56 protein-coding genes, 2 tRNA genes and 2 pseudogenes (2 of these 60 cut by a window edge) are annotated in these 54,753 nt (G+C 67.6%); 32 read left to right on the top strand and 28 right to left on the bottom strand.

Features of this window, described 5'->3' with window-relative positions:
* The 11 genes and pseudogenes from ACSION_RS02975 to ACSION_RS03025 all read left to right on the top strand — a co-directional run.
* Positions 1-426: pseudogene (locus ACSION_RS02975) on the top strand (cyanophycinase) (its annotated part extends 141 nt beyond the left edge of the window); the annotation flags it as partial.
* Between the two features lie 198 nt (positions 427-624).
* Complete coding sequence (locus ACSION_RS02980; RefSeq protein WP_435306649.1) at positions 625-1,605, top strand: isoaspartyl peptidase/L-asparaginase family protein; 981 nt, start codon at positions 625-627, stop codon at positions 1,603-1,605.
* Between the two features lie 13 nt (positions 1,606-1,618).
* Positions 1,619-2,404, top strand: coding sequence for a TonB family protein (locus tag ACSION_RS02985; RefSeq protein ID WP_435304775.1), 786 nt, complete (start codon positions 1,619-1,621; stop codon positions 2,402-2,404).
* A 32-nt stretch (positions 2,405-2,436) separates the two neighbouring features.
* Positions 2,437-3,174 (top strand): hypothetical protein, encoded by a 738-nt coding sequence (locus tag ACSION_RS02990; RefSeq protein ID WP_435304776.1) that lies wholly within the window; start codon positions 2,437-2,439, stop codon positions 3,172-3,174.
* A gap of 249 nt (positions 3,175-3,423) precedes the next feature.
* A complete protein-coding gene (locus ACSION_RS02995; RefSeq protein WP_435304777.1) occupies positions 3,424-5,160 on the top strand; it encodes a prealbumin-like fold domain-containing protein in 1,737 nt (578 codons plus the stop codon).
* Between the two features lie 98 nt (positions 5,161-5,258).
* Positions 5,259-7,358, top strand: coding sequence for a gluconolaconase (locus ACSION_RS03000; protein WP_435304778.1), 2,100 nt, complete (start codon positions 5,259-5,261; stop codon positions 7,356-7,358).
* A gap of 110 nt (positions 7,359-7,468) precedes the next feature.
* Complete coding sequence (locus ACSION_RS03005; RefSeq protein WP_435304779.1) at positions 7,469-7,894, top strand: YciI family protein; 426 nt, start codon at positions 7,469-7,471, stop codon at positions 7,892-7,894.
* A gap of 10 nt (positions 7,895-7,904) precedes the next feature.
* Positions 7,905-8,312 carry a VOC family protein gene (locus ACSION_RS03010; protein WP_435304780.1) on the top strand — a complete coding sequence of 136 codons (408 nt, stop codon included), beginning with the start codon at positions 7,905-7,907 and terminating at the stop codon, positions 8,310-8,312.
* Between the two features lie 222 nt (positions 8,313-8,534).
* A complete protein-coding gene (locus ACSION_RS03015) occupies positions 8,535-9,065 on the top strand; it encodes a hypothetical protein (protein ID WP_435304781.1) in 531 nt (176 codons plus the stop codon).
* A 22-nt stretch (positions 9,066-9,087) separates the two neighbouring features.
* Positions 9,088-10,422 carry a phospholipase effector Tle1 domain-containing protein gene (locus ACSION_RS03020; RefSeq protein ID WP_435304782.1) on the top strand — a complete coding sequence of 445 codons (1,335 nt, stop codon included), beginning with the start codon at positions 9,088-9,090 and terminating at the stop codon, positions 10,420-10,422.
* A gap of 72 nt (positions 10,423-10,494) precedes the next feature.
* Positions 10,495-12,429: an alpha/beta hydrolase family protein gene (locus tag ACSION_RS03025; protein WP_435304783.1), complete on the top strand. Its 1,935-nt coding sequence runs from the start codon at positions 10,495-10,497 to the stop codon at positions 12,427-12,429.
* A 7-nt stretch (positions 12,430-12,436) separates the two neighbouring features.
* On the opposite strand, the gene ACSION_RS03030 is transcribed toward ACSION_RS03025, so the two are convergent.
* The 4 genes from ACSION_RS03030 to ACSION_RS03045 form a co-directional block, all read right to left on the bottom strand.
* Positions 12,437-12,811 carry a YciI family protein gene (locus ACSION_RS03030; protein WP_093489809.1) on the bottom strand — a complete coding sequence of 125 codons (375 nt, stop codon included), beginning with the start codon at positions 12,809-12,811 and terminating at the stop codon, positions 12,437-12,439.
* Between the two features lie 89 nt (positions 12,812-12,900).
* Complete coding sequence (locus tag ACSION_RS03035) at positions 12,901-13,149, bottom strand: DUF3297 family protein (RefSeq protein ID WP_093489810.1); 249 nt, start codon at positions 13,147-13,149, stop codon at positions 12,901-12,903.
* 51 nt (positions 13,150-13,200) lie between these two features.
* Positions 13,201-13,911: a DUF6445 family protein gene (locus ACSION_RS03040; RefSeq protein ID WP_435304784.1), complete on the bottom strand. Its 711-nt coding sequence runs from the start codon at positions 13,909-13,911 to the stop codon at positions 13,201-13,203.
* A 124-nt stretch (positions 13,912-14,035) separates the two neighbouring features.
* Positions 14,036-14,506 (bottom strand): fasciclin domain-containing protein, encoded by a 471-nt coding sequence (locus ACSION_RS03045; protein ID WP_435306650.1) that lies wholly within the window; start codon positions 14,504-14,506, stop codon positions 14,036-14,038.
* A 252-nt stretch (positions 14,507-14,758) separates the two neighbouring features.
* On the opposite strand from ACSION_RS03045, the gene ACSION_RS03050 reads away from it, so the two are divergent.
* On the top strand, positions 14,759-15,313 hold the full coding sequence (locus tag ACSION_RS03050) for a DUF6630 family protein (protein ID WP_435304785.1): 555 nt from the start codon (positions 14,759-14,761) through the stop codon (positions 15,311-15,313).
* 9 nt (positions 15,314-15,322) lie between these two features.
* On the opposite strand, the gene ACSION_RS03055 is transcribed toward ACSION_RS03050, so the two are convergent.
* Genes ACSION_RS03055 through ACSION_RS03065 form a run of 3 tightly spaced genes read right to left on the bottom strand, consistent with a single transcriptional unit; the run spans position 15,323 to position 19,349 of the window.
* A complete protein-coding gene (locus ACSION_RS03055) occupies positions 15,323-16,480 on the bottom strand; it encodes a cytochrome-c peroxidase (protein ID WP_435304786.1) in 1,158 nt (385 codons plus the stop codon).
* A gap of 2 nt (positions 16,481-16,482) precedes the next feature.
* Complete coding sequence (locus tag ACSION_RS03060; protein ID WP_435304787.1) at positions 16,483-16,758, bottom strand: hypothetical protein; 276 nt, start codon at positions 16,756-16,758, stop codon at positions 16,483-16,485.
* A 20-nt stretch (positions 16,759-16,778) separates the two neighbouring features.
* Complete coding sequence (locus tag ACSION_RS03065; RefSeq protein WP_435304788.1) at positions 16,779-19,349, bottom strand: hypothetical protein; 2,571 nt, start codon at positions 19,347-19,349, stop codon at positions 16,779-16,781.
* Positions 19,350-19,545: 196 nt separating this feature from the next.
* Here ACSION_RS03065 and ACSION_RS03070 point away from each other — a divergent pair, with 196 nt between their 5' ends.
* Positions 19,546-19,959, top strand: coding sequence for a VOC family protein (locus tag ACSION_RS03070; protein WP_435304789.1), 414 nt, complete (start codon positions 19,546-19,548; stop codon positions 19,957-19,959).
* A gap of 21 nt (positions 19,960-19,980) precedes the next feature.
* Here the strand turns inward: ACSION_RS03070 and motB are convergent.
* Both motB and motA read right to left on the bottom strand, forming a co-directional pair.
* A pseudogene (gene motB, locus ACSION_RS03075) lies at positions 19,981-20,970 on the bottom strand (flagellar motor protein MotB); the annotation flags it as partial.
* Between the two features lie 9 nt (positions 20,971-20,979).
* Positions 20,980-21,834: a flagellar motor stator protein MotA gene (gene motA, locus ACSION_RS03080; RefSeq protein WP_435304790.1), complete on the bottom strand. Its 855-nt coding sequence runs from the start codon at positions 21,832-21,834 to the stop codon at positions 20,980-20,982.
* 163 nt (positions 21,835-21,997) lie between these two features.
* Here motA and ACSION_RS03085 point away from each other — a divergent pair, with 163 nt between their 5' ends.
* Positions 21,998-22,393, top strand: a complete 396-nt coding sequence (locus ACSION_RS03085) for a BlaI/MecI/CopY family transcriptional regulator (RefSeq protein WP_435304791.1) — start codon at positions 21,998-22,000, stop codon at positions 22,391-22,393.
* A 1-nt stretch (position 22,394) separates the two neighbouring features.
* Entirely contained in the window at positions 22,395-24,293 is a 1,899-nt protein-coding gene (locus tag ACSION_RS03090; protein WP_435304792.1) for a M56 family metallopeptidase, read from the top strand.
* A gap of 7 nt (positions 24,294-24,300) precedes the next feature.
* Here the strand turns inward: ACSION_RS03090 and ACSION_RS03095 are convergent, their stop codons facing one another.
* The 5 genes from ACSION_RS03095 to msrB all read right to left on the bottom strand — a co-directional run bounded on the left by ACSION_RS03095 (position 24,301) and on the right by msrB (position 27,394).
* Positions 24,301-24,591, bottom strand: a complete 291-nt coding sequence (locus ACSION_RS03095; protein WP_435304793.1) for a DUF4031 domain-containing protein — start codon at positions 24,589-24,591, stop codon at positions 24,301-24,303.
* Positions 24,588-24,995, bottom strand: coding sequence for a DUF3037 domain-containing protein (locus ACSION_RS03100; protein WP_435304794.1), 408 nt, complete (start codon positions 24,993-24,995; stop codon positions 24,588-24,590). Before ACSION_RS03100 ends, ACSION_RS03095 begins: the two co-directional genes overlap by 4 nt.
* Positions 24,982-25,755 (bottom strand): HipA family kinase, encoded by a 774-nt coding sequence (locus ACSION_RS03105; RefSeq protein ID WP_435304795.1) that lies wholly within the window; start codon positions 25,753-25,755, stop codon positions 24,982-24,984. The genes ACSION_RS03100 and ACSION_RS03105 overlap by 14 nt, the downstream gene beginning before the upstream one ends.
* A 34-nt stretch (positions 25,756-25,789) precedes the next feature.
* Positions 25,790-26,848 (bottom strand): CorA family divalent cation transporter, encoded by a 1,059-nt coding sequence (locus tag ACSION_RS03110; RefSeq protein WP_435304796.1) that lies wholly within the window; start codon positions 26,846-26,848, stop codon positions 25,790-25,792.
* 78 nt (positions 26,849-26,926) lie between these two features.
* Positions 26,927-27,394 (bottom strand): peptide-methionine (R)-S-oxide reductase MsrB, encoded by a 468-nt coding sequence (gene msrB / locus ACSION_RS03115; protein ID WP_435304797.1) that lies wholly within the window; start codon positions 27,392-27,394, stop codon positions 26,927-26,929.
* A gap of 99 nt (positions 27,395-27,493) precedes the next feature.
* On the opposite strand from msrB, the gene ACSION_RS03120 reads away from it, so the two are divergent.
* Positions 27,494-28,318 (top strand): hypothetical protein, encoded by an 825-nt coding sequence (locus ACSION_RS03120; RefSeq protein ID WP_435304798.1) that lies wholly within the window; start codon positions 27,494-27,496, stop codon positions 28,316-28,318.
* Between the two features lie 9 nt (positions 28,319-28,327).
* Here the strand turns inward: ACSION_RS03120 and ACSION_RS03125 are convergent, their stop codons facing one another.
* A complete protein-coding gene (locus tag ACSION_RS03125) occupies positions 28,328-28,906 on the bottom strand; it encodes a DUF3016 domain-containing protein (RefSeq protein ID WP_435304799.1) in 579 nt (192 codons plus the stop codon).
* 103 nt (positions 28,907-29,009) lie between these two features.
* On the bottom strand, positions 29,010-29,918 hold the full coding sequence (locus ACSION_RS03130; RefSeq protein WP_435304800.1) for an AraC family transcriptional regulator N-terminal domain-containing protein: 909 nt from the start codon (positions 29,916-29,918) through the stop codon (positions 29,010-29,012).
* A gap of 201 nt (positions 29,919-30,119) precedes the next feature.
* On the opposite strand from ACSION_RS03130, the gene ACSION_RS03135 reads away from it, so the two are divergent.
* From ACSION_RS03135 to ACSION_RS03150, 4 genes are all read left to right on the top strand, one after another.
* The gene (locus ACSION_RS03135) at positions 30,120-30,854 is read left to right on the top strand and encodes an SDR family oxidoreductase (RefSeq protein WP_435304801.1); all 735 of its coding nucleotides are present in this window, start codon (positions 30,120-30,122) and stop codon (positions 30,852-30,854) included.
* Between the two features lie 102 nt (positions 30,855-30,956).
* Positions 30,957-31,991 (top strand): aldo/keto reductase, encoded by a 1,035-nt coding sequence (locus ACSION_RS03140; RefSeq protein ID WP_435304802.1) that lies wholly within the window; start codon positions 30,957-30,959, stop codon positions 31,989-31,991.
* 95 nt (positions 31,992-32,086) lie between these two features.
* Positions 32,087-33,379, top strand: a complete 1,293-nt coding sequence (locus ACSION_RS03145; protein WP_435304803.1) for an amidohydrolase family protein — start codon at positions 32,087-32,089, stop codon at positions 33,377-33,379.
* Positions 33,372-34,046, top strand: a complete 675-nt coding sequence (locus tag ACSION_RS03150) for a DsbA family oxidoreductase (protein WP_435304804.1) — start codon at positions 33,372-33,374, stop codon at positions 34,044-34,046. The genes ACSION_RS03145 and ACSION_RS03150 overlap by 8 nt, the downstream gene beginning before the upstream one ends.
* Before the next feature lie 6 nt (positions 34,047-34,052).
* Here the strand turns inward: ACSION_RS03150 and ACSION_RS03155 are convergent, their stop codons facing one another.
* From ACSION_RS03155 to ACSION_RS03165, 3 genes are all read right to left on the bottom strand, one after another.
* The gene (locus ACSION_RS03155; RefSeq protein WP_056880770.1) at positions 34,053-34,265 is read right to left on the bottom strand and encodes a hypothetical protein; all 213 of its coding nucleotides are present in this window, start codon (positions 34,263-34,265) and stop codon (positions 34,053-34,055) included.
* A 131-nt stretch (positions 34,266-34,396) separates the two neighbouring features.
* On the bottom strand, positions 34,397-34,735 hold the full coding sequence (locus ACSION_RS03160) for a putative quinol monooxygenase (protein WP_435304805.1): 339 nt from the start codon (positions 34,733-34,735) through the stop codon (positions 34,397-34,399).
* Positions 34,736-34,800: 65 nt separating this feature from the next.
* Positions 34,801-35,445 (bottom strand): arylesterase, encoded by a 645-nt coding sequence (locus ACSION_RS03165; protein WP_435304806.1) that lies wholly within the window; start codon positions 35,443-35,445, stop codon positions 34,801-34,803.
* A gap of 70 nt (positions 35,446-35,515) precedes the next feature.
* Between ACSION_RS03165 and ACSION_RS03170 the strand changes: the two genes are divergently transcribed.
* Together ACSION_RS03170 and ACSION_RS03175 are read left to right on the top strand one after the other, a co-directional pair.
* Entirely contained in the window at positions 35,516-36,253 is a 738-nt protein-coding gene (locus ACSION_RS03170; protein WP_435304807.1) for an ABC transporter ATP-binding protein, read from the top strand.
* Positions 36,250-38,751, top strand: coding sequence for an ABC transporter permease (locus ACSION_RS03175; protein ID WP_435304808.1), 2,502 nt, complete (start codon positions 36,250-36,252; stop codon positions 38,749-38,751). Before ACSION_RS03170 ends, ACSION_RS03175 begins: the two co-directional genes overlap by 4 nt.
* A 134-nt stretch (positions 38,752-38,885) precedes the next feature.
* On the opposite strand, the gene ACSION_RS03180 is transcribed toward ACSION_RS03175, so the two are convergent.
* The 5 genes from ACSION_RS03180 to ACSION_RS03200 all read right to left on the bottom strand — a co-directional run bounded on the left by ACSION_RS03180 (position 38,886) and on the right by ACSION_RS03200 (position 42,346).
* On the bottom strand, positions 38,886-40,109 hold the full coding sequence (locus tag ACSION_RS03180) for an RtcB family protein (RefSeq protein ID WP_435304809.1): 1,224 nt from the start codon (positions 40,107-40,109) through the stop codon (positions 38,886-38,888).
* 55 nt (positions 40,110-40,164) lie between these two features.
* Positions 40,165-41,283, bottom strand: a complete 1,119-nt coding sequence (locus ACSION_RS03185; RefSeq protein WP_435304810.1) for a slipin family protein — start codon at positions 41,281-41,283, stop codon at positions 40,165-40,167.
* A gap of 371 nt (positions 41,284-41,654) precedes the next feature.
* Positions 41,655-41,720, bottom strand: a tRNA-Asn gene (locus tag ACSION_RS03190).
* A 2-nt stretch (positions 41,721-41,722) separates the two neighbouring features.
* Positions 41,723-41,792 (bottom strand) — tRNA-OTHER (locus tag ACSION_RS03195).
* 431 nt (positions 41,793-42,223) lie between these two features.
* The gene (locus tag ACSION_RS03200; protein WP_435304811.1) at positions 42,224-42,346 is read right to left on the bottom strand and encodes a hypothetical protein; all 123 of its coding nucleotides are present in this window, start codon (positions 42,344-42,346) and stop codon (positions 42,224-42,226) included.
* A gap of 181 nt (positions 42,347-42,527) precedes the next feature.
* Here ACSION_RS03200 and ACSION_RS03205 point away from each other — a divergent pair, with 181 nt between their 5' ends.
* The 4 genes from ACSION_RS03205 (at position 42,528) to ACSION_RS03220 (ending at position 45,551) form a co-directional block, all read left to right on the top strand.
* Entirely contained in the window at positions 42,528-43,580 is a 1,053-nt protein-coding gene (locus ACSION_RS03205; RefSeq protein ID WP_435306651.1) for a class I SAM-dependent methyltransferase, read from the top strand.
* Positions 43,581-43,584: 4 nt separating this feature from the next.
* Positions 43,585-44,292, top strand: coding sequence for a pseudouridine synthase (locus ACSION_RS03210; RefSeq protein WP_435304812.1), 708 nt, complete (start codon positions 43,585-43,587; stop codon positions 44,290-44,292).
* A complete protein-coding gene (locus ACSION_RS03215; protein WP_435304813.1) occupies positions 44,289-44,978 on the top strand; it encodes an HAD family hydrolase in 690 nt (229 codons plus the stop codon). Before ACSION_RS03210 ends, ACSION_RS03215 begins: the two co-directional genes overlap by 4 nt.
* 120 nt (positions 44,979-45,098) lie before the next feature.
* Positions 45,099-45,551 (top strand): REP-associated tyrosine transposase, encoded by a 453-nt coding sequence (locus tag ACSION_RS03220; RefSeq protein ID WP_435304814.1) that lies wholly within the window; start codon positions 45,099-45,101, stop codon positions 45,549-45,551.
* A 58-nt stretch (positions 45,552-45,609) separates the two neighbouring features.
* Here ACSION_RS03220 and ACSION_RS03225 read toward each other — a convergent pair whose 3' ends face one another.
* From ACSION_RS03225 to ACSION_RS03235, 3 genes are read right to left on the bottom strand one after another with little or no spacing between them, the layout of a single operon-like run.
* Positions 45,610-46,188 (bottom strand): DUF1415 domain-containing protein, encoded by a 579-nt coding sequence (locus tag ACSION_RS03225; protein ID WP_435304815.1) that lies wholly within the window; start codon positions 46,186-46,188, stop codon positions 45,610-45,612.
* The gene (locus ACSION_RS03230) at positions 46,181-46,663 is read right to left on the bottom strand and encodes a YajQ family cyclic di-GMP-binding protein (RefSeq protein ID WP_435304816.1); all 483 of its coding nucleotides are present in this window, start codon (positions 46,661-46,663) and stop codon (positions 46,181-46,183) included. The genes ACSION_RS03225 and ACSION_RS03230 overlap by 8 nt, the downstream gene beginning before the upstream one ends.
* A 30-nt stretch (positions 46,664-46,693) precedes the next feature.
* On the bottom strand, positions 46,694-47,392 hold the full coding sequence (locus ACSION_RS03235; RefSeq protein WP_435304817.1) for a DUF2306 domain-containing protein: 699 nt from the start codon (positions 47,390-47,392) through the stop codon (positions 46,694-46,696).
* 78 nt (positions 47,393-47,470) lie between these two features.
* Between ACSION_RS03235 and ACSION_RS03240 the strand changes: the two genes are divergently transcribed.
* Both ACSION_RS03240 and ACSION_RS03245 read left to right on the top strand, forming a co-directional pair.
* Positions 47,471-48,355 carry a DMT family transporter gene (locus ACSION_RS03240; protein WP_435304818.1) on the top strand — a complete coding sequence of 295 codons (885 nt, stop codon included), beginning with the start codon at positions 47,471-47,473 and terminating at the stop codon, positions 48,353-48,355.
* A 30-nt stretch (positions 48,356-48,385) separates the two neighbouring features.
* The gene (locus tag ACSION_RS03245; RefSeq protein ID WP_435304819.1) at positions 48,386-48,943 is read left to right on the top strand and encodes a DUF1453 domain-containing protein; all 558 of its coding nucleotides are present in this window, start codon (positions 48,386-48,388) and stop codon (positions 48,941-48,943) included.
* Between the two features lie 58 nt (positions 48,944-49,001).
* Here ACSION_RS03245 and ACSION_RS03250 read toward each other — a convergent pair whose 3' ends face one another.
* Entirely contained in the window at positions 49,002-49,643 is a 642-nt protein-coding gene (locus tag ACSION_RS03250) for an OmpW/AlkL family protein (protein WP_435304820.1), read from the bottom strand.
* 273 nt (positions 49,644-49,916) lie between these two features.
* Here ACSION_RS03250 and ACSION_RS03255 point away from each other — a divergent pair, with 273 nt between their 5' ends.
* From ACSION_RS03255 to ACSION_RS03270, 4 genes are all read left to right on the top strand, one after another.
* The gene (locus ACSION_RS03255; protein WP_435304821.1) at positions 49,917-50,366 is read left to right on the top strand and encodes a DUF1801 domain-containing protein; all 450 of its coding nucleotides are present in this window, start codon (positions 49,917-49,919) and stop codon (positions 50,364-50,366) included.
* A gap of 5 nt (positions 50,367-50,371) precedes the next feature.
* Entirely contained in the window at positions 50,372-51,406 is a 1,035-nt protein-coding gene (locus ACSION_RS03260) for a LacI family DNA-binding transcriptional regulator (protein ID WP_435304822.1), read from the top strand.
* 240 nt (positions 51,407-51,646) lie between these two features.
* Positions 51,647-54,658 carry a beta-phosphoglucomutase gene (pgmB, locus tag ACSION_RS03265; protein WP_435304823.1) on the top strand — a complete coding sequence of 1,004 codons (3,012 nt, stop codon included), beginning with the start codon at positions 51,647-51,649 and terminating at the stop codon, positions 54,656-54,658.
* Positions 54,659-54,732: 74 nt separating this feature from the next.
* On the top strand, positions 54,733-54,753 hold the 5' portion of the coding sequence (locus ACSION_RS03270) for a TonB-dependent receptor (RefSeq protein ID WP_435304824.1). The gene runs 2,385 nt beyond the window's last position; only the first 21 of its 2,406 coding nucleotides appear in the window; the start codon lies at positions 54,733-54,735; the stop codon falls past the right edge of the window.

Raw genomic sequence — 54,753 nt, forward strand, 5'->3', positions numbered from 1 at the left:
CCGGCCGTGCTGCGCAGCCTGAAGCGTGCCGATGGCATCTTCCTGGCCGGCGGCGACCAGTCGCGCTATGTGCGCTACTGGCGCGGCACGCCGGTGGGCGCGGCGCTCGATGCGCACGTGCGCGCGGGCAAGCCGCTGGGCGGCACCAGCGCCGGCCTGGCCATGCAGGGCGAATATCTCTACGGCGCGATGGATGGCGGCAGCCAGATCAGCCCGCGCGCGCTGGCCGATCCGCTGGGCCCGGACAACACGATCGAAACCGGCTTCCTGCAACTGGTGCTGCTGAAGGGCGTGCTGACCGATACGCACTTCAGCGAGCGCAATCGCCTGGGGCGCCTGATCGCGTTCGTGGCCAAGGCCGAGTCGATGGCGGGCCGCCCGATCCTCGGCTTGGGCGTGGACGAAGACGCGGCGGTGGCTGTCGAGGGCGATGGCACGGCGCGCGTGTACGCCACCGCGCCGGGCGCTGGTGCGGCCGTGGTGAAGGGCGGCTTCGCGCAGAAGCAGGTGGAAGACGAAGCGATGAACCTGGATCGCGTCGATACCGTGATCGCCGGTGTCGACTCCGTGCTGCACCTGCCGAGTGGTCGCGTGGACAAGCCTGCCGCCGAGCGCCGCTATGCCGTGCGCAACGGCGTGCTGGTGGCGGTGGATGCGCCGGTGCTGGTGATCCATGGCGGTGCGGGCGTCGAGCGCGCCGGCATGACGCCGGCCGATGAAGCTGCCGCCCGCACCGCGCTGGAAGCCGCGCTGCGCGCCGGCCACGCGCAATTGAAAGCGGGCAAGCCCGCGCTGGAGGCCGTGACCGCCGCCATCACCGTGCTCGAGGATGCGCCGCAGTTCAACGCGGGCCGCGGCGCGGTGTTCACCCACGACGGCAAGAACGAACTCGATTCCTCGATCATGGATGGCGCCACCGGCAAGGCCGGCGCGGTCGCCGGCGTGCATCGCGTCAAGAACCCGATCACCCTGGCGCGCGCGGTGATGGACAAGTCGCGCCACGTGATGATGGTCGGCGGCGGCGCCGAGGCGTTCGCGAAGGAGCAGGGCATCACCCTGGTCGATCCGTCGTACTTCCGCACCGAGAAGCGCTGGCAGCAGCTGCAGACTGCACTGAAGGAAGAGAAGCAGGCGCAGGCGAGCAACACGCCGCTAGAACTGCCGGGCAAAGCCTACTTCGGCACGGTCGGCGCGCTGGCGTTGGACGCGAAGGGCCTGCTGGCCGCGGGCACGTCCACCGGCGGCATGACCAACAAGCGCTACGGCCGCGTGGGCGATTCGCCGATCATCGGCGCCGGCACCTGGGCCGACGATCGTTGCGCGTTCTCCGGTACGGGCTGGGGCGAGTACTACATCCGCGCCGCCGCCGCGCACGAAGTCTGCGCGCGCGTGCGCCTGTCCGGCGAGGGCCTGGTGCGTGCCGCGGACGGCGTGATCAACCGCGATATCCCGAAGGCCGGTGGCGACGGCGGCGCGATCGCGCTGGGCGCCGACGGCTCGATCGCCTTCCCGTTCAACACCGAGGGCATGTACCGCGGCTGGATCGGCGCCGATGGCGTGCCGCACGTGGCGATCTACAAGGAAGACGCGCTGCCCACGCGCTGAGGCGGATGGCGCTATGCTTCGTCTGTCCCTGGGGAGAGACGAAGCCATGCGCAAGGTGTGGGGAATCGGGCTGCTGCTGGTGGCCCTCAATGCGTCGTCGGCAGAGCCGGCATCCAAGCCGATCCATTTCCGTGCGCATGCGCGCGTCGCCCTGGATGCGCAGGGCGTGCCGCAGCAGGTCGATGTGGACCCGAAGCTGCCGGCCGTGATCCGCGATGCGATCGCGCAGCGCGTGACCCAATGGCGCTTCGAGCCGGCCCGCGTCGGCGACCAGCCGAGGGCGGGCGCCACGACCGTCTTCCTGGATGCGTGCGCGGTGCCTTCGGCGAACGGCGATATGCGGCTGGCGGTGGACTACGGCTGGAACGGGCCGGGCTATGCGGATGGACGCTACTTCCATCCGGCGCCACGCTACCCCGTCGACGCCGCCAAGCGCGGGGCTGAGGGGGATTTTCGCGTGGTCCTGCAGGTGGGCGCCGACGGCCGCGCAACCGTCGAGAACATCGAGGCGCGGAAGGGCCAGCTGAGGCTGTTCGACCAGGCCCTGCGCACGTGGGTGGCGACGTTGCGTTACGTGCCGGAGGAAATCGAAGGCGCGCCCGTCGTCACGCGTGTCGCGATCCCGGTGGATTTCTCGATGGGCGGCGGGTCGCTGAGCACGCGCGAGTACATTCGCCAGGAACGCGAGGCCAAGCAACGGTCTCCCGAGTGCGTGGCCGCGATGGGCAAGGAGACGGAGGATGCGTCCCCGCGTCCCGTGGTGCTCGATTCGCCCTTCAAGCCGGTGACGACGGGCTAGCCTGGGTCACCACGTCCGCGAGGAGAGGGGAGATGAGAAGGGAAGTTGCGATCGGCCTGCTGTTGGTCAGCGCGTCGCTGCAGGCGGGTGAGGCTAAGGACCTGGTGCGTTTCCCGGCGACGGCCCGTGTCGTGCTGGATGCGGAGGGCGTGCCCCAGCAGGTGCAGGCCAACGCCAAGCTGCCGGGGGTTGTCCGGCAGGCCATCGAGACGCGTATTGCACAGTGGCGGTTCGAGCCCGCCCGGGTGGAAGGTGCACCTCGACCCGGTGTCACCCATGTCAAATTGCAGGCCTGCGCGATCCCGCAACCCGACGGAAGCCTTCGGGTGGGCATGGACTACCAGTCAAACGGTCCCGGGTATGCAGACGATGCGCTGCGCCTGCCTCCTCCTCGCTATCCGCAGCCCGCGTTCCAGTTGGGGTCGGAAGGACGCTTCGACGTACTCATACGGGTCGAAGCCGATGGGCGCACCACATTGCAGTCACTGAAAGCGCGTCGTGGCCGGCTCAAGGATTTCAAGGAGGGCCTGACCGCATGGGCGGATGCCCTGCGGTTGGTGCCGGAGGAGGTGGATGGTCGTCCCATCGCCACCCAGGTGCGGATTCCGGTGAGTTTTGCGTTCGATTACGAGCGCGAGAATGCGATGGCGCGGAAAGCGGCCGAAGCGCGATCGCCTGAATGCGCGGCCGCAGCCGGGTCGGGCCAGCAGGAAGATCCCACGACACCGGTCGTGCTGGATTCGCCCTTCAAGCCGCTGTCCACCAGCTGACCGCGCCCCCGGCGTTTCCGGCGCGCTCGCGTGCGGCGTGCCTCAATTGTTATGTGATGAAACTCTCATAACCCCGGTCTGTAAGCTAAGATACGGATCACATTATTGTCGTCGGCAGGCCGGGTTCCGGGTGCCGGGCGGCACTACAGGGGGTGTACCCGACCGATCCGCGGCGTGCTGCGGCATCGCGGCGGGCGCCAGCCAGGAAGGCGCTGTCTTTCCGGAAGGTCGTGGGGGATTCGTTCGTCGATGTCGCGCAATGTCTTGGGTCTGCGCCTGCGGGGCGCTTCGTGTGTATCTCCTGCCATCACCTCGATCCGCCGAACGGCCAAGCCTCCGCGACGCCGGCTGTCGCGCCTGCTCGGACAGGCCGGGCTGGTCGTTGCGGGGCTGTTCGCGGCCGGCTCGGCGTTCGCCCTGCTGACCGGTACCTGGACCACCAACGGGTCCAGTTCCGCGGCGGCGACGGTGAGTGGCATCACCGTGACCTGGACCGGCACAGCCAACCAGAACTACGCCAACGGCACGTTCAACGCCAGCAACAACAGCTGGTGGATCGACCCCTACGGCGGCACCGTCAATAACGGCGCATCGCTGGTGATGCTGCACGACACCGGTACCCGCACCTACACCGCGACCTTCAGCAAGCCGGTCGACAACCCGGTGCTGCATATCGACCGCCTGGGCGGTGCGATCGACAGCGATCCCAACAGCTCGCGCTGGACGTTGACCGGCTCCGCCTCGCAGGGCGGTTCGGTCACGCTGACCCGCCTCAGCGGCAACACGCAGTTCGTCGTGCAGCCAGCCCAGAACCGGTTCTTCCGCCAGTTGGGCGCGTTCTCGGGCGACGCCGATGCGGAATGCCGCACCGGCAACAATGCATCGGTCGCGCGCGGCACGGCCTGCGGTTCGGTGCAGTTCAACGGTACCGGCGTCACCAGCCTGACCTTCAGCATCGACCTGACCGGCCCGACCGGCGGCGACGAATTGGAGATGCGCTGGAGTTTCGATGGCTCCAAGGTGATCGTACGCAAGCAGACCGTCGGCGGCACCGGAACGTTCGCCTTCACCGCCAGCGACGCGGTTGCGCAGACCTTCAACCTGACCACGACGGCGACCAATACGCCGGTGGCCTCGAGCACGTATGCGCTCACCAATCATGCCGCCCCGATCACGCTCACCGAGGCCCAGGTCGCCGGTTATGTATTGACCGGCGCCACGTGCGTCGACCAGAGCGGTACCACGGTGTCGTCGACGGTCAATACCGCCACACGGCAGGTGGTGATCCCGGCCGCGAACTACCGTGCCAACCAGACCCTGACCTGCACGCTGACCAACACGCGGCAGTCGACGCTGGCGCTTGCCAAGCGCTGGGTGAACGCCGCGCTCAACGATACCGCTGCCCTGTCGGCGACCGGCGGCACCAACGCCGCCAGCCTGGCGTCCACCGCCAATACAGCGTCCGAAACCGACACCGGCACAGCCGTTGCGGTGGCCGCGGGCAACGTCATCACCCTGGGCGAGACGTTGGGCGCGGGCAATGCTCGCAACTACAACGCCAGCGCCTGGAGCTGCACGGGCGGCAACCTCAGTGGCAACACGCTGACGTTGACGGCCGCACACACCGGCCTGGACATCGTCTGCACCATCACCAACACCGCGCGTCTGGTGGATCTGTCGGTGAGCAAGACCACCAGTGGCGGCGCCGCCGTGTCCGGCGAACTGCGTACGTTCACGCTGTTGGTGACGAACACAGGTCCGGAAGCGGCCGATGGCGCCATCGTCACCGACGCGCCGGGCAGCGGACTGACCTGTCCGCCGGCGGGCAACCCGATCACCTGCAGTGCCAGCGGCGGGGCGCAGTGCCCGGGCTCCGGTGCGCTCGCCAGCCTGGTAGGCAGCGGCGTGGCGATCCCCGCGTTGCCGTCCGGCGGTACGGTGACGTTCCTGGTGCCCTGCCGCGTGACCGCGACCGGCCAACCCTGAAGGGAAACCGGGGTGCGCGCGCAGCGCACCCCGGACGCGCTTCCTTTCCCGGCAGCGAGTGACTATCGTGCGGCGATCTTCTTCGCCGCATCGACGCAATGAGCCGTACCGCATGGATGTGGGTGGTTATCGTGCTGACCACCACAGCGATCGCCGCCACCTTCCTGTTCACCCCCCGATTCCCGGTACCGGTGCCCGATGCGGGTCCGCCGCTGACGCCATTCGCATGGTCGGCGGAGCGGACGCTCGCGGCGGGCGATGGCATTCGCGGGGCGCGCGATGGCGCGGCTACGCAGGCGCGTTTCGATGATCCGTGGGGCATCGTCGTCATGGAGGACGGCACGCGGTACGTGGCCGACGCGGGCGACAACAACCGCATCCGCCGCATCGCCCCGGACGGTACGGTCTCCACGCTCGCCGGTGGTGTCGAAGGCTTCGCGGACGGCATGGGCATCGCTGCCGCGTTCAATACCCCGTCGGCCCTCGCGCGCGACCTCGACGACAACCTGTATGTCGCCGACACCGGCAACCACGCCATCCGCAGGATCACGCCGCAGGGCGTGGTGACGACCGTCGCCGGCACCGGTGAGCCGGGGCACCGCGACGGCGCGGGCGCGCAAGCCCAGTTCAATGGGCCGGTCGGTATTGCGGTGGACGGGCGAGGACGCATCTTCGTCGCCGACACCTACAACGACCGTATCCGCATGATCGACCGCGATGGCCAGGTCACGACGCTGGCGGGTGGCGACACGCCGGGCTTCCTCGACGGCACCGGCTCCGAGGCGCGCTTCGACACACCCACGGCGGTAGCGGTCGATGCCACCGGCATCGTGTGGGTCGCAGACCTGCGCAACGACGCGATCCGTCGCATCGAACCGCACGGTGGCGTCAGCACGTTGCCGCTGCGGCCCGACACGGACACGACGATGGGTCCGCGGCGCCCGCTAGCCCTCGCGCTCACGCACGATGGCCATCTCTACGTCGGCGAGCTCTATACCGGGCGCGTGATGCAGGTGATGCGCGACGGCCGCTGGCACGTGCTGGCGGGCCATCTGCCCGGCCAGCGCCTCTCGCGCCCGGCGGGCCTTGCGGTCGACACCGCCGGACGCCTGCATTTCACCGATGCGGGCAGCCATCGCGTGCACCGGCTTGCGCCACTGGCGCCAGGTGCTGCACCGACCACGTCACCCGTGGGGCCTGCGCCCGACGACCCGCTGCCCGACACCGCCGGCCGCTGGCCCCTCGCGCCCCAGGATGGCTGGCATGAAGTCGTCGGTACGCTGGGCGAAGTGCGTGGCGACTACGAAGGCGAGAGCAGGCACCACCTGCATGGCGGGCTCGACATCCGCGGCGATGTCGGCGCGACCGTGCTCGCGATCGCCGACGGCAAGGTCAGCAGCCCCAGTGCGGCGTGGGGATTCGACGGCCTGGGCGAAGGCCTGGGCGTGGGCGCGCTCGACTACATCCACATGCGGGTAGGACGCACGCCGCGCGGCGACCTGCTCGATCCCGCGCGCTTCCAGTTGTTGCACGACCTCAGCGGTGATCCGAGCCGCCTCCGGGTGCGGCGCGGTACCCGCTTCGCGGCGGGCGATCCGCTGGGGACGGTAAACCGGATGGCGCACGTGCACTTGTCGATCGGCCCTTCCGGTTACGAACGCAACGCCATCGGGCTCGGCTTCACCGGCTTCACCGATGCGTATCCGCCGCGCATCGACGAGGTGGCGCTGTTCGATACGCTGGACCAGCCCATCGATGCGAAGCAGGACGGTCGCATCGTCGTGCCGCGCGCGCTGCAGGGCGTGCGGATCGTGGTGGAAGCCTGGGACCAGGTGGACCGCAACCTGCCGCGTCGTCGCCTGGGCCTGTACGCGTTGGGCTATCAAGTGCTGCACGACGACGGCACGCCGGTGGCGGGCTACGAAACGCCACGCATGAATATCGACTTCCAGCGGCTGCCGTCCGACGACGCGGTGCAGGTCGCCTACGCACCCGGCAGCGGCATCACCGTGCACGGCAGCGCGGTCACGCGGTTCCGCTACAGCGTCACCAACACCGTGCGCGACGGGACATGGGCCGAGGGCACGTGGCAGGCCGACACGCTGCCGCCGGGTGATTACCTGTTGCGCGTCTCCGCGCGCGACCACAGTGGCAACGAGGCGCAGGGCCGGCGCGACCTGAAACTGCGGTTGCCGTAGGCACACGCCCGTCGGAACTGCTTTCCGGCGCCCTGTCGATCCCCGTTGTCCCCGCTCGTCGTAAGGACAAGAGCGGCCGGATGGTCCGGCCTGGAAGACAGGAGAACGCCATGAAAGTGATGGTCATCGTGAAGGCCAGCCCCGAGTCCGAAGCCGGCGAAATGCCGAGCACCGAGTTGCTGACCGAGATGGGCAAATTCAACGAGGCGCTGGTCAGGGCTGGCATCATGCTCGCCGGCGAGGGCCTGCATCCCACGTCGCGTGGCGCCAGGGTGCGCTTCGACGGCAAACAGCGCGACGTAATCGACGGGCCGTTCGGCGAGACGAAGGAACTCATCGCCGGCTTCTGGCTCTGGCAGGTCCGCAACCTCGACGAAGCCATCGAGTGGATCAAGCGCGCACCCTTCGACGGGGGTGCCGAGATCGAGTTGCGCCCGGTGTTCGAAGCCGATGATTTCGGCGACGCGCTGACGCCCGAACTGCGCGAGCAGGAAGCGCGGTTGGCGGCCGACCTTTCATCCCGCAACCCGCAATGAGGCGCAGCGCATGAGCACCCAGATCTTCGTCAACCTTCCCGTGCGCGACCTCGACAAGGCCAAGGCCTTCTTCAGCGCGCTGGATTACGCCTCGAATCCCCAGTTCACCGATGAGAACGCAGCTTGCGTGGTCATCAGCGACAGCATCTACGTGATGCTGCTGGTGGAGCCGTTCTTCCAGGGCTTCACCCGCAAGCCGCTGTGCGATGCGCGCACGCACACGGAAGTTCTGCTCTGCCTGTCGGTCGGCAGTCGCGGCGAAGTGGATGCGATGGTCGCCAAGGCGCTATCAGCCGGTGGTCGCGAACCGATGGAGGCGAAAGACTACGGCTTCATGTACCAGCGAGGGTTCGAAGACCTCGACGGTCATCTCTGGGAAGTCGTGCACATGGACGAGGACGGTCCGCTGGCCGAGTAAAGCGCAAGGTCGGACATTGATGTAAATGAATGCAGTGCGCGACATTGCTCACATTAGCGCGTCGTGCCTTGCGGAACCTTCGAGTGTGCTTTACAGATATGTCTGGTTTTGGCAGGAGGCCTGGCGATGTTCGGCAGATTGTCGGATGCTGGAAGCGACGGTGGATGCCGATTGCTTGCGAGTCTGGTCGTATCGCTTGTCTTGACATCAGGGTGCCATGGCATGACGACTAAACAGGAAGTGAAATCTCCCGGCGGGGATGTTGCGGGTGTAGAGACCGTGCAATGGCCGCTGAGGTTCGTTCAACATAGCTTCGGGGCACATTGTTTCGACACGATAGGCTGTCGGATCCTCTATTCCGGGTTCACGCATGGCGTCGAAAGCGTTGACGTCGTGAGCCCGCCACTTTCTTCATATCGCGGCACGCGTGAGCAGATTCTAAGTGCGGGCCATATTGCCCGGAGGAACTTCCCTGAGCCGGCGCGCGTCACCTGGCGGTCCAAGGACGGTACATCGCACGAGGCAGACGTCGATATCGGCGAAATATTCAAAGATCGCCTCGTCCTGCATAACGTGCCTCGTGAAGAAGTGCTTGGCGACGTTGGAGATCCCGCGATCGTCCTGGAGGTGAATGACAGGACGATCAATGTGTACATGCGGGCGTTCGTTTCGACGCGGAGCTTGCAGGTTCCTGGAAACAAGTACAGCGGCTTTCGCAATGATCTGGTTCTAGCTTGGACCAAGACCTATTGAGGCAATCGCCCAAGGAGGGGAGATGGGAGGCGAGCGGCATCAAGATGGTGTGGGAACAACACCGGCCACGTCCGAGGATCTAGAAGGCTACCAGCATGCCGGGAGGGAACTGGCTGCGTTCTCCGCACCTTTGCTGCGCGACGCCGGTAGATCGGATGAGCGGCTGTTTGTCGCGGCGTTCGATGGGACTGGCAATAGCATGTTCAGCGATGCGCCAGAGAATCACACCAACGTGGCGCGGATTGCGAGGCAGGTCGAAGAGTTGCGGGATCCTGCGATCAGCTATGGCTACGTTGAAGGGCCGGGTACGCAGGGAGGATTAGCCGGCTATGTCGACCTTGCAAAAGGTCAGTCGTATGAATCCCGCATGGAGCAGATGTACTTTCAGTTCATACAAAAGGCGGCCGAGTGGCTGAACGAGCATCCGAGTGCCGATATCCGCGTGGTCGCGGTTGGATTCAGCCGCGGAGCGGAGCAGGCCGCGGGATTCACGCGCATGGTGGAGGAACGCGGAATCCAGGATCCCAGAGGTATGAACATCGTGCGCGACCACAACGGTCACATCGAAAGACTTGAGCCGGTGCGACCACCCCTGCGCGAACCCGGCACCGTCATCCAGGCGGTCGGCCTGTTCGATCCGGTGGGCACCGGTGAGCCGCGCAATCATGATCGCCGGCTGCCGCCTTCGGTGGTGTCTGGCTTCCAGATCACCGCCGAGGACGAGCGACGCAATCTGTACCAGTCCACGCGCGTGCTGGACCCTGGCGTGACCGATGGCGGACGCTTCCTCAACGTCACCGTGGCGGGTGCGCACAGCGACATCGGTGGTAGCTACTCGCTGGACGGCCTGTCGATCCGCAGCGGCAACCTGATGATCGACTACCTCAACGCGCTGAGCGATCCGCCGTTCCTGCAGAAGCGGGAAGAGCCCACCGACCCTGCGCGCAACGTCATCCACCATTCCGAAGACCACCAGTTCTTCTACCGCACCTCCGTGTACGACAAGGAAGGCGTCCGCGGGAGGCAGGAAGAACTCGCGCCGTCGAACCTGTGCAGGATCGACTGCCTCGATGCCCAACCACGCAATGCCGCGATGGCGGAAGGGTTGCGCTGGCGTCCGGTCGAGATCGGCCCGGTGCCGGTAGCGGCGTCGCCGACGAACACGGTCGAGCAGCTGTTGCAGGCGGCGAAGCAGGGCGATGCCGCCGCCATCGACCGGATCGGACGCGACCACCTGCATAGCGAGCAGGGACAGGCGTGGCTGCGGGGTGGCCAGCAGCGATTGCAGGAACTGCAGCCAGCCTTGCCTGCGCCACCGGTGGAACTCCCGCGTGAACCCGCCGCGCTAGCGCGCTGATCCCCCGCTTGTCGCCTCCCGCGGGCCTGCGGTTTAATCCGCCCGGGGACAACGATGCCACGGGAGGCATCCATGGAATGGGGAACAAGGAGTGCGGGCATCCTGCTGGGATGCCTGTTGGCGCCGTGGGCGCACGCGCAGGTGGACCTGGAGCCGTTCCTGAAACAGGACGTGCTGGAAACCCTGAAGATCTCGCCTACCGGCGAGTACTACGCGCTGACCGTGCCGCTCGAGGATCAGACGATCCTTGCCGTGCAGCGCCGTAGCGACCGCCAGGTCACCGCCAAGATCAGCGCGGGTAGCGACAGCATCATCGACGATGTCTGGTGGGTCAGCGATGAGCGCGTCGTCGTCTCGGTCGCCAAGAAGTACGGTTCACGTGACCAGCCCTATGCCACCGGCGAGTTGTACGCCACCAATGTCGACGGCACCGTGCGCCGGCAGATCTTTGGCCGCTACGGACTGGACGGCAATGAGCTGCAACCGCGCGCGGTGGAGCTGGTCGATCCGATGCCGAACGACCCGCGCAAGGTGCTGGTCAGCATGTACGCGCTGGACACGTCGATGCCGAACACCCGGCTGATGAGCCTGGACGCCTACAACGGCAGCCTGGATACGTTGGCCACTGCCCCCATAAGGCGCGCGGACTTCACGGTGGACGCGACCGGCGAAGTCCGTTTCGCGCTGGGTGCGGGCGAGGACAATGCCAGCAAGCTCTACCACCGCGCCAATGGCGATACGCCCTGGGCGCTGATCAACGACGAGAACGCGACGCGCCGCGTCGAAGTGCCGCTGGGCTTCGCGCCCGATGGTCGCACAGCCTACCTGCAGGTCGAGCAGCGCGAAGGGCCCGACGCGATCATGGCGCTGGATACGGTGACCGGCGAGCGCACGCAGGTGCTGCGCGATTCGGTGGTCGATCCCTACCGGATCATCCGCGCACCGGGCGGCCGCACGCCGGTGGGCAGCTTCTTCATGCACGACAAGCTCCGCACCGTGTTCTTCGACGACAAGTCCGAGACGGCGCGTCTCTACCGCAAGCTGGAGCGGTCGTTTCCCGGCCACTCGATCTCGATCACGTCCGGTACGCGCGATGGCAAGCTGAAGATCGTCCACATCTGGAACGACACCAGCCCGGGAGATTTCTACCTCTTCAATACCGAGACGAACGCTGCCGACCTTATCTTCAGCCGTCGCAACTGGCTGGACCCGGCGACGCTGGCGCCCAGCGAATCGGTGTCGTTGAAAGCGCGCGACGGCTTGCCGCTGCACGGTTACCTGACGCGTCCGCGCGGCAGCCAGGGCCCACTGCCCCTGGTGGTGATGCCGCACGGCGGGCCGATCGGCATCTTCGACCGCTGGGAGGTCGACGACGAAGCCCAGATGCTCGCGCGCGCGGGCTACGCCGTGCTTCGGTTGAACTTCCGCGGCTCGGGCAACTACGGGCGTGCGCACATGCAGGCGGCCGCGCGCGAGTGGGGCGGTGCGATGCAGGACGACCTCACCGATGCCACGCGCTGGGCGATCGAGCAGAAGATCGCCGACCCGCAGCGGATCTGCCTCTACGGGGCGAGCTATGGCGGCTATGCGGCCCTGATGGGCGTGGCCAAGGAACCGGCGATGTACCGCTGCGCGGCCGGCTATGTGGGCGTGTACGACCTGGAGCTGATGCACCGGCAGAAATCCCGCAATGCCAAATGGGTCGGCAACTACATGAACGATTGGGTGGGCGCCGATCGCACGGCGCTGGCCGACATCTCGCCTACCTCGTTGGCGGCGAAGATCCGTGTGCCGGTGTTCCTGGCAGCCGGCGGCAAGGACGAAATCGCCCCGCAGGCGCACACGGAGCGCATGGAAAAGGCGCTGAAGGCGGCGGGCGTGCCGGTGGAGACCCTGTATGTACGCACCGAAGGCCACGGCTTCTATGCCGAAGCCAATCGGCGCACTTATTACACGCAGTTGTTGGGCTTCCTTTCGCGCCACCTCGGCGGCGCGAAGGCGAAGTAAGGCGGGCTCAGGCGCCGACGCGCCTGCGTACCGCGTCGAAATCGCGCACCGGCCGTACTTCGATGCTGCCGGTGCCGATCCACGGGAATTCCTGCGCGATCTTCACCGCTTCTTCGAGGCTGTCGGCTTCAATCAGGTTGTAGCCGCCCAGGATTTCCTTGGTCTCGGCGAAGGGACCATCGACGACACTGGTCTTGCCGTCGCGCACACGCACCGTGCGGGCGGTGCTGCCGTGTTCCAGCTGCTGGGATTCGATCAGGGTGCCGCCGGCTTTCAGCTCGTCGGCGTGGGTAATGCAGCCGTGCATCATCCGGTCGAAGGCGCCCTCGGGCAGCGCTTCGATCAGGGAATCGTCCGTGTACACCATCAGCAGGAACTTCATGCGCCCTCCCGGCGTGCCATGCAGGCCGGGATTGTGCCACGGGTCCATGGCGACCGATGTTCCCGCGGCGTGACGCGCCGCGCCTGCGGTTACTCGGCGGCCGGCGAGCGGAACCAGGCTTCCACGGTGCCCTTGACCTTCATCGTCATCGGATTGCCGCGACGGTCCTTCGACTTGCCCACCGGCACGCGCACCCAGCCTTCGCTGATGCAGTATTCCTCCACGTTGTCGCGCTCCACGCCGTTGAAGCGGATGCCCACGCCGCGGTCCATCGCCTCGGCGTTGTGGAACGGGCTGCGCGGATCGGAGGACAGACGGTCGGGAGGCGTGTCGGACATGGCGGTGCGTCGTGCGTGCTTCGAGAGCGCAAGAATACCCGAAGCGACGCCTCACCACGCCACGCGCGGGCGACGGCAGGTGAACGTCGCCGTCAGGCTCAGGCGTCCGGCGCGTGGATCCGCGATCAGCCGCGCGGGATCGCCGATGGTCCGCGCGTGGAAGCTTGCGCCGTCGTGGAGGACCAGGCGGTTCCACCGCGCCGGGACGGCCAACGCCTCGGCGAAACAAGCGCCGCCGCCCCGCGGGTAGCCGGCGGTCACGCCGTGGCGGCGAGAGAATTCATCCGGTGCCAGCGCCTCGGCATCGTGCTCAAGCTGTTCGATCTGCTGCGGCGACACGCGCGGCAGGAAGAACTGCATGCCCCCCAGCGCGACGTCGTGGAACAGGAACAGCTCCGCGAGCACGATGCGCTGCTCCGGTTCGAACGCGCGCACGCGGCGCGGATGCCAGTGGACGGGCGCCAGCGATTGCGGCGGCGACGTGACCAACGAAAGGCGGCTGGCGCCGAACAGTACGCGCCGCACGCCGAGCGCGTGCCGCGCATGCTCGCGGAAGACCTCGCCCAGCAACTGGGTGAACTCCTCGGGCATGCGAAGTTGCTGCCCAGGAAACTGATCTGCCGGCGCCTGCTGGAAGTCTTCGCGATAGGCGTGGGCGAAGGCGGGCAGGCGCTCGGGACCTGCCAGTGCATCGTCGATCACGACGCAGGCGTGACCGTCGCCGACGGCGATAGCCTGTACCTGCGGACGCGGATTGAACATGCGCCGGCTCCCGGCATGCCGGCGTGCGCCGGCCACATCACCTTAGACCCTACCGGGGCGATCCACCAAGAGAACGCCGGGGCGGCCCACCACGGCCGGCCCGGCGTGTGCTGCCGTCGAGGAATTACGGCATCAGCACCTTGTCGACCACGTGGATCACGCCGTTGCTGGCCTTCAGATCGGCCGTCGTGACCTTGGCGGTGTTGCCCTTGGCATCGGTAAGGGTGACGCCACCGTCGGCCAGCCGGGCTTTCAGTTCACCGCCCTGCACGGTCTTCAACGTCGCAGTGCCACCGCCGGCTTCGATCTGCGAAGTCAGCGCGGCGGCATCCACGTTGCCGGCGACCACGTGATAGGTCAGCACGGCAGTGAGGTCAGCCTTGCTCTCGGGCTTCAACAGCGTATCGACGGTACCGGCCGGCAGCGCGCTGAAGGCGGCGTTGGTCGGAGCGAAGACGGTAAACGGTCCTGCGCCCTTGAGCGTGTCGGCCAGGCCTGCGGCCTGCACGGCGCTGACCAGGGTCGTGTGGTCGGGCGAGCCGACGGCGGTATCGACGATGTCCTTCGCCATCGCGGGTTCGGCCGCGGCAGGCATGGGATCCGCGGCTTCGGGAACGGGCTCAGGCGCGGCGGTCGCTTCAGCATCGGCGGTCTTGGGGGAACAAGCGGCCGCGGCGAAGATCGACAGCAGCGCGATGGACAGGCAAGTGCGGTTCATTGGGCTCTCCTGAGGATGGGGTGTTGCGTTGCAGTTACGGAGTCGCTTACGCCGCACGTAGTCTGCTCGGATGCATCACATGGCCTTAATATTCAGCCACTCTCGACATGCATCACCGATGGAGCCGCCATGCACACGCCCGACCATGAATTCGATCCGGACGACAACTTCCGCCATGCCTTCGACGATGACGACGACATGGACCTGGACGACACCGAGGCGCTGGTGTGGAACCTGCTCGTCCTGATCAATCCCGGCGACGAGGAGACCGCGCTGCGGCAGTTCGCGGCTTATCGCGACGCCACAGGCGAGGAACCCGCGGAGCCGGACCAGGTGCTGTGGACGCTGAAGGATGCGATCGACTGGACGTCGGGGTTCTACGTGGACTGGAAGGACGCGGAATCCTTCGTCGATTGCGTCAACCAGCTGGCCGCGCGCTATGCCATCGAGATCGACTGGGGTGGGGACACCAGCGATGAGGATTTCATGGACGAGGTCGAGGTGCCGGTGCTGATGGCGACCGCCTACGATCGGCTCCGCGAGCACGGCTACACGCTGTGGAACTGGAACACCGGCGGCGACGCCTACGCCGGCTGGATGGCGCTGCGCCGCGACGACGAAGGCATGCAACAGCTCGCCGCGGTGATGGGCGTGGAGATTAGGCCGGGCAGCGACGCGTTCTAGGCGAACGCGTCACAGCGTGCGCAGGAACTCGGTGATGGCCTCGAGTTCCGTTTTGTGCAGGTCCAGTGGCTTGAGCAACGGATCGACTTGGGGAAACAGGGGATCGTTCAACTGCGCCGGCTTGCGCCCCGGCCGCGGCATGCCGACGTTGTACATGTTCACCACGCCGCGCAACTCCATGAAGCCGCCGCTGTGCATGTACGGCCCGGTCTTGCCCACGTTGCGCAGCGTCGGCGTGCGGAACTTGCCGCTGTCGGCCGGGTCGCCGGTCACCCGGTAGCGGCCCAGGTCTTCCTTCGATCGGCCGTAGAAGTGCAGGCCGAGATTGTGGAAGCGGTTGTCGGTCAGCGCGGGTCCGCTGTGGCAGTTCATGCAGCGCGCCTGCGTGCGGAACAGGTGCAATCCCCACAGCTGCTGGTCGGTCAGCACATCGCGCTGGCCTTCGAGGAAGCGGTCGAATCGGTTGAAGCGCGGCACCAGGCTGCGCTGGTAGCTGGCCAGTGCCTGCGCGACGCGCGGCATGGTGATCCGTTTGTCGCCGAACACCTGCGCGAACGCGGCAGGGTAATCGGTCTCCCGGTTGAGCCGCTTCTCCAGCGCGCGCGGTGCGAACGCCATCTCCGCCGAATCTTGGATCGGGTGCAGCGCCTGCGCTTCGAGCGTCGCCGCGCGTCCGTCCCAGAACAGCGGGCTGGAGAACGCCGCCATGGATACGTTCATGGCGTTGCGCTTGCCCGCCTGCCGGTCGTGACCGAACGACACGCTGCGGCCATCGCCCCATCCCAGTTGCCGGTCGTGGCAACTCGCGCACGCGATCTGCCCGCTGCGCGACAGGCGCGGATCCTCGAACAACCGCTTCCCCAACGCGATCTTCTCGGGCGTCTGGGGATTGTCCGCAGGCACCGGTGGCGTGTCGGGCAACGGCGCCAGCTCTTGCCAAGCTGCGCCTGCATCGACCGTGGGTGCGGGCCATTCGGCGATGGGCAATGCATAGACGCGGCGCAGGCACGCCGCATCCATCGAAGGCGCGCTGATGGCGATGCGCTGGCGGCATTCGTCGATGGAGGGTGCCGCTGTCGCGCCTTCGGTCTGCGATTGCGCGGCGGTCGCCGCGACGAGCAGCGATCCGGGCAGCAGGAACGCCAGAGCGGGCAGCCAGCGACGCATGCTCAGGCCCCCGCCAGCAGCAGGGCACCGGCCAGCAGTGGCGCCTGCACGAGGGCGACGAACACGCGCAGCGAGATCGGCCAGTCGCGCAGGCGACAGAGGGCCCAGAGACCGGCGCATCCGGCAGCGACGGTACATGCCGCCATCGCCGTCGTGTAGCCGCTCCCACGCCACGTCGCATGAGGTCCGGAGGACGCGAGCATCAGCACGACCTGCACCGACACGGTGGCAGGCAAGCACCACAGCAGCCAGTGGGGGACGAAGGATCTGTTCTTCATCGTGCGCGCCTCGTCATGGCCTAGAAGCGATAGCCCAGTTCCAGCCAGTAGCTGCGGCCGGGCTCGTAATAGGACGTGGTGCCGAGGCTGCCGCGCAGCGGATTCCGCCGGTTGAGGACGTTCATGGCCTCCACGCGTACGTAGGCCTCCTGTTCGCGTGGCAGGGGCACGCTGTACTCCAGCGTGGTGTCCCAGGTGAAGGTACGCGGCGCGTCGTAGCTCTCTATGACATCGATCACCTCGCCCTGGTAGTCCTCGGCCCCCGTCACCGTGAAACCGGTGAAGCCGGCGCGATAGCGCAGGAAGTTGCTCCACATCAGGCCCCACGCGGGGATGCGCGTCTGGGTCGAGAGCCTGGCGGTCCAGGGGCGGTTGTAACTCGCCTGCGGCAGCTCGTACGCGTGGATCACTTCTCCCTCATAGCGGACCAGGCGGTTGTAGGCGCTGTCGGTATAGCTGCTTTCGTAGTCCACGTAGTTGCGGCGCACATCGGTGTGGTCGAAGGCGAACTGCAGGTGCGTCTCGCTGCCGTGCCAGGCGAGGGGCTGCTGCAGGCCGACGCTCAGGGTGCTGGTGCCGCTGCGGCTGCGGCCCGCGTTGACGTACTCGTAGACGTTGGCGGAGTAGTAGCCGCTGCCATCGTTGCTCGGTACGCGACGGCGGAGTACTTCGTCGCGTCCGTCCCGCCGGACATGCTTGAGATTGATGTCCAGCCCGGCCCAGCGTTGGTTGAGGCCAAGGTTGAGTTCGTCGCTGTAGGGGATGTCCAGCTCCTCGAAGCGGTTGTTCGCCGTATACCTCCGATTGACCGACCACAGCAGCGACGGCGCAGTGCGGGTGTAGGTCGTCTGCAGGTTCTCGCGCCCCTCGCGCAACTTGTAGGTGAAGAAACTGCGGCCGTAGTAGCGGTTCGCACCGGCGGTCAGCAACGTGTCCTGGTTGCCCAGCACGTCCCATGACATCGCGAAGCGCGGCGCCACGGTGGTCTTGTCCATCATGTCGTCGCCGTCCACGCGGATGCCGGGCCGGAAACTCCAGCGTCCCAGCCGGATGTCGTCCTCGGCAAACACGCCCCACTCCTTGAGCTTTACCTCGAAGTAGCCCGCGCTGTAGATGTTGCGCGTGCGGAAGAACTGGCCTTGTCCGGCGACAACGCGCCCAGGATCGGTACCGCTGATGCTGGTGTAGACCGGCGACAGCGAGCAGGCCTCGATGTCGACCGCGCCATTCGCATCCGTGCATGAAGTCGTGCGGCCGGGACTCAGGAAGCTGTAATGATCGTTGAGGCGGTGATAGGTGCCCAGGCGATCGCGGTACTGGAGACCGAACTGCAGCGCATGGCGGCTGCTGCCCCACGCGAGCGCGTCGCGACGCGCGGTGAGCGAGTAGCCGAGGCTCCGGTTGCGTTGATCGATGTTGCCCCAGTTGCCTTCGAAGCTGCTGTTGTTGACGCCCCAGTCGTAATCGGGAGAACGGGCCCAGGACTTCCAGTAGTTCACGCCCTCCGGTACGCGGCGCGAGCTGTCCAAGTCGCTGTAGCTGAGCACCTGATCCAGGCCCCAGGCGCCGGCATCCAGTTCCATCCGCATGCTGCCCACCGGGCCACCCTGCCTGAGGTCGAAGTACGAGTCCTTGGCGTTCTGGGTGAAGTAGCGTTCGTCGGTCGGCGCATGCGTGAAGCTGCCCGACAGCGCGATGCCATCGCCGGCCCAGTCCAGCCTGACGCTGGCGCTGGTATTCTCCCGGCGCTGTTCTTTGATCAGCTCGTCGCTGACACTGACATCGCCCGCGGAGTAGCCACGCAGTGGGATGTCAGAGCGCGTGCGGATGAAGTTGGCGATCCAGCCCACGCCCGCGTTGGTGCGGCCTTCCAGCATCGCCGCCAGCCGGTACTTGTCGTACACGGGCTGGTCTTCGTAGCGTGCCGACGCCGAGATGTCTTCGCCCTCCGGAAGGACGAGTTCGTTCCACGCCGAACGCGACATCCGGAACGAGAGCTTGCCACCCAGCGCATCGCGCGCCTTTCGGCTCTCGGCATCCACGACGCCGCCACTGAAGCCGCCAAAGGCGGCGGGCACGTTGCTGTCGTAGACGGTCAGTCGGCCGATCAGCTCGGTGTCCAGGGCGATCCCCTGCGTCACGCTCGGTACGTCACCAACGACGTGCGGGTTTTCGGCTTGCGGATCCAGGTCGTTGTTGAAGCTGGTGCCGTCCAATTGCAGCAGGTTCTGGTAGTACTGCCCGCCGTTGATGCTGATGTTCGCCGGGCGGATCTCGCCCATGCGATTGGACGACATGGCGACGGAATCGTCGAACTGCACATTCGGGTTGATCCGCAGCAACGTGCCGATGTCGCCGTTGCCCTTCACCTGATCCTCGATGTAGCGCTCGTTGAGCACCATGCCTTCCTGGTACGGGAACAGGCGCTGGCCCACGACTTTCAGCGTGTCCAGGGTGGTGGGTTTGAGGTATTCCGGCGAATTGGCCAGCGGCGTCGTGGACGTCGGGGCAGGAGCATCGGAGGATGCGGTGTCAGCCGCGTGCGCGCTGGCGGACAACGCCGACAGGATGGCGAGGGTCAGGAGTTTCATCGAGTTCTCGGAGCGAGTGGGGGCCCGGTGGGCGCATTCCGCTGGCGGTGAGAACTTCGATGAAGCGACTCGGTGCTGGCTGATCGGCGCGGATTGTGCGCGCTCTGTTCAGCTGCGTCAACGCTGCGATGGCGCGTTGCATGTCGAAATCGCGTCGCGTGGATCGTCGCACCTGCAACTTTCGAGGAGTGTTCCGATGATTCGCCCCTTCGATGTCCAGAGTATCGACCACCTTGTCCTGCGTGTGCGCGACCTCGCACGCAGCATCCGTTTCTACGGCGACGTGCTGGGGTGTGATGTCGAGCGACGACGCGAACACCTGGGCCTGGTGCATCTGCGAGCGGGCGCGTCGATGATCGATCTGGTGAGCGTGGACGGCACGCTGGGCGCGCGTGGCGGTGGCCCGGCAGGCGAAACGGAGCGCAACGTCGATCACCTTTGCCTGCGCATCGAGCCGTTCGACGAAGCAGCGCTGCGTGCCCATCTGGCCAACGCAGGCATCACGCCATCGCCGATAGCGATCAACTTCGGCGCGGAAGGCGATGGCCCGTCGCTCTACGTCAAGGATCCCGATGGCAACACCATCGAACTGAAGGGGCCGTCGCAGTGAACACGTGTCGCCAATGCTTCAGGGCGCTGCGGAATCCTGGGCGGTGGCTGCCGGCGTCGGCGTTGCACCCGCCCGCACGGCAGCATCCGGCATGGCGGTGTCGGCGTCCGGCTTCGGTGCGCCGGGGGCAAGCAGCTGGCCTTCGCCCTGCAAAGCTTCTTCCGCGGCCTTGGTCATTACCACGATGCTGATGCGGCGGTTGATCGGGTTCTGCGGATTCTGCTTGTCGAACAGCACCGACGACGACAGGCCGACGACGCGCGAGACCTTGTCCTCGTGCATGCCGCCGACCACCAGCGCGCGGCGCGCGGCGTTGGCACGCTCGGCGCTGAGTTCCCAGTTGGTGTAGCCGCGGTTCGTCGTGTACTGCGTGGTATCGGTGTGCCCGGTGATGCTGATGTGGTTCGGTACCTGGTTGATGAAGGTGGCCAGCTCCGCGAGGATCGCCTGCGTGTAGGGCTTCAACACCGTGCCGCCCAGATCGAACATCGGCCGGTTCTGCTGGTCGACGATCTGGATGCGAAGGCCTTCCGGCGTCAGGTCGAGCAACAGCTGGTCCTTGAACGGTTCCAGCGCCTGGCTCTTGCCGATGGCTTCCTGCAATGCCTGCATCAGCGTCTCGAGGCGCTGCTTCTCCTGCGCTTTCTGCTGTTCCTCGGAGACCTGTTGCGCATCGCCCGGCGGCTTGTCGAACGGGTTGTCGCTCTCGCCCTTGGGCAGGTCCATCGTGCCGCCGAGCTTGATCATCGAGGTGCTGGCGCCGCCCGGACCGGCCGGGCCGGGTGCGGGCGAGAAGCTCTTGCCGCTCAGCGGGCTGGGATTGCGGAAGTATTCCGAGATCGCGGCACGGTCCTTGTTGGTGGTGGCGCCCATCAGCCACATCACCAGGAAGAACGCCATCATCGCGGTGACGAAGTCGGCGTACGCGACTTTCCACGAACCGCCGTGATGGCCGCCGCCGGCGACCTTCTTGACCCGGCGGACGATGATGGTGGGGCGTTGCTCGCTCATCGCCGTGGCTTACTTGTTGGCCTTCAGGTGCGCCTCGAACTCGGCGAACGGCGGGCGCACGTCCGAGGGCAGCGTCTTGCGGGCGAACTCCAGCGCGACGGCCGGGTTGTAGCCGCGCAGGCAGGCGAGCAGGGCGGTCTTCACCGACTCGTACATGCGGCTGTCCTGCTCCACCTGCGCCTCGATGGCGGCGGCCAGCGGCGAGACGAAACCATAGGCCAGCAGGATGCCGAGGAAGGTGCCGACCAGCGCGGCGGCGACGTGCGCGCCGACCGCGGCGATGTCGCCGCCGATCGAGCCCATCGTCACGATGATGCCGAGCACCGCGGCCACGATGCCGAAGCCCGGCAGGCCATCGGAGACTTTCTGCAGCGCATGCGCCGGCGCCATCGCTTCGTGGTGGTGCTTCTCCAGCTCCAGCTCGAGCAGCGGCTCCAGTTCGTGCGGCTCGATGTTGCTGCCCACCATCAGGCGCAGGCACTCGGTGAGGAAGTCGAGCAGATGGTGATCGGCGAGGATCTTGGGGTACTTCTGGAACAGCGGGCTGTTGGTCGGGTTCTCGATGTGCTCTTCCAGCGACATGAAGCCATCGCGGCGCGCCTTGTTGAGCATTTCGTGGATCAGCGTCAGCACGTCGAGGTAGTCGGCCGACTTGTACTTCGCGCCCTTGAAGACGGACAGCGTCGCCGAGATCGTGCTCTTGACCACCTTGGTCGGATTGCTGGCCATGAACGCACCCAGCGCGGCACCGCCGATGATGACCAGTTCGAAAGGCTGCCACAGGGCGCCGAGCTTGCCGTGCGAGCCGAGGTAGCCGCCGATCACGCTCAGGGTGACGATGATGAAGCCGACGATGATGAGCATGGCGACACGAGGCAGGGGTGGGGTTTCCTCTGGATCGGCCCGTCCACCGGTTTCTTGAGGGGCGACCGTTCGTCGGGATGGCCCCGGGAGTGACCTTCGGCAGGGTTGACTACAAGTGTCGTCACGGGCATGTTGACGACAACTGTAGTCACAAGGCGATCCCATGCCCGGCAAGGCCCGCAAGTCCATCGGCGACCAGGAACTGGCGCTGCTGCAGCACCTGTCCGAACACGGCGAGGCCAGCGTCGGCGAGGTGGCCGCCGCGTTCGGCGAACCGCGCGGCCTGGCCCGTTCCACCGTGCTGACGATGATGGAGCGTCTGCGGGCGAAGGCCTACCTCCGCCGTCGCCCCGTGGATGGTGTGTACCGCTACGTGCCGGTGGCCCAGTCCGACGATGTCATGCGTACGGCGGTGGGCAGTTTCGTGGAGAAGACCCTGCAGGGCTCGCTCTCTCCCTTCGTCGCGTGGATGTCGCAGCGCTCGGAAGTGAGCGACGACGAACTGGCCGAACTCGAAGCCCTCGTCGCCAACCTGCAATCCAAGCGGAAGGAGAGCTGAAATGGGCCTGGACGCCTTCGCCGACCTGATCGCGTCGCGTCTGCTCGCTGTCGGCGGGCAAGCCGTGCTGCTGGCCGCCCTGGTCTGGGCGCTGTGCCGTTTCCTGCCACGCCTCGATGCGCGCACGCGGGCCTGGCTATGGTGGCTGGTCGCCACGCAGATGGTGGTGGGCCTGCTGTGGCATGCGCCGATCGCGCTGCCGCTGCTGCCCGCCGAACCCGCCGTCGTCGCCATGCAGGCCGCTCCGTCGGCCGTCGACACCGTCGTGCACGTGGCGACGGTTCCGGCGACAGTCGACGCGGCGACGTCCCTGCCGGTGCAGGACGCGGGTACGCCGATCGCCTGGTCCGTCTGGCTGCTCGCGGCGTGGCTCGCAGGCGTGGCGGTGATGCTGGCGAATTCCATTCGCCACGCGCTTCGCCTGCGCGGACAGCTGAAGCGTGCGCGATCCTGCACCGATCTGCGGGCGAACGAGGAGTACGCCGCGCTGGGTCGCCACCTCGGCCTCGCCACCTTGCCGGTGCTGCGCGTCAGCGACGAGATCGATTCGCCGATGCTCGCCGGCCCGTGGCGCCCGGTGCTGCTGCTACCGGCAGCCGGCCTGGCGCGGATGCGCGGCGACGACCTGCGGATGGCGCTGCACCACGAACTCGCGCACCTGCAGCGGCGCGATCTCTGGTGGGCGTGGATGCCGGCCCTGGCGCAGCACCTGTTCTTCTTCCATCCCGCCGCCCACCTCGCGGCACGCGAATACGGCCTGGCCCGCGAAGTCGCCTGCGATGCCGCGGTGCTGGCCGACGAGCGCCACGCACCCCACGACTACGGACGTCTGCTGGTGAAGCTGGGCGTTTCCACCGCACCGTCGCCGGCGCTCGCCGGCGCCTCCCCCACGTTCCGCATCCTCAAGAGGAGACTGCTCATGCTCCAGCACACCGCATCGCCCCTGCGCAGCAGCGCGCTGGCCCTGACCATCGGCCTGGTCCTGCTGGGCGCCGTGCCGTACAAGGTCACCGCCAGCGCGCCCGTCGCCCCGGTCGCACCGACCCCTGCCGCTGCTCCTACCGCCGCCATCGCGCCTGTCGCGGCAGCGACCGCCACTGCGACGCCGCAGGCTCGCCCGGCCGTCGCGCCGCGCGCCGCCGCCGCCAGTCCGTACGCCGTGCCTGCACCACCACCGCCGCCGCCCGCGTCGGCAGTCCCGGCTGTACCCAAGGTGGCCCCGCCCGCGCCCCCGCCGGCAGTCCCGGCTGCACCCAAGGTGGCACCGCCCGCGCCTCCCGCGCCCCCGAAACACCCTGGCCACAGCAGCACGCACGTGATCAACATCGATCGCGAAGGCGGCGGCGATGCCTACGTCCTCATTGACGGCAATGAAGTCACGATGGCCGGCCGCAGCGACGACATCGCCACCGCGCGCAAGCAGCAGCAAGGCAACGCGCCGGTGCTGTGGGTGCGCCAGGATGGCAAGCAATACGTCGTGCGCGACACCGCCACGCTGAAGCAGATCAAGGCCGCGCACGCACCGATGGAAGCGTTGGGTGCGCAACAGGGCAAGCTCGGCGAACAGCAGGGCGCGCTCGGCGAACGCCAGGGTGACCTGGGTGCCAAGCAGGGCGAACTCGGCGTGAAGATGGCGGCGATCGCCAGCGAACAGGCATCGGCCGCGATGCGTGGCGGCGAGGGTCGCCAGGTGGAGCTCGACCGCAAGATGGACTCGCTGGCGCGGGAACAGGAGGCACTGGCGAAGCGGCAGGAGGCGCTGGCCCGCCAGCAGGAACCGCTCGCGCGCCAGCAGGAAGTCTTGGCCCGCCAGCAGGGTGCCGCCGCCGTGCGCATGCAGCGCGATGTGGATCGCCTGGTCGGTGAGGCCATCCGCAGCGGCAAGGCGCAGCGGCTCTGACGGAGCGTCAGTCGTCCGTTCGCAGCCCGCTCCACTGCGAGCGGGCGATGCGGATGATGGCGCGGACCTGCTCGCGGTCGCGGTGGCGCGAGATCGCGACCGCACCGAACCGCAGGGCCTGCTCGCGGAGTTCTTCGGTCAGGTCGTAGTGCGCGCCGCTGCGCTTGTCCTGGAAGGCGCGCCGCGGCATGCCCAGGCGCGCGGCCATCGCATGCAGTTCGTCCAGCGTGTCGGCCATCAGGTGGGCCCAGCGTTTCCCCCGCCAGAGCGTGACGGCATCGTCCACGTAGACGCTCATCGCGGCGTGGTGGCCTTCGGGGGCCGCACCATGCGGTCCATCAGGTGTTCGAGCGTGGCCGGCAGGTCGCCGCAGCGGCCCATGTGCACCGGCGAAGTCTGGATGATCGAACTGCGCTTGGCGGTGAGCCAGTGGAAGCGTGCGCGTGGCGGCAGCAGCCCGATCGGCGCGGCGGCCTCGCCACCGCGGCAGATCGCGGGCAGGGTATCCAGGTGGCGGCGCAGCGATTCGATGTCCAACGAGGGATCGAGCATGCGCAGGCGCGCTTCGTCCACTTCGATCCGCGCTTCGAGGAAGCCCGCGCGCTCGCACGACAGGATGATGCCGACGTTGACGAACTCCTCCCGCTCCACGCGCGGAACGACGCGGATCACCGCGTAGTCGTAGGTGTCATGCGCGCGCACGGATCGCCTCCTGCACGAAGGCATCGCGCTGCGCCACGCGGCGGACCAGGTACTCGACGTAGGCAGCGCGTTGGGCCGCCGGATCGTCGAACGCATCGGGTCCTTGCAGCCACGTGTCGGGCACGTCGGCGACGATGCCGGCGATCATGGTCTGCGTCAGCTTGCCTGCCATTTCGCCATCGACGTCGGCCACGCGCGAGGCCCAGCGCAGCAGCACGTGGTCGCGGATCAGCGCGAACGGCTTGCCGGCGCCGGACGCGTCGCCATCCCAGCCGTGGTGGAAGTACAGCGCCGCGCCGTGGTCGATCAGGTACAGCTTGCGGTGCCAAATCAGCAGGTTGGTATTGCGCGCGGTGCGGTCGACATTGCTGATGAAGGCATCGAACCAGACGATGCGCGACGCCAGGTCCGCATCGGGCTGTTCGGCCACGGGATCGAAGTTCACCGCGCCCGGCAGGTAGTCCATCGCCAGGTTGATGCCGGCGCTGGCCTTGATCAGGTCCTGGATCTCCGGGTCGCCTTCGGTGCGGCCGAGGTCCGCGTCGAGCTCGATCAGGGCGAGGTCCGGCATCGGCAGCTGCAGCGCCTTGGCCAGCCCGCCGGCGATCGCTTCGGCCACCAGCGCCTTCGGCCCCTGGCCGGCACCGCGGAACTTCAGCACGTACAGACCCTCGTCGTCGGCCTCGACCACGGCGGGCATCGAGCCGCCTTCGCGCAGCGGCGTGACGTAACGGGTGGCGGTGCGGAGAGGAAGCGTCATCAGGCCGCTAGGATAGCGCGGCCGCGCGCCGTGCTCAGGTCGAGCGTGCCACGCCCATGCGCCGCAACAACAGGTAGACCACCACGCTCGAGGCCGCACCGAGCAGGAGCGCGAACGCCAGCCCGTGGGTGCTGTGCGCGAATGGCAGCCCGGGGAGGTTCATGCCGAACAGGCCGGCGACCAGGCTGGGCGGCAGCAGCAAGGCGGTGATCATCGAGAGCACGTACAGATGACGGTTCGTGCGCTCGGCGAGTTTCGCGGCCACTTCGTCCTGCAGCAGGCGCGCGCGCTCCTGCAGCGTGCCCACGTCGCCATCGAGATCGTCGAAGCGCTGGTTGAGCCGTGCGACGGCGGGCAGCAGTTCATGGTCGGTGTCGCCGGCATGGCGTTGCTCGAACGGTTTCAGCACGCGCCGCATCGCGGTGAGCGGCCGATGCAGGCGCACGGTCTGGTGGCGCAGCTGCGCAAGGTCGCGGCGCTCCTCGCCGATGCTGTCCGCCAGTACGCGGTCCTCGATACGGTCCAGTCGCGCGGAGAGCCCGTCGCTGCTGCGCTCCACCGTGTCGGCGAAGCGCCCCGCCACCATTTCCAGCAGGCGCACCGGGGCATCGGCCAGCGCGCCGGCGATCACCGCGCGGCGGGCGGCCTCCAGCGAGCGCAAGGGTTGCCGCCGCGCGGTGACCAGCAGGCGCGCCGTCATCGCGAAATGCAGCCAGCCGATGCCATCGTCGCCACGCAGCTGGCCCTCGGCGGCGAGGTCCACGCCGCGCTGGTGCACCCAGTCGACGAAGGCGCCGTGCGCCACGTCCTCATCGAGCTGCAGATTGACGTGGGAATCCGGCGACAACAGCGTCGCATGCGCCTCTTCGGGCAGCGGCAGCCCGGCGACGATCTGCGCGCTGCGCACATCGCTCAGGTCCAGATGCAGCCAATGCCAGTCGTCGCCCTCGGTGCTCCGCAGCGCGTTGGCCTCGTAAGAGCCGGCGTCGAGCGCTTTCGCCCGGCCTTCGTCATCGAACCGGTACAGCCAGAGCGCGCCAGGCAGGCCGGGAAGCATGGCTGAGGTCGCGTTCGTTTCGATGGATGCGGCCATGCATGACAGCCAGGCGACGGTTGGGTGACGGTCAGGCTACCGCCGTCATATGCCCGTCTCGTGACAGCCCCGGCCGCATCATCCCGCCGGTTGCGACTCCGCTCCGCCGCGCTGCAACGGGTCCGGCAGCGCCGCGCCCTGCGGCGTGAATGCCAGCGAGACCGAGTTCAGGCAATGCCGCTCGCCAGTCGGCGGCGGGCCGTCCGGGAACACATGGCCCAGGTGGCTGTGGCAACGCGCGCACACGATTTCGGTGCGGATCATGCCGTAGCTGCTGTCGCGGATGCGGCCAACGTGCGCCTCGTCCACCGGCTGGAAGAAGCTCGGCCAGCCAGTGCCGGAATCGAACTTCGCGCTGGAGCGGAACAGCGGCAGGCCGCACAGGCGGCAGGTGTAGGTGCCGTCTTGCTTGTTGTCCAGGAACACGCCGCAGAACGGTGCCTCGGTGCCGTGCTGCAGCAGCACCCGGCGCTCGTCCTCGCTGAGGCCGGCGATCAGCGCCGTCCGCTGGGCATCGGAGGGCGGGGTAAGGTCGAAGGTCGTCATGGACGTGTTCCTGGTGAGGGATGCCGCCGATATGGTGCCGCCTCCAGCGCACCACAACCCTGGTTTACCATCGCGTCTGTCCCCAAGGAGATGGCACGGATGCGATGGACGCTGACGTTGTTGATGACGCTGGCGCTGCCCCAGGCAGTGCATGCGCAGGCGCCGGAGGCGCCGCCGCGCGTTCCGCCGGCTCCGGGCTGCCTGGATGCGCGGCAGATGGCCGAAGTACGCCAAGCCTCGTCCACGGAGCTCGCTGTGCAGGGCCGCGATGGGCAACGATTCCGCATCACCCTGTCAGAAGGCTGTCCCGGCGCCGGTCGGGCCGATGCCGTCCTGCTCGCCCGTGAGGGCTGGGTGTGCGGGACCGGCCAGGAATACGTGCGCATCGGCGAGGCGACCTGTGCCGTGACCGGCATCGCGGCGATCGACGCGCGCGAGTACGCCGCGATGGCGCGCGCGGCGTCGATGCAGACGGATGACGGCGTGACCACGCTGGAGACGGTGGAAGTGCGCGCGCCCCAACGGCGGGGCTTCGCCGGTTCCTCGAGCTTCTGCTTCAACCCGCGTTACATGCGCGCATGGTCGGAAGACAATGAAGGCATGTTGGTGGAACTCTTGCCACGTCGGTCGGGCGGCCATCGCTACTACCGCGTGGAGCTGGCGCACGGGTGCCCCGATCTGGATTCCTCGCCCGCCATCACCTTCCGCTCCGGCGTCGGCATCGGCCTCATCTGCGGCAATCCCGGCGACCGGGTGGTCGCGCAGGACAGCGGTGGCAACAGTCTCTTCGATTCGGGCAATGCGGATGCGCTCATCCCCGGTGACGAGCGGCGCTGGTCGCGCCGCGGGATCCGCGTGCAGTGCTCGGTGTCGGCGGTCTACCCGCACGAGCCGGCGTCGCGCAATGCGGCGCCGGCCCCCTGAGTCAGCGGATCAGGGCGTGGATGTCAGCGTCGCGTTGTTCTTGAACTCGCGGCGCAGCCAGTCGTCGATCAGGCGCTTCTCGTAACGCAGGTTGTCGGTGTTGTTGAGATTGGCGCCCATCAGGAAGCCATGGTCCACCAGCTTGCGCTCGCCTTCGGCGACCACCTGGCCATCGGGACCCTTCACGACGAAGTTCAGCGTCATCCGCGGCGGATAGATGTCCTTGACGATACGGATGTCCTCCATGCCGTTCCGCACGATGGGCTCGTAGCGACCTGCACGGTCGATGTCGGTGATGGTGACGTCGAGCGTCTGGCCGCGGGCGAGGCGCTGGCCTGCTTCATCGCGCAGGTACGTCGCCAGGTCGGTGACCCAGGTGCCGCGCTTCGATTCCCAACGATTGCCGCTGAACTTGATCTCGCTGAACTGCGCGGGATCGGTCCACTGGACGCTGACGGCGCCGCCTTCGGCAGGCACGCTGCGGGGAATCCCGGGATCGGTGACGTTCTTCTGCCGCGCTTCGCCGGGCAGCGCGGCAGTGAGCGCAACGAGGGCGGTGAGCAGCAGGGCGGGGGCTTTCATGGCCATTCCTCGGGAGGTATCCATCGGGATTGTGCGCCTGCGCGGGGAAGAGCGGCAACGACGGAGCGCGCCGGGCTTACGGCATGTTCAGCGCAGGTTTCCGCCCGATTCAGAGGCTGCGAAGGCGCTCCACGTCGCGCACCGGCGGCGCACCGAACATGCGGCTGTATTCGCGACTGAACTGCGACGGGCTCTCGTAGCCCACGCGATGGCCGGCGCTGGCGGCGTCCATGACTTCGCTCAGCATCAGCCGGCGGGCTTCCTGCAGGCGCAGCTGCTTCTGGTACTGCAGTGGGCTCATCGCCGTCACCGCCTTGAAATGGTGGTGCAGCGCGGAGGCGCTCATGTGCACTTCGCGGGCGATGTGGTCGATGCGCAGCGGCTGCGCGTAGTGCTGCCGCAACCAGTGGATCGCCTTGGCCACGCGCTGGCCCTGGCTGTCGGCGATGCCGATGTGGCGCAGCATCGCCCCCTGCGGGCTGCACAGCACGCGGTACAGGATCTCGCGTTCGATCAGCGGACCGAGCAGCGGGATGTCGTGAGGCGTATCGAGCAGCTTCACCATACGGATCGCGGCATCCAGCATCTCCACGCTGCTGGGGTGCAGGAACAGGCCGCGCGACGGCGGCGGCAACGGCGTCCGTGCCGATTCCGCCTCGGTCACCAGCTCGGCGATGGTCGCGGGCGACAGTTTCAGGACCAGGCACAGGTAGGGCGCCTCGGCGGAGGCCTGGGTGACCTGGCCCGTGACCGGCAGGTCGACCGAGGCGACGACGAAGCGACTGGCGTCGTACTCGTACACCTCGTCGGCGAGGATGGCGCGTTTGGCGCCCTGGACGATCAGGCACAGCGCGGCTTCCTGCACGCCCCGCATCGGGAGCGGCATCGGCGCGCTGAGCCGGGAGAACTGCAACGCCGGGATCGCCGTCGTGTGCAGACCGTCGCCGCCGGTGGATCGTTCAATCAGTGCGGCCAGCTCGCGGAGGCGGTCGGCATGGATGGACGCGGTGTCGGTCATGGGAGGGGCCGTCGCTACGGGCTTGGGGGGTGAGGCGAGTCTACGCAGCATGTCGGGGGATGGAACGGTGCTGGCGGGGTCGGGGCAGGATCAGGCAAGGATCGCGGAGGAACCGGATATCGACGCTGCGGCAGGCGGGCGGAGACTGCGCCCCGTCGCGACACGCCCCGTGCCGCGCTTCCCCCAAACGAGATCACCCCCATGTCCGGAATCGAAGGAAAAGTCATCGCCATCACCGGCGCCAGCAGCGGCATCGGCGAAGCCGCCGCGCGCGAGCTCGCCCGCCGCGGGGCCCACGTCGTGCTGGGTGCGCGCCGCACCGACCGGCTGCAGCGGCTGGTCGCCGAGATCACCGCCGCGGGCGGCAGCGCGCGCTGCCGTTCGCTCGACGTCACCCGCCTCGAGGACGTGCAGGCGTTCGTGGCATTAGCCCAGGCCGAGTACGGCCGGCTCGACGTGATCGTCAACAATGCCGGCGTCATGCCGCTGTCGCCGCTGGCCGCGCTGAAGATCGACGAATGGAACGCCATGATCGACGTCAACATCCGTGGCGTGTTGCACGGCATCGCCGCCGCGTTGCCGGTCATGCAGGCGCAGGGCGCAGGCCAGGTGATCAACGTCGCCTCTACGGCCGGCCATCGCGTGTGGCCCAGTGCGTCGGTGTATTGCGCCACGAAGCACGCGGTACTGGCCATTTCCGAAGGCTTGCGCCAGGAGCACGACAAGCTGCGCGTCACCGTGGTGTCGCCCGGCGTCACCACCAGCGAACTGGCCGAAACCACCAGTGATGCCGGCATCAAGGCGTGGCTCGAGGATTTCCGCCAGGTCGCGATTCCCGCCGAGGCGGTTGCGCGCGCGATCGCTTACGCCGTGGAACAGCCCGACGACGTCGACGTCAGCGAGGTCATCGTGCGGCCGGCCGCCAGTCCGAACTGACGTTTCGTCGGCAAGCAACAAAGCTTTCCACGCCGAGGGGTTGCCGCTGGCGGAGCGGGGGAGTGCAATGGCGCACTCCCCCCGTTTCAGGAATTCCCCCTCATGGAATACCGTTATCTCGGCGCGTCCGGCCTGCGCGTGCCCGTCCTCTCCTTCGGTACCGGCACCTTCGGCGGCCAAGGCGCGTTGTTCAGCGCGTGGGGCAGCACCGACGTGGCCGAAGCGCGTCGCCTGGTCGACATCTGCCTCGACGCTGGCCTGACCATGTTCGACAGCGCCGATGTCTATTCGAAGGGTGCCGCCGAAGAAATCCTCGGCGAGGCCATCAAGGGTCGCCCGCGCGACTCGCTGCTCATCTCCACCAAGGCCACCTTCCGCTTCGGCGACGGCGAGAACCAGGTGGGCTCGTCGCGGCATCACCTGATCAATGCGGTCGATGCCGCACTCAAGCGGCTCGGCACGGACTACATCGACCTGTTCCAGTTGCACGGCTTCGATGCGCGCCCGCCGGTCGAGGAAGTGCTGTCCACGCTCGACACGCTGGTGAAGGCCGGCAAGATCCGTTACCTGGGCGTATCGAACTTCTCCGGATGGCACCTGATGAAGTCGCTCGCCGCCGCCGATCGCCATGGTTGGACGCGCTACGTGGCGCACCAGGCGTACTACTCGCTGGTCGGTCGCGACTACGAATGGGAGCTGATGCCGCTGGCCGCCGACCAGGGCGTGGGCGCGGTGGTCTGGAGTCCGCTGGGCTGGGGTCGCCTGACCGGCAAGATCCGTCGTGGGCAGCCGCTGCCCGAGAACAGCCGCCTGCAATCGCAGACCGCGAACGATGCCGGCCCGCAGGTCGACCTCGACTACCTGTACGACGTGGTCGACGCGTTGGACGAAGTCGCGCAGGAAACCGGCAAGACGATCCCGCAGGTCGCACTGAACTGGCTGCTGCAGCGCCCCACCGTCAGCACCGTGGTGATCGGCGCGCGCAACGAGGAGCAGCTGAAGCAGAACCTGGGCGCGGTGGGCTGGAACCTCACGGCCGAGCAGGTCGCCAAGCTGGATGCGGCGAGCCAGCGGCCGAAGCCGTACCCGTACTGGCACCAGGCGGGCTTCGCCTACCGCAACCCTACGCCGGTCTGATGGATGTACGCAGGGCGGGATCGCCCGCCCTGCTTCGTCATCGAATGCGTGCGGCTGCTACAGTCGCGCGGCCGCTTTTTCTGCCCGGAGTTCCGATGCGCCTGCACGCTCGCATGGTGAGTGTTCTCGCCGCTGCCCTGTCCATCGCCTGTGCGCCCGCGTTCGCGGCGACCACCTACGTGAAGGCCGGACGCCTGCTCGATGTCGAATCCGGTCGCATGCTGACCGACCAGGCCATCGTCATCGAGGATGCACGCATCACCGCCATCGGTCCCGCCGCGACAACGCCGGTACCGGCCGGCGCGACCGTGCACGACCTCTCCGACAAGACCGTGCTGCCCGGCCTGATGGACGCGCACGTGCACCTGCATGGCGATGCGGACCTGCAGGGGTATCGGCGCCTGGCGATCTCGCTGCCGGCCGCCGCCATCAAGGGCGCGAAGAACGCGCGCACCACGCTGCTGGCCGGCTTCACCACCGTGCGCGTGCCAGGTTCACCCGGTTATGCGGACGTCGCCCTGCGCGACGCGATCGCCACGGGCGAAGTCGAAGGCCCGCGCATCCTCGCGGGCGGCGTGTCCATCGGCATCACCGGCGGGCACTGCAGCGACAACAACCTGCTGCCGGCCGAGTACAAGGCGGTGGGCGAGGGCGTCGCCGACGGTCCCTGGGCCGCGCGGCAGAAGGTGAGGCAGAACGTCAAGTTCGGCGCCGACTTCATCAAGACCTGCTCCACCGGTGGCGTGCTGTCCAAGGGCACCGAGGTCGGCGCGCCGCAGTACTCGTTGGAAGAACTGAAGGCGCTGGTCGACGAAGCGCACGCGCTGGGCCGCAAGGTCGCTTCGCACGCGCACGGCGCCACCGGCATCCGCAATGCGCTGCTCGCCGGCGTGGATTCCATCGAACACGCCAGTTTCATCGATGACGAAGGCATTGCGCTGGCGAAGAAGAACGGCGCCGTGCTGGTGATGGACATCTACAACACCGAATACATCCTGGGCGAAGGCGAGAAGGCCGGCTTCCTGCCCGAATCGCTGGAGAAGGAACGCCGCGTGGGCGCCACCCAGCGCGAGAACTTCCGCAAGGCGCACCAGGCCGGCGCGATCATGGGCTTCGGTACCGATGGCGGCGTGTATCCGCATGGCCTCAATGCGCGCCAGTTCTCGCGCATGGTGCAGTTCGGCATGACCCCGCTGCAGGCGATCCGTTCGGCCACCGTCGTGAACGCGCGCCTGTTCGGCATCGACAAGGACGTCGGCGTGCTCAAGCCGGGTTACTCCGCCGACCTGATCGCCGTGGATGGCGATCCGCTGCAGGACGTGGCGGTGCTGGAGAACGTCGGCTTCGTGATGAAGCAGGGCCGCGTCTACAAGAACACCCTTGAGTGAGATCGACCGCATGTCGAACCCCGTGAAGATCGATTTCGTCTCCGACGTCGCGTGCCCGTGGTGCGCGATCGGGCTCGCGTCGCTTGAACGTGCGATCGCCGCGGTCGGCGGCGATCTGCAGGTCGAGCTGCATTTCCAGCCGTTCGAGCTCAATCCGGACATGGGGCCTGCGGGTGAATCCATCGCCGACCACCTGGGCCGCAAGTACGGCCTGTCGCCCGCACAGCTGGCGCAGAACGGCGAAGCGCTAAGTCAGCGTGGCGAGGCGCTGGGGTTCCATTTCGACCTGCAGAAGCGCGACCGCATCTACAACACCTTCGATGCGCACCGGCTGCTCCATTGGGCGGGCGAGGTGGGTGCCGCGGAGCAACACGCGCTGAAGCGCGCGCTGCTGCAGGCGTATCACGGTGAAGGCCGCAATGTGTCCGATCGCGACACGCTGATCGCGATCATCGCCAGTGCCGGACTGGAGGCCGACGAAGCGCGGCGCATCCTCGAGACGGAACGGTTCGCCCTGGAGGTCCGCGAGCGCGAACGCTTCTATCAGCAGCACGGCATCCAGGCGGTGCCGTCGGTGATCTTCAACGGGCGCCATCTGGTGCAGGGCGGGCAGCCGCCGGAGACCTTCGAGCAGGTGCTGCGGCAGCTGTCGGGGCTCGCGGGTTAAGCGGGATCAGCCGTGCCGGGCCAGCAGGATGGCCTCGTTGCTGGGCATCTCGATGACGACGGCAGTGGGGATGCCGTGGTGCTGGTGCAGGGTGGCGGCGAGCAGCTTCGCGTTCTCCCGGGCATCGCCCAGGTTGTCGAACCAGTTGCGGCCGTACTGGCCCTCGTAGAGCTGCCAGCCGCTGGCAGCGGCGGCGATGGTGAAGAGCAGGCGGGGCATGGGGTACTCCAGTAGCGGCGCCGGGCAGGGAACCGGCAGGGCTACTGTGCGTGAAAGTGTCAGGTATCACATTCGGCGGACGCCGCGGATTCCCGTAGGAAAATTCCTACGTACTGGACCGGGCCCGGCCCTCAGGCGACCGGTTCGAGGGTCGTCTGTTCGAATTGTTCGATCAGCTCCGCGCACCGGTCCAGCAGCTCGAACATGCCGGGCAGCTCCAGCATGGCGCGGTGCTCGTTGCGACCGCTCCAGTATTCCGTGATGAAGACCGCGTCCTCGTTTTCGGGAACGCGGCTGATCGTGTAGTCCAGGCAGCCGGGGCTCTGGTGCACGAGACGGGACACGTCGGCCAGCACGTCGACCAGCGCCTCGCGACGACCCGCGTGAGCCTTCACGAAGGTGGCCAGTCCGTAGCCATTCGCGGTGTCCGAGATGTACTGGTACATGCGCCCAAGTGTGGAGGGATTCATCGCATCGGGCGTGGGTAGGAAGTCACGCGCCAGCGTGCCGGCGCAGCCGTTAAGACGTGGCGAATTCAGCGCAACAAGGGCTCGAGCGCCTTCCAGACATGGTCGCGCAGCTTGGGTTGCGCCGCGGCGACAGGGTGGAGGTTGTCGGCCTGGTAGGCATTGCGGTCCAGCGCGATGGGTTCCAGCAGGAACGGCAACAGGGCGGTGCCGTACTGCTTCGACAGTGCGCCGTAATTCTGTTCGAAGCCGCGCGTGTAGTCCGGGCCGTAGTTGGGCGGCATGCGCATGCCCACCAGCAAGACCTTGGCCTTGCCCGCCTGGGCGGCCGTGATCATCTTCGCCAGGTTGGCGCGGGTCTGCGCCAGTGGCAGGCCGCGCAGGCCGTCGTTCGCCCCCAGGGCGATGACGACCACGGCCGGGCGATGGCGCTGCAGTTCCGCGGCGATGCGGGCCGCACCCCCTGCCGTGGTCTCGCCGCTGATGCTGGCGTTGACGACGCGCCAGCCGGGCTTCGTCTTGCCGACGCGATCGGCGGTGAGGGCCACCCAGCCCTGTGCCGGCGCCAGTCCGTATGCGGCGGACAGCGAATCGCCCATCACCAGGATGGTGCGTGCGCTCTTCGCGGGTGCGGCCTTCGCGGCCTGTGCTGCGACGGGCCGTGCGAACAACGCGACGAGCAGAAGCAGGGCCAGGCCCGCGGCCCATTGCATGCGCGTGCGTTTGGCCCCATACCTGTTTGAATTAAGAAACATTTAATCCGTGCTCCCGATGATTCACGAAATGACCGACGAGACGATCATGGCCGACGCCAGCAGACTGCACACTGAAGCCCGCACCACCGAACGCGCCGTCCTCGACGTGCAAGGCTTGGGCAAACACGTGACGCTGCCCGGCGGCGAACTGACGATACTCGACGATATCGGCTTCCGCATCGGCCATGGCGACACCGTCGCGATCGTCGGCGCGTCGGGCTCGGGCAAGAGCACGCTGTTGTCGCTGCTGGCCGGGCTGGACGTCCCCAGTGCCGGCACGGTGACACTGGATGGCGAGCGCATTTCCGACATGGATGAAGACGGCCGTGCGCGCGTGCGCGGCGAGAAGGTCGGCTTCGTGTTCCAGAGTTTCCAGCTGCTGCCGTCGCTGACCGCGCTGGAGAACGTCATGCTGCCGCTGGAGTTGCGGGGCGATGCGGACGTGGACGGGCCCGCGCGACAGATCCTCGAGAAGGTCGGCCTTGGCCAGCGCCTGGGCCACTACCCGCGGCAACTGTCCGGCGGCGAACAGCAGCGCGTCGCGCTGGCGCGCGCGTTCGTCACCCGTCCCTCGCTGCTGTTCGCCGACGAGCCCACCGGCAACCTCGACACGCACACTGGCCAGGCGATCATCGAACTGTTGTTCGCGTTGAATGCCGATGCCGGCACCACGCTGATCCTGGTCACGCATGACGATCATTTGGCCGAGCGTTGCCAGCGTCTGCTGCGCCTGGACGCCGGGCGCCTGCAGGGCGAGGCCGCATGAAGACGCTGGCGCTGGCCTGGCGCCAGTTGCGCCGCGACCTGGTGGCGGGCGACATCCGCATCCTGTTCGCCGCGCTGGTGCTGGCCGTCGTCGCGGTGACGTCGGTGGGTTTCGTCACCGATCGCGCGGAGCGCGCGCTCGCCATCGAGGCGAACCGCCTGCTGGGTGGCGACGTGGTCGTGCGTGGCGACACGCCACCGACGGACGCGCTGCGCGCGCTGGCGAACGCCCCCGGCCTGCGCGTGACCGAGACGCAGGAGATGCAGAGCATGGTGCGCGCGGGCGAATCGCTGTCGCTAGGCGACCTGCGTGCACTGGGTGACGGCTTCCCGTTGCGCGGCAGCTTCCGCATCGTCGAACGCGCTGGTGCCGCCGAGCACGATGCCGCCGGCATCCCTGCGCCGGGCACGGTGTGGATCAGCCAGGCCGGCGCCGAAACGCTGGGGGCGAAACCGGGCGATGCGATCGGCATCGGCACGCGTACGCTGACCCTGGCCGCGCTGGTGACGCAGGAGCCCGATGCGGCCCTGGACTATTTCAACGTTGCGCCGAAAGTCTTCCTCAACCTCGACGACCTGCCTTCCACCGGCCTCGTGCAGGAGGGCAGCCGCCTGCGCTATCGCCTGGTGGTCGCCGGCGATGCCGCTGCGGTCGAAACCTTCACTGCGGCGGTCAAGCCGCAGCTCGCGCGCGGCCAGCGGATGGAAACCATCCAGGACGCGCGCCCGGAAGTGCGCTCTGCGCTGGACCGCGCCAGCCGCTTCCTGGGATTGGCCGCCCTGGTCTCCGTGGTGCTCGCCGCCGTTGCCGTGGCGATGGCCGCGCGCCGCCACAGCGAGCGCCACCTTTCCGGCACCGCCGTGATGCGTTGCCTCGGCGCACAGCAGCGCACGCTGGTCGGCATCCATGTCGGCGAACTGGTGCTGCTGGGTCTGGCCGCGTGCACGGTGGGCGTGCTGATCGCCTTCGGCCTGCAATGGGGCATCGGCAGCTGGCTGCAGCAATCGTTGAAGATCGACATCCCGCCGGCAGGGCTGTTGCCTGCCTTGCAGGGGTATGGCGTGGGCATGATCGTGCTGCTCGCGTTCGGCGCGCCGCCGGTACTGGCGCTGCGGCGCGTGCCCGCGCTGCGCGTGCTGCGTCGCGACCTGGACCGCACGGAGCCCAGCGCATGGCTGGTCGCGCTGACGGGCTTCGTCGGCCTGGGCGCGCTGTTGTGGTGGAAGGCGGGCTCGCCCACTTTGGGCACCGCGATGCTGGTCGGCATCGTCGGCACGCTCGCCGTGCTTGCCCTGCTGGCGTGGCTGCTGATCCTGCTGGTGCGCCGCCTGCGCTCGCGGCTGCGCGGCAGCCTGCGCTACGGGCTGGCCAACGTCAGCCGTCGCGCGGGCACGTCGATCGCGCAGGTATCCGCGCTGGGCCTCGGCCTGATGGCGCTGCTGCTGCTGACCTTCGTGCGTACCGACCTGCTCGATCGCTGGCAGCTCGCGTTGTCGGCCAATGCGCCCAACCGCTTCATCATCAACGTCCAGCCGGACCAGGTCGATCCGGTGAAGACCTTCATGCAGGCGCGCGGCCTGTCGGCGGTGGACCTGTATCCGATGATTCGCGGCCGCCTGGTCGAACTGAACGGCAAGCCGAGCAGTGGCGCCGACTACGAAGAAGCCGACGAGCGCACGCAACGCCGTGCCGAGCGCGAGTTCAACCTGTCGATGACCGCGACGTTGCGCGACGACAACAAGGTGACCGCGGGCGAATTCTGGACCGGCCGCACGCCGTCTTCGCCGGAACTGTCGGTGGAAGAAGACTTCGCCGAGGCGCTGGGATGGAAACTCGGCGACCGTGTCGCCTTCGATATCGCGGGCCAACGCTTCGAAGGCCGCGTCACCAGCCTGCGTAGCGTGGACTGGGAGAGCTTCCGTCCGAATTTCTTCGTCGTCGCTTCGCCGGGCGCGCTCGACGGCTATTCCGCCAGCTACATCACCGCGGTCAGCGTGCCGGCCGGCGATGCCGCTTTCACGCGCGAGCTGGTGGGGCAGTTCTCGAATCTCTCGGTGATCGACGTGGAGGCGGTGCTGAACCAGGTGCGCAGCACGGCCGAGCAGGTCTCGCAGGTGGTGCAGGTGGTGTTCTGGTTCTCGCTGGCAGCCGGGCTGCTGGTGCTGATGTCCGCGGTGAGCGCCAGCCAGGACGAACGGCTGCTGGAAGGCGGCGTGATGCGCGTGCTCGGCGGCAGCCGTCGCCAGCTGCGTCTTGCGCAGGCCTCGGAGTTCGCCGCCATCGGCCTGTTGGCGGGGTTGGTCGCCGCCATCGCGGCTTCGGTCTTGTCCGGTGTGGTCGCCACCCAGGTGTTCGACCTGCCGTGGAAGGCCAATTGGCAGCTGGCCGCTATCGGCGGCGGGTTGGGCATGCTGGCGGCGTTGGGCGCGGGCCTGTTCGCCACGCGCAGGGTGCTGGATGCGCCGCCGTCGGTGACGCTGCGCGAGCTGCAGGGCTGAAGCGTCTGGCTGGTGTGGGAGTGGTGCCGGCATTGCTGGCACCGGTAAGTCGCGATGGGTTACCGGTAACGATTCATCGCGACTTACGTCGCTCCCACAAGAGCGGTCATAGAAAAGAAGGGGCGAGCCGAAGCTCACCCCTTGATGCACACCACCTGGCGCAGCGTGTGGACCACCTCCACCAGGTCGCTCTGCGCCGACATCACCGCGTCGATGTCCTTGTAGGCCGCCGGTGATTCGTCGATCACGCCGGCGTCCTTGCGGCATTCGACGTGCGCCGTAGCCTCGCGGTGCTGCGACAGGGTGATCTGCTGGCGCGCCGCGGTACGGCTCAGCACGCGGCCGGCCCCGTGGCTGCAGCTGTGGAAGCTGTCCGCGTTGCCCTTGCCGCGCACGATGAAGCTCTTCGCGCCCATGCTGCCGGGGATGATCCCCAGCTCGCCGGCACGCGCACTCACCGCGCCCTTGCGGGTCACCAGCAGCTCCACGCCACCGTGCGTTTCCTTCTGCACGTAGTTGTGGTGGCAGTTCACCGCCATCTTCTCCAGCTGGAACTTCGGCAGGCGGTGGCGCATCTCCGCCAGTACGCGCGACATCATCGCTTCGCGGTTCTCGCGGGCGTAATCCTGCGCCCAGGAGACCGCTTCCACGTAGTCGTCGAACAGGGGCTCGCCTTCCATGAAGAAGGCCAGGTCCTTGTCCGGCAGGTGGAAGCCCAGCACACGGTGCGCCAGGTGCTCGCGCGCCCGCTCGATGAAGTAGTTGCCGATCAGGTTGCCGGTGCCGCGCGAACCGCTGTGCAGCATCACCCACACCGCATCGGCCTCGTCCAGGCAGATCTCGATGAAGTGGTTGCCGCCGCCCAGCGTGCCGATCTGGCGATCCAGCTTGTCGGTACGGATCTTGCGGTGCTTCTGCTTGATCGCCTCCAAGCGTGGTTCCAGTCCCGACTGCGTGATGCGCGTGCGGATGCTGTCCGGCAGCTTCCAGTGCTCGCCGCCGCGGCCGTTGCCGACCGGCACGCTGCGCTCGATGCTCGAACGCAGTTGCGCCAGGTTGTCCGGCAAGTCCTTCGCGCGCAGCGTGGTCCGCACCGCGGCCATGCCACAGCCGATGTCCACGCCGACCGCCGCCGGAATGATGGCGCCGCGCGTGGGGATGACCGAGCCCACGGTCGCGCCCTTGCCCAGGTGCACGTCGGGCATCACCGCGACCCACGGGCCGACGAAGGGGACGGCCGCGATGTTCCGCAGCTGCTCGTGGGCGCCTTGGTCCAGGGGCACGCCGCGCACCCAGCCCTTGATCGGCGTGGTGCTGCCCTCGGCGTGCAGCAGTTCGAACGATGTCTGCATGTTCATGTGTTCACTCCATTGAAACCCTGCGCGGTGGATCCGTCCACCGCGCAGGGAGGTACTACTTCAACGTCACCAGTTGCTTCAGCACGCCATCCAGGCCGCCGAACACGGTGAGCTTGTCGATCTTCTCGGTGACCTTCTCCAGGGCCTCGAGCTCCTTCAGGCGCATCAGCACCGGCGACTCGTCGATCAGCTTTGCGGTGTTGAGCAGGGAACGCGTGGCGTTCGCCTCCTCGCGGCGACGGATCACGTTGGCTTGCGCCGTCTTCTCCGCCTGCACCACCCCGTTGAGGATCTCCTTCATCTCGCCCGGCAGGATCACGTCCTTCACGCCCACGCCCAGCACCTCGACGCCGAGCCCGGCCATCTGGCCGCGCACGTAAGCGAAGATGTCGGCGTCCAGCGAGGCCTTGTCGCCCAGCAGTTCGTCCAGCGTCTTGGCGGAGACCGCCTTGCGCAGGCCGTACTGCAGCTCGCGGTAGACGAAGTCGCCGACCTTCGCCACCTTGGTGCGCGCCGCCACCACGTCGGTGACGCGGGTGCTGGCGGCCAGGTTCACGCGCAGGCTGACCTTGTCGCGGGTCAGGAGCTCCTGGCCCGAGACCTCGATCGCCTGCACGCGCAGGTCCACGATGTCCACGACCACGTTCTTCTGGAAATTCCAGAAGGCGTAGCTGCCCGGGGCGAGCGTGCGCTCGAGCTTGCCGTCGATGAACACCAGACCGGCGAACTCCGCCGGCACATCGGCCACCACCGCCAGCTTCGACAACGCGCCCAGCTGGCGCAGGCGCCGCGCGACGGCGGCGTCCACGTCCGGCGTGGCGAGCGCCACCGCCTGCACGTCGACCTTCACCAGGCCGATCCAGTACAGGCGCCGCGTGCCGGGCGGCAGCACGTCTTCCAGCTTGCCGTTCTTCAGCACCAGGCCCACCTCGTCCACGCCGATGTCGGCGAGGACGAAGGTGTCGCCCAAACGCTCGCCGAGGCGCGCGATCAGCGCGTCGACGTCGTGGCCGGCGTATTCCGGCGCTGCGATGTTGAAGGTGCGCACCTCGATCCGACCCATCGGGTCGAACCAGCGGTACACGCCGGGCGCGAGCAGTTGCTCGAACCGACGGTTGCGATACACCAGGCCGCGCTCGCCGTCACCGATCACGACCCTCTTGGTCCAGAACATGGCGTTGTTCTCCTTGTTGGCTCTGGTGGTTCGATCCGGATCCAACGGATCGCCGCGGTGGATCGAATCCCGCGACGAAAGGTGCCCATCGCGATTCGCGATCGGCGGAAGAAGGTGGAAACGCCCCTGGACGGCGGCGATGCGGGCGATCGGCGCTGTCGGCGGAAGCATCGCAACGAGGGCGCGGTCCATGGACTGCGTCGAACGCTGCGCGCTTCCGCGTCGAGGGCGCGGTGCCGGCTTCGTCCCCGCTGCGCCGCGCCGTCTTCTGCAGTCCATCGCGGAAAGACGGCGCGCCGCACGGGGCGTTCCCTGTGTGGGACTCGCGTCCCGGTGTCATGACGTGAAAGGTCATGTGCCCTTGCAGGCGTTGGAGCGGGAATCGAACCCGCGACACTCGGATTAACTGTCCGATGCTCTACCCATCTGAGCTATCCAGTGGTGGACGAACCGGATTCGAACCGGTGGCCAACGGCATGCGCCGCTGCTCTGCCTCTGAGCTTCCGTCCGCTCGAGGAACACCGTCTCCCACGCTTCGGCATACGCCACGGCAGCGCCGCGCGCACCGGACGGGACGCTAGCCCGTACCGCTGTAGCGTGTTCGATCGATGTTCCCCATTGCCGGCTGTCGCCAACCGGCAATCCGTTCGGGCGCGACGCGCCCTTGTGGGTGTTCTCTCCACGTGCAGCCCGCGTCGGGGCATCACGACGCAGCGCACATGCGCCAGTCGCAGCCGCGCCCCTGCATCGGGGCGCGATCGCGCGCTACCCGGATGCCCCAGGGCGGAAAGGAACTTCCGTGGTGGAAAGAAACGAACCTCGATGCATGCGCATCCTCCGCGAACGCTGAAAACAAAACGCCCCCGGGTATGGCGACCCGAGGGCGTTCGCGTTCCTCGGGAGATCGGGGTGGCCGATCTCCCAGGGAGTCAGCCGGATGTCAGAAGTCCAGGTGCCGTGCGCGTTCGATATCGCGCAGGTCGCTGCCGTTCGCACGCAGCACCAGGCCGCAGCGCGATGGCTGCAGGGCGGGCTTGCTGTCGAAGGAATAGGCGGGCTTCATGGGAAGAATTCGATTGCTGAAAAAACGGCCACGTGGCCGACGGGCGCGCACGATACGCCGCTTGTTTGCGATGCGCAACACTTTTTTCATTTTATTTTCGAAGCCCGACCGACGGTGGTGGAATCGGTCGCGAGTGGCTGCCGTTAGAATGACGCCTCATTCCCTGCCTGCGCGTCGCATCGTGGCCTCTCCCTTCTCCGATCCCGCTCTCGATGCCCTGATGCTGCCTTTCGCGCAGGGCGTGCTCGCCTGGCCGTCCGGGCCGGTGCTGTTCCTGCGCGCGCGCGATGGCGCCGCGTTGCGACAGTTCCCGCTGTCGCAGCTGGTGTGCGAACAGAGTTTCCGTCCCGACGCCGAACTGCTGGAACGCGCCGGCCTGCGCGTCGTCGCCGATGCAGCGGTCGAACCGACGCGCTACGCCCTGGTGCTGGTGTTGCCGCCGCGCCAGCGCGAAGAAGCGCGCGCGTTGCTTGCGCGCGCCGTGCAACTGGCGGCGCCCGATGGCGTCGTCGTCGCCGCGATGACCAACAACGAGGGCGCCAAGTCGGGCGAAACCGACCTGAAGCAACTCGCGGGACTGGCCGGCACGCTGACCAAGTTCCATTGCCGCACGTTCTGGACGCGCAAGCGCGCGGACAGCGTCGACGACGCGTTGCTCGCGCAATGGTCGGCGCTGGACGCGCCGCGCCGGATCGAGAGTGGCCGCTACCTCAGCCGTCCGGGCGTGTTCGCCTGGAACCGGATCGATCCGGCCTCTGCGCTGCTGGTCGAATGCCTGCCGACGGATATCGCCGGACACGGCGCCGACCTGGGCGCGGGATGGGGATTCCTGTCGCTGTCGCTGCTGGCGCGCAATCCCGGCATCACCGCGCTCGACCTGTACGAGGCCGAGGCGCGCGCGTTGTCGCTGGCCAGGGAGAACCTCGCGGATGCCGGTGCGAGCGCAACGCTCGATTTCCACTGGCACGACGTCACCGCGGGATTGCCTCAGCGCTACGACTTCATCGTCAGCAATCCGCCGTTCCACACGCAGAGCCGTGCGGACCGTCCGGACATCGGCCAGCGCTTCATCACTGCCGCGGCCGCCGCGCTCAAGCCGGGCGGGCGCCTGTGGCTGGTGGCCAACCGCCACCTGCCGTACGAGCAGACCTTGAACGAGCGCTTCGGCGAGGTGCGGGTGGCGGGCGAACGCGATGGTTTCAAGGTCATCGCCGCGGTGAAGGCGAGGCGTTGAGCGCATGAAGATCGTCAAGCACATCGCCAACCTCGGCTACGGCAGCCGCAAGGACGTGCAGTGGATGTTCCGCGAAGGCCGCATCACCGACGCCGCGGGCGAGGTGCTGTACGCCGATGATCCGGTCGACCACGACACCATCCGCGTGGATGGCGAGCCGCTCGACCCTGCACCGGGCGTCGCGATCCTGCTGCACAAGCCGGTGGGCTACACCTGCTCGACCAAGGACACCGGGCGCGTCGTCTACGACCTGTTCCCGCCCCGGTTCCGCGAACGCTCGCCGGTGCTGTCCACGGTAGGGCGCCTGGATCGCGAGACCAGTGGCCTGCTGCTGCTCACCGACGACGGTGGCCTGCTGCACCGGATCATTTCGCCCAAGGCCAACCTGCCCAAGGTCTACGACGCGACGCTGGCGCAGGACCTGCGCGGCGACGAAGGCGCGCTCTTCGCCAGCGGCACGCTGATGCTGGAATCGGAGCAGACGCCGCTTGCGCCGGCCCGCTTGCACGTCATCGATCCGCGCCATGCGCAGCTGACGCTTACCGAGGGCCGCTACCACCAGGTCCGCCGCATGTTCGCCGCCGTCGGCAACCACGTCGATGCGTTGCATCGCAGCCGCATCGGCGGACTGACGCTGGACGATCTTGCGCCGGGCCAGTGGCGCGTGCTCGCCAAGGAGGACCTGCACCGGCTCTTCGAGGCGGGCGCGTGAGTCCTCCATCGCTGCCCTTCGCACCGGCCGCGGTGATCTTCGACATGGACGGGCTGATGCTGGACAGCGAACGCGCCATCATCGCGTGCCTGGCGGAAGCGGCGCGCGAGCGCAGCCACGACCTGCCCGAGCTGTTGTGGTTGTCGATGGTCGGCCACAGCGAAGCCGTCTGCCGCCACTTGCTGGACGAAGCGGTCGGCGAAGCGGAGCGCGAACAGATCCTGCAACGCTCGCACGTGCTCTACGACGCCGTCGTCGCGGCCGGCGTGCCGCACCGTCCCGGGATCCTGGCGATGCTGGACTTCCTCGACGCCCGTGGCATTCCGCGTGCGGTTGCCACGTCCACGCGACGCCCGCTCGCGCTACGCAAGCTGGAAGCGGCTGGCCTGCTGTCGCGCTTCGACGCTGTCTGCACCAGCAGCGATGTCGAACATCCCAAGCCTGCGCCCGACGTCTACCTGCTCGCGGCGCGCTCGCTCGGCGTGGATCCCGAGCGTTGCCTGGTGTTGGAGGATTCGCCGACCGGCGTGCGCGCCGCGCTCGCCGCGGGCATGCACCCTATCCAAATCCCCGACCTGCTAGAGCCGGACGACACCGTCCGTGCACTGGGCCACACGATCCTGCCGTCGCTGGACGATGCGCGCGTGCTGCTGGAGCAGCGGTTGGCGGTGCATCCGGATGCCTGATGTGGGAGCGACGTAAGTCGCGAGGCTTTCTCGTGGAACGCCGATACGCCGGCGAGCGGTTTTCCGATGGTGATCGACATCGTGCTTGCCATGCTCACCTTCTTCCACAGGAGGTGAGCGATGTCGGGTTACTCGGAGCTGAGAAAGGGCCGCTCTTCTATGGCTGGCCAGGCCTACATGGTGACTTTCACGACGGCGGATCGCCGTCCGCTCTTCCTCCATCCGGAGCGCGCCATGGATGCCTGCCGCGCGATGACCTGCTCGCGGCTATGGTATCGCTCAAGGCTGTTGTGCTGGGTGCTGATGCCGGACCATTGGCATGGCGTGATCGAACTGGGTGCACTGGACAGCCTGTCAACGACGGTGCAGCGATTGAAAACCAACAGTAGCCGGATCATCCGCCTGCATCACCCCGGTTCGGGCATCGTGTGGGAGAGGGGATTCCACGACCGCGCACTACGCAGCGAGCGCTCGATCCTTGCTGCGGGACGCTACCTGGTGGCCAACCCCATGCGCGCTGGACTGGCGCGAAGCGTCTCCGAGTATGCGTGGTGGGATGCGGTCTGGCTTTGATCGGTGTTATGCGGCTGAAGGAGAAGCATCGCGACTTACGTCACTCCCACACCAAGCATTACGGGCGGCTTCTTCCCTCGGAAAACAGCTTCGCCCAGCCCGCATGCCCCAGCGCATCCAGCGTCTTCACGTTGCGCTCGACGATGATGTCGGGGTCCGGGAAGGCTTCCACCGCGCGATCGATGCTGGCTTCGCGCAGCAGGTGCAGTGTGGGGTAGGGCGAACGGTTGGTGTAGTTGCTGATGTCGTCCGGCATCGTGCCGGCGAACTGGTAATCCGGGTGGAAGCTGGCGACCTGGATGACGCCTTGCAGATCGAGCGCCTCGACGGCCGCATCGGCATTGTCGAGGAAGTCGTTGTAGTCCAGGAAATCCGTCAGTACATCCGGGTGCACGATCAGCGTGGTGTCGACCTGCTCGGGATCGGTGTCGCGCAACAGCACAAGCTCTTCCGCCAGTTCCTCGAGCAGGGCTTCCGGCGTGCTGGCATCGCTCAGCACGAAGCGCACCTGCTGCTTCACGTACACCGCCTTGGCGAACGGGCACAGGTTCAGCCCGATCACCGCGCGTTCCACCCAGCGACGCGTGGCGTCGATGGGGTCGTTTGCTGCGTCCGCAGTGGCCGTCGTATCAGTCACGGAAGTTGTCGAACTGCAGCGGCAGCTCGAATTCGGTCTTCTTCAGCAGCGCGATGACGTCTTGCAGGTCGTCGCGCTTCTTGCCGGTGACGCGCAGCTTGTCGCCGTTGATCTGCGCTTCGACCTTGAGCTTGGCGTCCCTGATCGTGGTGACGATCTTCTTCGCCAGCTTCTGCTCGATGCCCTGCTTGACGGTGATCTTCTGGCGCGCGCCGGCCAGGTTGGTTTCCACATCGCCGAACTCCAGGCAGCGGGCGTCGATCTGGCGCGCGATCAGGCGCGCACGCAGGATGTCGGTCATCTGCTTGAGCTGGAAATCGCTGGGCGCGGACTGGGTGATCAGCTTCTCTTCCAGCACGAACTTGGCGTCCACGCCCTTGAAGTCGAAACGGGTGGAGAGTTCGCGGTTGGCCTGGTCCACGGCGTTGGTGAGTTCGTGGACGTTGACTTCGGAGACGACGTCGAAGGAGGGCATGGGGGGAATCCTGTTACCGGGCGCGGAATTCTACCGTGCGCCGGGAAGCGGGATCGCGTCGGCTGAAGACACCGCGGTGGCGGGACGTCGCCGCCCCACGAGGCGGCGGACTGTTTCGCACAGCAACAGCGGGATTATCCAGCTGCACCAGAGCAGGGTCGCGATCAGGGTCGGCGACGGCACGAGTCCGCCGGCAATGGCGAGGGGCAGCGACAGGCGGAAAACGATCGGCGCCAGTGTCACCGCGTAGTTGCGGACCATCCAGCGGCGGTGCCGGTCCACGAGGCCGTGGCGGATGGCGATCAGGCCGGTCAGTCCGGTGGTCAGCCAGGCTAGGGCGGTCGCGGAGAACGCGAGGCGGATGGCGAACGGTGCCGGCGAGGTGGCGATCAGGCCGATGGCGCCGGTCGCGGCGACCAGCATGCCGGCCAGATAGATGCGACCGGTGATGCGATGCAGGCGCAGACGGCGCTGGCGCCACTGGGTCAGGAACTGCACCGGTCCGAGCAACACCGTGGTGAGACCGCCGGCCAAGTGCATCCACAGCCAGCCCCGTCGCGCCATGAACATGCCATAGGCGGCCGAATCGAGATGCCGATACTTGCCATAGGCGGCGATCAGGAACTCGATGCTGGCAAGCCCGAGCAATACCCACAGCACGGCCCAGGCCAGGCGCACGGCAAGCCGGGAGCGGGGCGATGCAGGGGTGCCTGGAGCGATCGCTGTCATGGGCCTGCCTGCGTGGGTCGACGCGCGCAGGGTAGCGCACGCGCGGCGGAACACGGCCCTGGAAGGCGATAATGACGCATGGCCACTCCCCGTTCGTCGCTTACGTCCGCTGTCCTGTTGATGCTGGCCGCGGTGCTGCTGTTCGCGCTGATGGATGCCGGCCTGAAGCTGCTCTCTGCGCAGTACCCGCCGCTGCAGGTCGCGGCGCTGCGCGGGTTGTCGTCGCTGCCGCTGGTGGCGATCTGGGTGCTGGCGACGGTGCCGGCCGCTTCGCTGTTGCGCGTGCACTGGCCGCTGCACCTGCTGCGCGGCGTGCTGGGCATCGCGATGATGGCCGGGTTCGTGTACGGCTTGCGCACCATGCCCTTGTCCACGGCCTATGCGATCACCTTCGTGGCGCCGCTGCTGGTCACCGCGATGGCGGGGCCGCTGTTGAAGGAGCGGGTGGGGGCAGGGCGCTGGATCGCGATCGTCATCGGTCTGGTCGGCGTGCTGGTGATCCTGCGGCCGACCGGTGAAGGCATGTTGACCGCCGGTGGATTGGCCATTCTCGTTGCGGCCATCTGCTATGCGCTGGGCGCGGTCACCGTGCGCATGCTCGCGCAACGCGACAGCACGCAGGCGCTGGTGTTCTGGTTCGTGGTGCTGCTGTCGCTCGGGGCGTCGTTGCTGGCGCTGCCTGCATGGAAGCCGCTGCAGGCCTCGCACGGCTGGATCATCGCCGGGGTGGGCGTGTCCGGCTCGCTGGCGCAGGTCGCGCTGACCGAAGCGTTCCGCCGCGGCGAGGCGTCGTTGATCGCGCCGCTCGAATACACGGCGCTGATCTGGGGCGTGATCCTCGATGTCATGCTGTGGTCGGTACTGCCCGACGGCGTGACCTGGATCGGCGCCGGCATCATCGTGGCGAGCGGGCTGTATCTGCTACGCCGCGAGAAGGTGCACGTGGAAACCGAGCATCCCTGATGCCGCATGCTTTTCGGGCATGATGCGGCCATGCCCATCGTGCTCGCCCTGCTCGTCGTGTTCCTGCTGCTCGCACTGTGGGTGGTGGCCCTGCCGCTGACCCTGTGGCAGCGCTATCGCTACGGGCGCGCGCGCCGGCTGGCGCGGGACTGGTTGCTGGCGCTCAATGCGTGGAGCCTGTTGGTATCAGTGGCGATCTTCGTCGCGGTCAGCGCGGTCGGGCTGTTCTGGTGGCCGGACAGCCTGGTCGGCGCCGGTATCGGGCTCGCGATCGGCGCGCTGCTGGGTCTGCTCGGTGTCTGGCTCACCCGCTGGGAAGTCGCGCCACAAGGCGTGTTCTACCAACCCAATGCGTGGCTGTCCCTGCTGTTGGTGGCGATCGTGGCGGGCCGCATCGTGCTGGGTTTCGTGCAGATGTGGCAGTACTGGCAGGCCGGTGCGGTGGCGCCGACGCATGCATTGCTGAGCGGCCATGGCAGTCTGCTTGCGGTGGCCGGCGTGCTGCTGGGCCACTATCTGGTCTACGCGTGGGGCGTGAAGGGGCGCGTGGCGCGCCTGCGCCGCCTGCAGGGGCGCGGCGGCCGCTGATATGAAAAGGCGGCGGGCCCGGAAGCCCGCCGCCGTATCGACGCGATGGAGCGATGGATCAGAAGCGCGCGCCGATACCCACACCCACGACCCACGGGTCGATCGTCAGTTCTTCGCCGGTGCCCTGGCCGGCGACGCGAACGCCCGCGTCGCCCTTCAGATAGCGGGCATCCGCACGGGCGAACCAGGTCTGGTTGATGTTGAAGTCCACGCCGGCGGTCGCGATTGCGCCCTTGGCGGTCTCCAGGCCAACGTGCGCATCGTCGCTGCCGATGCTTTCGTTGCTGAAGTTGGACTCGTAGTAGCCCAGGCCCACGAACGGGCGCATCACCTTGTCGGGCTCACCGAAGTGGTACTGGCCGCTCAACGCGATCGGCTGCTGGTCGACGGTGCCGATCTTGCCGGCGCCATCGGCCTTCACGCGATGGTTGAACTTGTCGGCCGCGCCCCACAGTTCCACCGCGATGTTGTCGGTGGCGTACCAGCTGGCGCTGATCACCGGCGCGACATCGCCATCGATCTTCAGGCCCGGGGCCGGGTCGTGGTCGGGCTTCAGGATGGCGGCACCACCGACCACGGCGAACCGCTTGCCGCTGGTCGAGGAGGACGATGCGGTGTCGGTCGACGTGTCCTGTGCGAACGCGGCCGGGACAACCATCAGCGAAGCAAGGGCGATCGTGAGGGTGCGGATCGAAGTCATGCGGGGAATCTCCTGTTGTGTTCTTATCGCCACCGATGAAGCAACGCAGAGCACGTGCGGCATCGGAGGCGTGGGCACCGTAACCAGCCACGCATGAACGCCATCCGCCCTTCGACGTGAACCGAACGCAACGTTGGCGATATCCAGCGCAGGTTCATCGGCTTTTCACCGCGCCTCGACACGAGGCATCGCTGCGCAGGGTTCGCGCGTGTGCGGATTCCGCATGACGCGGCGTCACGGCTGCGCTAATGTCGCGCCGGAGAGGAGGCGCGCATGGTCAGCAGCAAGGCGAAGACGGTGGAGGAATATCTCGCGGAACTGCCCGAGGATCGCCGCGCGGTGATCGCCTCGGTCCGGGACCTGGTCAACCGGCACCTCCCCGACGGCTACGTCGAGGCGATGAGCTGGGGCATGATCGCGTGGGAGGTGCCGCTGTCGCGCTATCCGACCACCTACAACAAGCAGCCGTTGCCTTACGTCGCGCTCGCCGCGCAGAAACAGTACTACGCACTCTACCTGACGGTGTGCTACGCGAACTCCGCGCAGGACGTGGTGCTGCGCAATGCCTACGCGGACGCCGGCATGAAGCTGGACATGGGCAAGAGCTGCCTGCGCTTCAAGAAACCGGACGACCTGCTGCCCGAGGTGATCGGCCGCGTGATCGCCTCGACGCCGGTGGACACGCTTATTGCACAATACGAAGCCAGCCGCGCACGGACGTGACCCGCATGCCCCCTGCCAAACGCAAGCGCCGTACCGGCACCGCCACGACGGCGCTGCCGTCGCCCGGCGACCACCTGACCATGGCGGACCTGGCGAAAGTGGCCGGCGTATCGGCGATCACCGTCTCGCGCGCGTTGCGCGACAGCCCGCTGGTGAATGCGGAAACGCGCGCCCGCGTGCGTGAGGTCGCGCAACAGTACGGTTATTCGTTCAATGTCAGCGCGCGCAACCTCAAGCTCCGCCGCAGCATGACGGTCGCGGTGGTGGTGGAAATGAAGCCCACCGTCGAACGACAGATGTCCGGTCCATATCCGCTCGACCTGCTGGGTGGCATCACCCAGGAACTGACCTCCACCGGCTACAGCGTGCTGCTGACCTCGCTGCAAGGCGGCTCGCTGCCGAACGTCCAGGCTGCCGACGGCGTGATCCTGCTGGGCCAGGGCGCGCATGAGGACGCGATGCACGAAGTGCAGCGCTGGGGCCGGCCGATGGTGGTGTGGGGTGCGGTCAGCCGGCACGAATCGCAGGTGGTGGTCGGCAGTGACAATCGCCGCGGCGGTGCATTGGCGGCGGAGCGTTTCATCGCGCTCGGTCGCAGCCGACCCGCGTTCCTCGGCGATCCCGCCCACGGCGAGTTCGCCGAACGCCTCGAAGGTTTCAGCGCCGCGTTGGCGCGCCATGGCATCACGCCGATCGCGCCGACCGTCACCAGTTTCACCGTCGGCGCGGGCGCGGATGCGGTACATGCGCTGTTGCAGGCGAACCCGCAGGTGGATGCGCTGTTCGCCGCCAGCGATCTGTTGGCCATCGGCGCGATCCGCGCGCTGATCGAACGTGGGCGACGGGTACCCGAGGATGTCTCGGTGATCGGCTACGACGACTCCCCGCTGGGCGCGACCTACGTGCCGCCGCTGACCTCGGTGCACCAGAACTTCATCGATGCCGGCGTGCTGCTGGCCCGCAAGGTGCGCGCCCTGATCGAGGGCGACCAGGCGGTGTCCGAGACGCTGCCGACCCATCTGGTCGTCCGCACGACCTGAGCGCATTGTGCTGCTGCATCGCAGCGGCCACCCGGTAGACATCCGGGTGCGCCGATCCGCGTCTTCTTGCCGCCAAACCGTTGATTAAAAAGGGTTTTGTCTATGTCCCCGCCTTGGCGTTGGCGGGGCTCCGGACCTTGAGAGGTCTCTTTGACATCGATAACTTGACATCGATAACAACGACTTCTAGCGTGCCCCCGCCCGTGGTCCCGCCACGGCCGGTAACAGATGAGCACGAGGATGTCGGTGGAACAGAAGCAGGCGCATACATCGGGTCAGGGCACGGCGGGCGAAGGCCGGTCCGATCCCTGGCGGCTCACCCAACGGGCGTTCGACGCCGAACGCGCGGCGCGCGATGAAACCCTGTTCGCCCTCGCCAACGGCACGCTGGGTGTGCGCGGTGCGCTGGAGGAAGACGACAGCCCCAGCGACGGCACGTTCCTGTCGAGCGTGTTCGAGCAAAACCCCATCCACTACCACGAGCGTTTCCCCGGCTTCACCCGCAGCACCGACACGCGGGTGCCTGTCGCCGAGGGCAAGCACCTCCGGCTGCAACTGGGCGACACGCCGCTGCGCCTGCAGGAAGCGGAGTGGCTCGACTTCGAGCGCACGCTGGATCTCGCCGCCGGGACGCTCGAGCGCCGCCTGCGCCTGAAAACCGCGCAGGGGCATACGCTCGAGATCCGCGCGCGCCGCGTGGTGCCGTTGGCCGAGCGCGCATTGCTCGCCATCCGGTTCGAAGTGGCGTCCATCGACTATGCGGGCCCTCTGACGCTGTGTTCATCGATCGAGACCGGACGGCAGGCCGTCGAACAGGGCGATGATCCCCGCATCGGCGTGCACGGCGGCAAAGAGCTGCACGTCGCGGACGAGCACGCCGATGCCGGAGGCGCCCGGCTGACGCAGCGCACCCATCACAGCGGCGTCGCCCTGGTGTGCGCACAGCAGCACCGGCTGTCGCCGGGCTTGGTGTTCACCGTGGCGCAGGCGGGCGGCGGCCGCGTGGAGCAGCGCTTCGGCGCCACGCTGACGCCGGGGGCGTCCGTGGTGATCGAGAAGTACGTCGCTTACGACGACGGCAACGGCCAGGCGCAGGACGGCGTGGACGCCGTGCTGGTTCGCGCGCTGCGCGTCGGCTTCGACGGCATCGCGGCCGTGCAGGCCGACGCCCTGCATGCGTTCTGGCAGCGCGCCGGTCTGTCCGTGGAGGGCGATGCCGCGGCGGAACTCGCGCTGCGCTTCAACCTGTTCCACTTGCTCCAGTCGGCCGGACGCGACGGCATCAACGGCACGGCCGCCAAGGGCATCACGGGCGAGGGCTACGAAGGACATTGCTTCTGGGATACCGAAGCCTTCGTGCTGCCGGTCATGGCATTCACCGCGCCGGACGTGGCGCGCGCGATGCTGATGTACCGCTTCCGCACGCTGGACGGCGCACGCGACACCGCGCGCGCGATGAACCATCCCCGCGGTGCGCTGTACCCCTGGCGCACCATCGCCGGCCGCGAATGTTCCGCGCACTATCCCAGCGGCTCGGCGGCGTACCACATCAATGCCGCCATCGCCTACGGGATCGGGCTTTATCTCGACGCCAGCGATGATCTCGACTTCCTCAGCGAGGCTGGCGCCGAGATTCTTTTCGAGACCGCGCGCATCTGGCCGCAGGCCGGCCATTTCAATCCGCGGCTCGACGGTGCGTTCTGCATCCACGAGGTCACGGGACCGGACGAATACACCACGCTGGTCAACAACAACTGGTACACCAACCGCATGGCCCAGCGGCACCTGCGGCGCGCCGTCGCTGCATGGGCCCGCCTGTCCACCGATCGCCCCGACGCACTGCGCGCCCTCGCCGGCCGCATCGGGCTCGATGCCGATGAAGTCGCGCTCTGGCAGCGCGCCGCCGACGCGATGCACCTGCCGGTGGACGAGGCGCTCGGCATCCATCCGCAGGACGACGATTTCCTCGCCAAGCCGCGCTGGCCGTTTCCCAGGCGCGAAGGGCCGCATCGCCCGCTGTTGCTCGATTACCACCCGCTCACCCTGTACCGGCACCAGGTCTGCAAGCAGGCCGACGTGGTGATGGCGATGGTGCTGGCTGGCGATGGCGTCGATCTGGGCGCGAAGCGCCGCGACTTCGATTACTACGAGGCCGTCACCACCCACGACTCCACGTTGTCGGCGCCGGTGTACGGCATCCTGGCCAGCGAAGTCGGCCAGGACGGCAAGGCATGGGACTACTTCGACGCCAGCCTGCGCGTGGACCTGGACGACCTGCACGGCAACACCGACCACGGCGTGCACATGGCGGCGATGGCCGGCAGTTGGCTGGGGCTGGTGCAGGGCTTCGGCGGCTTGCGCATCGTGGCGGGCCGGCTGCAGTTCGCTCCCACCTTGCCGCAGGCCTGGAAGGGTTACGGCTTCAACCTCCGCTGGCGCGGCTGCGCGCTGCGCGTGGATGTGGACGCGCGCGGTGCCCGCTATCGCCTCGATGAAGGCGACGCGCTGGCGTTCGGCCACGCCGGCAGCGAAGTGATGCTGAACGCAGGGCGCGAAGTCGCGCTGCCGCTCGCCGTGCCATCGCCACCGAAGCTGCCGCTGCCCCGCGCTTGCGATGCGCTGATCTTCGATCTCGACGGCGTGCTGACCGATACCGCGCACACGCATTACCGGGCATGGAAGCGGCTGGCCGACGAGATCGGCGTGCCGTTCGATCTGCAGGTCAACGAGCGCCTGAAGGGCGTAGACCGGATGGCGTCGCTGGAGATCATCCTCGAGCGGGCCACGCGAATCTATTCCAACGACGAGAAGCGCGCGCTGGCCGATACGAAGAACGGCTACTACGTGCAGGAGATCGCACACGTCGGTCCGCAGGATCTGTTCGATGGCGTGAGCGAGGTGCTGGATGCGGCACGTGCGGCGGGCCTGAAGCTCGGCCTGGCGTCGGCCAGCCGCAATGCGCCGACGCTGCTGCAGAAGCTGGGTATCGCCGACCGTTTCGACTACATCGCCGATGCCGGGCGCATCGTCCGCGCCAAGCCCGACCCGGCCATCTTCCTCGACGTCGCCGCCGCACTCGGCGTGCCGGCGCACCGCTGCATCGGCGTGGAAGACGCCGCGGCCGGCATCGAAGCCATCCATGCGGCGGGCATGGCCGCGATCGGCATCGGCGACGCGCGCGCGCTGCGCCATGCCGACGCTGTCATCCCGCACATCAACGCGTTTGACCTGAGGACGTTCGTATCGCCTTGACCGCACGTGGCCACAGAAGCCGCGGTGGGCAGCCAGCCAACAACACGACAACAATGCAAGTGGAGGGAGGGACCATGCAACACACCAAGCACCCG

Source organism: Pseudoxanthomonas sp. LjRoot125 (assembly GCF_964252705.1).
Taxonomy (GTDB): Bacteria; Pseudomonadota; Gammaproteobacteria; order Xanthomonadales; family Xanthomonadaceae; genus Pseudoxanthomonas_A.

What these genes read in the sequence shown, in the direction of transcription:
- ACSION_RS03040 (WP_435304784.1), bottom strand. Translation starts at nt 13,911, where the DNA reads ATGTTCAATCCGCGTCCGCAGGTACAGGCTATCGCCGTCGGCGACGGT.
- ACSION_RS03220 (WP_435304814.1), top strand. Translation starts at nt 45,099, where the DNA reads ATGTCGGGTTACTCGGAGCTGAGAAAGGGCCGCTCTTCTATGGCTGGC.
- ACSION_RS02990 (WP_435304776.1), top strand. Translation starts at nt 2,437, where the DNA reads ATGAGAAGGGAAGTTGCGATCGGCCTGCTGTTGGTCAGCGCGTCGCTG.
- ACSION_RS03145 (WP_435304803.1), top strand. Translation starts at nt 32,087, where the DNA reads ATGCGCCTGCACGCTCGCATGGTGAGTGTTCTCGCCGCTGCCCTGTCC.
- ACSION_RS03125 (WP_435304799.1), bottom strand. Translation starts at nt 28,906, where the DNA reads ATGGCCATGAAAGCCCCCGCCCTGCTGCTCACCGCCCTCGTTGCGCTC.
- ACSION_RS03090 (WP_435304792.1), top strand. Translation starts at nt 22,395, where the DNA reads ATGGGCCTGGACGCCTTCGCCGACCTGATCGCGTCGCGTCTGCTCGCT.
- ACSION_RS03160 (WP_435304805.1), bottom strand. Translation starts at nt 34,735, where the DNA reads ATGAATCCCTCCACACTTGGGCGCATGTACCAGTACATCTCGGACACC.
- ACSION_RS02985 (WP_435304775.1), top strand. Translation starts at nt 1,619, where the DNA reads ATGCTTCGTCTGTCCCTGGGGAGAGACGAAGCCATGCGCAAGGTGTGG.
- msrB (WP_435304797.1), bottom strand. Translation starts at nt 27,394, where the DNA reads ATGACGACCTTCGACCTTACCCCGCCCTCCGATGCCCAGCGGACGGCG.
- ACSION_RS03055 (WP_435304786.1), bottom strand. Translation starts at nt 16,480, where the DNA reads ATGCGTCGCTGGCTGCCCGCTCTGGCGTTCCTGCTGCCCGGATCGCTG.
- ACSION_RS03095 (WP_435304793.1), bottom strand. Translation starts at nt 24,591, where the DNA reads ATGAGCGTCTACGTGGACGATGCCGTCACGCTCTGGCGGGGGAAACGC.
- ACSION_RS03240 (WP_435304818.1), top strand. Translation starts at nt 47,471, where the DNA reads ATGGCCACTCCCCGTTCGTCGCTTACGTCCGCTGTCCTGTTGATGCTG.
- ACSION_RS03200 (WP_435304811.1), bottom strand. Translation starts at nt 42,346, where the DNA reads ATGAAGCCCGCCTATTCCTTCGACAGCAAGCCCGCCCTGCAGCCATCG.
- ACSION_RS03110 (WP_435304796.1), bottom strand. Translation starts at nt 26,848, where the DNA reads ATGGCCGCATCCATCGAAACGAACGCGACCTCAGCCATGCTTCCCGGC.
- ACSION_RS03000 (WP_435304778.1), top strand. Translation starts at nt 5,259, where the DNA reads ATGAGCCGTACCGCATGGATGTGGGTGGTTATCGTGCTGACCACCACA.
- ACSION_RS03260 (WP_435304822.1), top strand. Translation starts at nt 50,372, where the DNA reads ATGCCCCCTGCCAAACGCAAGCGCCGTACCGGCACCGCCACGACGGCG.
- ACSION_RS03020 (WP_435304782.1), top strand. Translation starts at nt 9,088, where the DNA reads ATGGGAGGCGAGCGGCATCAAGATGGTGTGGGAACAACACCGGCCACG.
- ACSION_RS03140 (WP_435304802.1), top strand. Translation starts at nt 30,957, where the DNA reads ATGGAATACCGTTATCTCGGCGCGTCCGGCCTGCGCGTGCCCGTCCTC.
- ACSION_RS03030 (WP_093489809.1), bottom strand. Translation starts at nt 12,811, where the DNA reads ATGAAGTTCCTGCTGATGGTGTACACGGACGATTCCCTGATCGAAGCG.
- ACSION_RS03045 (WP_435306650.1), bottom strand. Translation starts at nt 14,506, where the DNA reads ATGCCTGCCGCGGCCGAACCCGCGATGGCGAAGGACATCGTCGATACC.
- ACSION_RS03005 (WP_435304779.1), top strand. Translation starts at nt 7,469, where the DNA reads ATGAAAGTGATGGTCATCGTGAAGGCCAGCCCCGAGTCCGAAGCCGGC.
- ACSION_RS03180 (WP_435304809.1), bottom strand. Translation starts at nt 40,109, where the DNA reads ATGAACATGCAGACATCGTTCGAACTGCTGCACGCCGAGGGCAGCACC.
- ACSION_RS03155 (WP_056880770.1), bottom strand. Translation starts at nt 34,265, where the DNA reads ATGCCCCGCCTGCTCTTCACCATCGCCGCCGCTGCCAGCGGCTGGCAG.
- ACSION_RS03015 (WP_435304781.1), top strand. Translation starts at nt 8,535, where the DNA reads ATGACGACTAAACAGGAAGTGAAATCTCCCGGCGGGGATGTTGCGGGT.
- pgmB (WP_435304823.1), top strand. Translation starts at nt 51,647, where the DNA reads ATGTCGGTGGAACAGAAGCAGGCGCATACATCGGGTCAGGGCACGGCG.
- ACSION_RS03010 (WP_435304780.1), top strand. Translation starts at nt 7,905, where the DNA reads ATGAGCACCCAGATCTTCGTCAACCTTCCCGTGCGCGACCTCGACAAG.
- ACSION_RS03255 (WP_435304821.1), top strand. Translation starts at nt 49,917, where the DNA reads ATGGTCAGCAGCAAGGCGAAGACGGTGGAGGAATATCTCGCGGAACTG.
- ACSION_RS03060 (WP_435304787.1), bottom strand. Translation starts at nt 16,758, where the DNA reads ATGAAGAACAGATCCTTCGTCCCCCACTGGCTGCTGTGGTGCTTGCCT.
- ACSION_RS03065 (WP_435304788.1), bottom strand. Translation starts at nt 19,349, where the DNA reads ATGAAACTCCTGACCCTCGCCATCCTGTCGGCGTTGTCCGCCAGCGCG.
- ACSION_RS03210 (WP_435304812.1), top strand. Translation starts at nt 43,585, where the DNA reads ATGAAGATCGTCAAGCACATCGCCAACCTCGGCTACGGCAGCCGCAAG.
- ACSION_RS03120 (WP_435304798.1), top strand. Translation starts at nt 27,494, where the DNA reads ATGCGATGGACGCTGACGTTGTTGATGACGCTGGCGCTGCCCCAGGCA.
- ACSION_RS03250 (WP_435304820.1), bottom strand. Translation starts at nt 49,643, where the DNA reads ATGACTTCGATCCGCACCCTCACGATCGCCCTTGCTTCGCTGATGGTT.
- ACSION_RS03235 (WP_435304817.1), bottom strand. Translation starts at nt 47,392, where the DNA reads ATGACAGCGATCGCTCCAGGCACCCCTGCATCGCCCCGCTCCCGGCTT.
- motA (WP_435304790.1), bottom strand. Translation starts at nt 21,834, where the DNA reads ATGCTCATCATCGTCGGCTTCATCATCGTCACCCTGAGCGTGATCGGC.
- ACSION_RS03035 (WP_093489810.1), bottom strand. Translation starts at nt 13,149, where the DNA reads ATGTCCGACACGCCTCCCGACCGTCTGTCCTCCGATCCGCGCAGCCCG.
- ACSION_RS03050 (WP_435304785.1), top strand. Translation starts at nt 14,759, where the DNA reads ATGCACACGCCCGACCATGAATTCGATCCGGACGACAACTTCCGCCAT.
- ACSION_RS03135 (WP_435304801.1), top strand. Translation starts at nt 30,120, where the DNA reads ATGTCCGGAATCGAAGGAAAAGTCATCGCCATCACCGGCGCCAGCAGC.
- ACSION_RS03085 (WP_435304791.1), top strand. Translation starts at nt 21,998, where the DNA reads ATGCCCGGCAAGGCCCGCAAGTCCATCGGCGACCAGGAACTGGCGCTG.
- ACSION_RS03130 (WP_435304800.1), bottom strand. Translation starts at nt 29,918, where the DNA reads ATGACCGACACCGCGTCCATCCATGCCGACCGCCTCCGCGAGCTGGCC.
- ACSION_RS03070 (WP_435304789.1), top strand. Translation starts at nt 19,546, where the DNA reads ATGATTCGCCCCTTCGATGTCCAGAGTATCGACCACCTTGTCCTGCGT.
- ACSION_RS03175 (WP_435304808.1), top strand. Translation starts at nt 36,250, where the DNA reads ATGAAGACGCTGGCGCTGGCCTGGCGCCAGTTGCGCCGCGACCTGGTG.
- ACSION_RS03185 (WP_435304810.1), bottom strand. Translation starts at nt 41,283, where the DNA reads ATGTTCTGGACCAAGAGGGTCGTGATCGGTGACGGCGAGCGCGGCCTG.
- ACSION_RS03025 (WP_435304783.1), top strand. Translation starts at nt 10,495, where the DNA reads ATGGAATGGGGAACAAGGAGTGCGGGCATCCTGCTGGGATGCCTGTTG.
- ACSION_RS02995 (WP_435304777.1), top strand. Translation starts at nt 3,424, where the DNA reads ATGTCGCGCAATGTCTTGGGTCTGCGCCTGCGGGGCGCTTCGTGTGTA.
- ACSION_RS03230 (WP_435304816.1), bottom strand. Translation starts at nt 46,663, where the DNA reads ATGCCCTCCTTCGACGTCGTCTCCGAAGTCAACGTCCACGAACTCACC.
- ACSION_RS03245 (WP_435304819.1), top strand. Translation starts at nt 48,386, where the DNA reads ATGCCCATCGTGCTCGCCCTGCTCGTCGTGTTCCTGCTGCTCGCACTG.
- ACSION_RS03165 (WP_435304806.1), bottom strand. Translation starts at nt 35,445, where the DNA reads ATGCAATGGGCCGCGGGCCTGGCCCTGCTTCTGCTCGTCGCGTTGTTC.
- ACSION_RS03170 (WP_435304807.1), top strand. Translation starts at nt 35,516, where the DNA reads ATGACCGACGAGACGATCATGGCCGACGCCAGCAGACTGCACACTGAA.
- ACSION_RS03105 (WP_435304795.1), bottom strand. Translation starts at nt 25,755, where the DNA reads ATGACGCTTCCTCTCCGCACCGCCACCCGTTACGTCACGCCGCTGCGC.